Genomic DNA, 57671 nt, shown 5'->3' on the forward strand with positions numbered 1-57671 from the left:
AAGTGTAGTCCGTAGGTGTCGGTACGTAGAAAAACTTTCCTAGTTTGCGCGCCTCCTTGATAAGCCGGACATCTTCTCCCATGATGAGATGCTCGTCGAATCGGAGTGCGGGAAAGAGTGATCGCTTCGCTATCTGGATGGCGTACGATCCACCCAACCGGTGCAATTGGTCGTAAATCGCGAACCAAATACGTGCGTCACGGCCGCCGCCGAGAGGCAAGACCTTGGTGGTGCCCACGGAGAGCGGCTTGCGCGATGCTCGCAGCCGAGCGTCCAGATCGAGAAGGAAATTGGGTTTCAGAATCGTATCCGCGTCCAAGAATACTACCCAGTCGCTACGAGGTGAAAGCCGGTCAATGCCGAGGTTCTTGGCGGCGGATACTCCCGCCTTATCATTCTCGAAGACGCGAACATTGCCGCCCTCGAATTGCTTTGCGATGTCAAGGGTGCGGTCCGAGGAGCCGTTCTCGACCACGATGACCTCAAACGATTCCTCAGGATAGGAAAGGCCTGTGGCGTGTTCGAGTGTGGCTCCGATATATTCCTCTTCATTGTGCGCAGGAATAATGATAGAAAAATACAGCTTCTGACCGCTGGCCATATCGGTATTACCCCCGGTTGAGACGTCACCCAACACGACACGATCGTAGCAGGGTTCGCATGGCGAAACGTGGATAACGGGCGCCCAGACCGCTCGGCGGTCCATTCTCGGGAGCAGTTCGCGTGACAGGACGGCCAGGCATGCGCATCACAAGACAATCGCAAAATTGGACCTCGGATTACCATCCACACCGCCAGAGATGTTGCGGTCCGACGGCTGGGCAACGCGTACTTGACCTCGGCTAAAGGGTAAGGTGATATCACTCTAGCTGGTAAGTCGTATACGCGATCGAGTGTCGCGGTACCGCTTGCGGCAAGGTCCCCGGTGGAAATTGCTTGCGCCAATTACGACCATGCAATCGCCGCATTGCCCGCTCCATTGTCGAGTTTGCACCCAACAAATATCGAAATCTGCCAAAATGTGTATTGGCGGTCCTGCGGCCGAAGTGGTTGATATAACTCATCTCTGTTGTGTATAGCCCGAAATTAGCGGCTCGAGCCCGCAATGCCAGATCGAGGTCTACCCCCCACCCGTAGCGGCCGAACGTTCGCAGGTCCATTCCGCTCACGATCTGCCAGCATTCGCGAGATATCATGAGCGCCGTCCCCTCGACAGCACTTACCGCCCGATATTGCGATCGGGGAATGTAGTTAGCGGCGTCCGGCTTCTCGTCATCCTCCGCGCAGGGGAACCCATGATCGAACATCGGCCCAACAATTCCAGCATCAGCGGGCAGGCGTGGATCGAGCAGGCCGGCGATAAAACCCTTCGAGATGCGGGTGTCGTTGTTGAGTGTCATCGCGTGGGAGTAACCTTCGGAGAACGCAATTCGGAATCCAAAGTCGCTCCCCCCAGCCCAGCCGAGGTTTTCGCCGAAGGTCATGACACGTTCATTGCTGATCTTGGGATAATCGCCCCGGTTATCAACGATTAGATATTCAGCGCCTTCGCGCTCTAGGTCGTCGACGAGGGCATGGGTATACTCATGCTGCCCAAACACCGGGACAACAATCAGTACGGACATGAGGTTGACCGTACACCGGCGGGGGCCACCTCCGGAGCCATTCCGGACAAGAGCGATGACGTAAAGCCGTTTCCGGCATGCTTGAACGTCGACGCCTCGGTGGAGGCCGTATACCGCAACGGGGCAACGGTGCAGCCAGGTTCCGGGGGGCTCAGTTGCTGATTCACGCAAGAATCGAAAAGATTAGTCGCCGTACAAGTTTGGGCTCCCAGCAGTAAACACACGCTGCTGGCCACCGGAGGGGCACTGGGGCGGTCACGTCAACGAAGCGATACGGCGGCTGGTCGGCCAGCCCGAGAGAAGCGCTCGCATCGGAGGCGCCGGCCAACACACCTGGCCGGCTTGCTGCGACGAGGCAGGCATTGGCCTCACTTCAGCCGGTGAGCCGACATTTCGTAACCGCCAGGGGCTCCAAGGTTTTGCCCAGCCGCGGAACACAGATAACTACGTCTGTTGCCGGCCAGCCCCTTGGAGCCAAGCGTCAGCCACGCCCGCTCCTGTGCAGGTCGAATACTTGCTATCCACCGGACTAGGCCCGGACTTCGAGCACACCGATCCGCCACAGCGCGGCGTAGACGTGCCGAATCGGAATGGTCAGCATGCGTGCCGCCCCGTCGACGAGGGGGTCTCCACCGGCGCCGAACGGCGGGTTGGCGACCCGACGCGCCACCTTCGCCTTCGCGGGCGCGGGCGTGGGCGTCTCAATCGGGGCACCCTCGCGCACCACCCGCAGCCGGGGAGCGGGGGTTGTGGTTACTACTTCGTCGTACAGAACAGCGGTCATGATCGGCTCCTAGAGGGGAAATCAAAGCTATGGACTGTTGGACAGACTTCGACAGGGGTAGTCCCGTCCCGTAGCGGTTCCGATCCAGCGGGGCTGATCTAGGTTTGACGACTCAGCACAGTACGTCGCGCCGGCGATCGGATCGGGACGAAACAGAGCCCGGATATCGGTCCGGACTGTCACCGGAACTCATGGGTCCCTCACCTCCTCGCGGTCGCGGCACGCGCGGCTAACCGCACGTTCTACGTGCACAACGGAGTATCGGAACGCCGACGATCGTCGGAACCCGCACCCCTCTCGTCAGAGCTTTGGCACCACACGACGTGTCCGGTATTCCGGAAGCCACCTGGGCTCAACCCTTAAGCCGGGAGGAGCTGTCCTGACCCGGGGCGTCTTTCGACGTTCGGGGTCAGTGGCCTGTGTTCGTGTAGCCGCCTCACCTAACGAGGTGCTTACCCGACAGATGATGCACCACCGATGCGAGTCGGTCAAACGAACCTGGCGCCCGTGTCCGAATCTTTACGCATTCACCATGGGCGTTGACAGGAATTCAGCAGGTTTACCTACTCTGAACTGGGCTTATACGCTCCAAGCCGGCGTCTGTGGCGATGCGTCCGTCCGGCACCCGGCGCGGCCGCAGCCCGTCGAGCACCAGGGAAACGACGAAGTCCGCCACTTGCGCCGCGCTGACCCCGTCGTCGGTGCTCAGGCGCCGGTGCGCCAATTGGCCCACCAGCGCGGCCAGTGTGTAGGCAACCATCCGGGGCGGGGCCGCCACCACTTCGCCGCGCTCTTGAGCGGCGACGATGACGGTTTCGATGTCGTCGATGAACCGTTCGTAGATCCCGCCGAGGTGCTTTTCGAACCGGTCGCCGAGCGCATGGGCGTCGCGGAACAACAGTTTGACGGTGGCCTTGTCCGCTTCGAAGAACTCGAAGGTGGCCTGCACGCCGGCCCGGAACAACCTCTCTCCCCCGGCGCTGTCGGCGGACCCGCCGGCCGCGACCATTGCTTCGGCGAGATGCGTGCGCAGCGCATCCTCTTCGGCAGCCATCAGCGAGTGGAACAGGTCATCCTTGGACTCGAAATACCAGTAGATCAAGCCATACGCCAGGCCGGCCTGTTTGGCGATGTCCGCGATCGTGGTGGCGTGAAAACCGTTACGGGCGAATACTTCTTTGGCCGCGGCCATGATCTGGTCACGCCGTTGCGACTTGTCCTCGTCGCTGACCGCCCGGCGCCGCCGGGTGGTGCTCACTTGTCGACCAGCCCCTCGAGCCGAGCGATGGTGTCGATGAATTCCTCGACCATCTCGAGCACCACCGCGCGGGTCGGCCGCACCCGGTTGAGCGAGCCGACGACCTGACCGACGAAGTAGGTTGCCAACTCCCCGGCCCGGTTGCCGGGCTGCCCGGCCGCTTGGTTGATGCGCAGCTGCGCCTCACCGATCAGGGCGGTCTGCAGCGGCATTCCGAGCGGATCGGGATTTTCCGGGCGCGCCCACTCGTCGGTCCAGGCGGTGCGCAACATCCGCGCCGGTTTGCCGGTCATCGACCTGGACCGCACGGTATCCGTGGAGCCGGCGGCCAGGAACTTCTCCTTGACCACCGGTGGCGTCTCGGCTTCCTCGGTGGTCAACCAGACCGATCCGCACCACACGCCCTCGGCGCCCAGGGCCAGGGCCGCAGCGATCTGGCGACCACGGGCGATCCCGCCGGCGGCCAATACCGGAAGCGGATCGACGGCATCGACGATCTCGGGGACCAGCACCATGGTCGCTACCTCGCCGGTGTGACCGCCGGCCTCGGTGCCCTGAGCGACGATCAGGTCGACACCCGCCGTGGCGTGCCGGCGCGCGTGTTGAGTGGTGCCGGCCAGCGCCGCCACCACGACGTCATGACCGTGAGCCCGCTCGACGAGGTCTGCGGGCGGCGGTCCCAGCGCGCTGGCGATCAGCCGGATGTCGTGGGCGAAAGCAACCTCGAGCAGCGGTTCATAACCCTTGGGTGAGATGTTGAGCCCTCCCCCGGGCGTCCGGGTTTGCTGCCCGGCGGGCTGGGTGATGCCGTAGCGGACCAGCAAGTCGTCGACGAATGCGCGATGCTCGGCCGGCAGCAGCTCGGCGACCTGCTGCCGGTCGATCCCGCCCTGCTCGGCGCCGACATACTTCGGCGGTAGCAGCAAGTCGACTCCATACGGTTTGCCGCCGGTCTGCTCCTCGATCCAGGTCAGCTCGCTGTGCAGCCGCTTGGGACTGTGCGCCACGGCTCCGAGGACCCCGAACCCGCCGGCGTTGGTCACCGCGGCAACGACATCGCGGCAATGGCTGAAGGCACAGATTGGAAACTCGACACCGAGCATTTCGGCGACTCTGGTCCGCACTTTTGTGACGCTAGGAGCTATTGATTGATATGTCAATCTAATGCGGTAGCCTAGCCGCCATGGCCGAGCCGTTGACCGCTGAACAGCAACACCAGCGCCGCCAGGCGGTGCGTGACCTGATGACCAGCACCCCGTTCATGGGCGGGCTGGGCATTGTGTTCGAACGGTATGAACCCGACGACGTCACGATCCGGCTGCCGTTCCGCGACGACCTCACCAACGACGGCACCTACTTTCACGGCGGGGTGATCGCGTCGGTGATCGATACCGCCGGCGCGGCGGCAGCCTGGTCCAACCACGACTTCGACAGGGGCATGCGGGCGGCGACCGTCGCGTTGAGCATCCAGTACACCGGCGCCGCCAAGCGCAGCGACCTGCTGTGCCATGCCCGCACCACCCGGCGCCGCAAGGAACTCACCTTCACCGAGATCACCGCCACCGATGCCGACGGCAGCGTTGTCGCCCACGCAATACAGACCTATCGGATCGTCTGATTCCCGACTATCTCGAATATGGCGCGCCTACGGCGAGACGCCGTCGGGCGGCCAGCTCGACACGCCGTCCTCCAGCGGGACTTCGAGGCTGTGCAGGATCGAAGCGACCATCCGCCACGCCCCGATGGCCGTCACGAGTTCAATGAGAACCGTTGTGTCGCCGTGTAATTCGCGTTCACAGGCGGCCCAGCTGTCGGCACTTACCGCGCCGTCGCGCACCACGTCGTCGGTGGCCGCCAGCACGGCCCGCTCGGCCGGCCCGAACCCGTCGTGGCGCTGCCAATCCCGTACCCCAATCAGATCCTCGGCGGACACGCCCAATCCCGAGGCGACGCGCCAATGCTGGGTCCACTCGTAGTCGCACCCGGTCAGCCAGCCGATCCGCATGATCGCCAACTCACGCAGCCGCGGGTCCAGAGCGCCATGCCAGAGCATGGTGGCGAGCAGGTCGTTGAAGGTGCGCGCCAGTCGCGGATGGTTCAGCAACACCTGAAAGATACTGAGCTCGGCCATGTAGTCGGGCACGCCGGCTTCATCGGCGGCCGCCTTGGCCTCGTCGACCGGCAACTGGGGTACCCGGGCTGGCTTCAAGGGTGGGGTCATGGTGTGAGCACTCCGTGTCGTTCAGAGGGATGCCATCGCGTTCGCCGGCCATGGTAGCCAGCAGTTCCGCAACATTGCCGCGGCGCGCGCAACGGCGTGGCGGCCACTGGTGCCGGCAACGACCGCGACGGGCCATGACCGGCGCGTCGAGCCGCGCCCGGGCCCCACACCACGTCGACATCTGCCGACGTGGCACTGAACCTGTTATTCCCCAAGGTATTTCGGCGCTGCAGGGGCTAATCGGGAGAGCCACTTGCGGACCGGCGTGACCAGGCACCTGCGGCACGGTCGCGCCCGGTGCCGGGAGGGGGCGTTCGGCGTTGTCCGACATACCAGCACACTATGGACGGCTGACAGGTCGGTCAATAGCGAGCAGTCATGTGCCCCCAGCAGGCCGGGATCGGTTGAACTCGTTGTGGCACAACGCTGAACTTCGCGGCCAGCCACCGGGGAGTCAACAGTACGACCGCCGGCGAAATCGGGACGCCCCGAAAAGCCAGCGGGGCTGCGGCGTTCGCCGTCGATGGACCCCGGCGAATTCGCAAAAACGTTAATGCGGACGCGGTGTGGCAGGTCTTCGAAGCCCCGGCAACCGGATACGCTGCGGTCACCTGAAGAGATGGCGATCGGGGGTCTCGCTGGGGAGGTGGCTGACCGTGGACGACACGTGTGCGGACCCGGTTGCGGTGATTGGCATGGCGTGCCGGCTACCGAAGGGCGTCGATTCGCCCGAAGCGTTATGGACGGCGCTGCTGCGCGGCGACGACTTGATTTCCGAAGTTCCCGCTGACCGTTGGGACGCCGACGAATACTACGACCCGGAACCGGGGGTACCCGGCCGGTCGGTGTCGCGCTGGGGCGGCTTCCTCGACGACGTCGCCGGCTTCGATTCCGAGTTCTTCGGAATCGGCGAGCGCGAAGCGACCGCGATGGATCCCCAGCAACGCCTGCTGCTGGAGACCTCGTGGGAGGCGGTGGAACACGCCGGTTTGCCGCCCAAATCGCTGGCCGGCACGCTGACCGGGGTGTTCATCGGCATCGCCCACAGCGATTACGCACACGTCACCGCCGAAGCGGGTGCCCTGGAAGACGCGTACGGGTTCACCGGAATTCCGTTCAGCATGGCCTCCGGACGAGTTGCATACGCCCTGGGGCTGCGCGGGCCCGCGGTCAGCGTCGACACCGCCTGTTCGTCGAGTTTGTTTGCGGTGCATATGGCTTGCCGCAGTCTCAACGACGGCGAGAGCGACCTGGCCCTGGCGGGTGGCTGCATGGTGATGTTGGAGCCGAGAATCGGCGCCTCCGCGTCGGCGCTGGGCATGCTGTCGCCGACCGGCCGCTGCCGCGCATTCGACGTGTCGGCAGACGGCTTCGTCCGTTCCGAGGGCTGCGCCGTAGTGCTGCTCAAGCGGCTTCGCGACGCGCTGCGCGACGGCGACCGGATCCTTGCGGTGCTGCGCGGCACCGCGACCAACCAGGACGGCCGCACCGAAAACATTTCGATTCCTTCGGCTCGGGCGCAGGCGCAGGTATATCGAGCGGCTTTGCGCGCGGCCGGTGTGGACCCCGCCACCGTCGGGATGGTGGAGGCGCACGGCACCGGCACCCCCGTCGGCGACCCGGTCGAATTCACAAGCTTGGCAAAGGTTTACGGGGTCGAGCGCTGCTGTGCGGTCGGCTCGGCCAAGAGCAATCTGGGCCACACCGAGGCCGCCTCCGGCGCGGTGGGGCTCGTCAAAGCGATCTTGTCGCTGCAGCATGGGGCGGTGCCGCCGATGCTGCACTTCACCCGGTTGCCCGACGAGGCGGCCGGCTTGAACACCAAATTGTTTGTGCCACAAGAAATTACATCCTGGCCCGAACAGGATGGCGCGCTGCCGAGACGGGCAGCGGTGTCGTCGTATGGGATGTCGGGCACCAACGTGCACGCCGTTGTGGAACAGGCTCCGGCCATCGCGACATGCCACCACCCGGCGGACTCGGCGGCGCCGTTGATGTTTGCGCTGTCGGCCACGTCGGCCGAGGCGTTGCGCGGCAGTTCGCGCCGGCTGGCCGAATGGCTGGCCGGACGCCAGGACCAGGACCCGGCGGCGTTGTCGAATCTGGCCTACACGTTGGCCCGCCGGCGCGGCCACCGGCCGGTCCGTACCGGAGTGCTCGCCCATAGCCGGTCCGAGCTGATCGAGCGCCTGCACCAGGTGGCCGCGGACGAACGCCCCTGTCCTGCCGCAGTCGGCCACGACGACCGCGGCCCGGTGTGGGTGTTCTCGGGCCAGGGTTCGCAATGGACGGCGATGGGCGCCGAGCTGTTGACCAGCGAACCGGTGTTCGCCTCGACCGTCGCCGCGCTTGAGGCGGTGATCGCCGCGGAATCCGGCTTTTCGGTCAGCGACGCGATGTCCGCCCCGCACACCGTCACTGGCATCGACCGGGTCCAACCGACGCTGTTCGCCGTTCAGGTCGCTCTTGCGGCCACGATGTCGTCGTACGGAGTCCTTCCGGGCGCGGTGATCGGCCATTCGCTCGGCGAGGTGGCGGCCGCCGTGGTCGCCGGGGCGCTGTCGCTGCACGACGGGGCGCGGGTGATCTGCCGCCGGTCGCGGCTGTGTCTGCGCGTCGCCGGTACCGGCGCGATGGCCGCGGTGGAATTGCCTGTCCAACGGGTACGCGAAGAACTCACCCGCCGCGGCGCCGCGGCCCGTGACGTCGTCGTCGCCGTGGTGGCCTCACCACAGTCCACCGTGATCGGCGGGGCGGCCCAGACGGTTCGCGACCTCGTCGCGCAGTGGCAGGAGCGCGAGGTGCTGGCCCGCGAGGTAGCCGTTGACGTGGCATCACACACCCCGCAAGTCGACCCGATCCTGCACCAGCTGGGTATGGATCTGGGCGACCTCACCCCGAGGAAACCGACCATTCCTTACTACTCGGCAACGTCATTCGATCCGCGCGAACAACCGTTTTGCGATGCGCGTTATTGGGTCGACAACCTGCGTCATATGGTGCGTTTCGCCGCAGCGGTGCGAGCGGCACTGGAGGACGGACACCGGGTGTTCGCGGAGCTGTCACCGCACCCACTGCTGACGCGGGCCGTCGAGCAGACCGCTTGCGGCCTCGACATTCCGGTCGCCGCGGTGGCCGCCATGCGACGTGAGCAACCGATGCCATGGGGACTGCGTCCGGTGGTGATCGATCTGTACAGTGCCGGCGCCGCCGTGGACTTCGCGGTGCTTCATCCCCGCGGGCAGTTGGTCGACGCGCCGCTTCCGGTGTGGACACACCGTCGGATGCTGCTGAGCCCCGACCGGGTGGGCGGCTCTTCGCGCGTCAATACCGTTGCGGTGCACCCATTGTTGGGCGCACACGTGCGGTTGATGGAGGAGCCGCCGCGTCATGTGTGGCACGGCGAGGTCGGCACGGCGGCGCTGCCGTGGCTGCGCGACCACCAAATCCACGATGTGGCCGCGCTTCCGGGCGCGGCCTATTGCGAGATGGCATTGGCAGCGGCCCACACCCTCTTCGGCGAACAGTCGCAAGTGTGCGATATCCGCTTCGAGGAGATGCTGCTGCTGGACGAGCGGACCCCGATCGGCGCCGTCGCGTCGGTGCGGGAACCCGGTGTCGCCGGCTTCGTCGTCCAGACCGAGCAGCAGAACCATAAGGTGCGACGAGCCAGCGCAGTACTGCGGGCGGCATCCGCGCAAGACCGGCCGCCCGCCCATGACGTGGCCGAGATACTGCGGGCTTATCGGTGCCGCCACGACGGTGAGGAGGTGCGAAAGCGGTTCGAGGAGCGCGGTATTCGGTTGAGTTCGGCTTTCGCGGGCCTGGCCGCCGCCCACGTCGCACCGCAGGCGGTCAGTGCCGTGCTCGCCGAGGTCGGCTTACCGAGTGTGATCCGCAGGCAGCAGGCCGACTACGGGGTTCATCCCGCGTTGCTGGATGCGTGTTTCCAGTCGGTTGCGGCCCACCCAGCAGTCCGGCAGGTGGGCAATGGCGGCTTGCTGTTGCCGCTCGGTATGCACCGGCTGCGGGTCTACGCGTCCACCCGCAACGCCCGCTACTGCCACACGACAGTCACCGCCTACGGCACCAATGTCGAGGCCGACATCGACGTCATGGACGAAGACGGGAGCGTGCTGCTGGTGGTGCGCGGCCTGCAGATGGGCACCGGGCTCTCGGAGAGCGCCGATCGCGATCGGCTGCTGGCCGAGCGATTGCTGACCATCGAATGGCGCGAGCGCGAACCGGCCGGCTGCGATGGTGTGAGTGCTGTCGACACCGGAAAGTGGCTGCTGGTCAGCATTTCCGATACCGCCGATATGTTGGCGACCGAACTCACCGATGCGTTGAAGCGCTACGGTGCCGAATGCGCGACACTGTGCTGGCCCCGACAGGCAGAACCCGCTACCAACCTCGAACGGTTGAGCAAGCAGCTCGACTGCGGCGGAGTCACCGGCGTGGTCGTGCTGGCGCCCGAACCTATGGGCGGTGACGATGCGCGAAGTCCGCGCCGCGGCAGCGAAAACGTCAAGCAGCTGGTACGCATCGCGCGCCGGCTACCCGAAGTCTCCGGTTCCGTCCCCCGGCTGTATGTGGTGACCCGCAACGCGCAGCGGGTCCGATCCGATGACTGCCCCAATCTGGAACAGGCCGGGTTACGTGGTCTGCTACGGGTGGTCGGCGCCGAACACCCGTACCTGCGCACCACGCATATCGATGTCGACGACCACACCGACGCCGAGCAGGTGGCGCGCCAACTGCTGGCGGGCTCCGACGAAGACGAGACCGCCTGGCGACAGGGACAATGGCTAACCGCCCGATTGTGCCCGGCGCCGCTGCGGCCCGACGAGCGGGAAACCACCGTCGCCGACCACGACCGCCACGGGGTGCGCCTGCAGATCCGGACGCCCGGAGACCTGCGGACGATGGAAGTCGTGGCGACCGAGCGGATACCGCCCGGTCCGGGGGAGATCGAGGTCGCCGTGACCGCGTCCAGCGTCAACTTCGCCGATGTCTTGATCGCCTTCGGCAGATACCCCGCCTTCGACGACCAGTCGCCGCAGTTCGGCGCGGATTTCGCCGGCGTGGTGACCGCCGTGGGTTCCGATGTCACTGATCACCAGATCGGCGACCGCGTGGCCGGCATGTCATCGGCAGGGTGCTGGGGCTCGTTCATCACCTGCGATGCCCGACTGGCCACCACGCTGCCGCCTGGGCTCACCGACGGGCAGGCCGCCGCGGCGACCACCGCCCACGCCACCGCCTGGTACAGCCTGGTCGACCTGGCCCGCATCGAAGCCGGCGACAAGGTGCTGATCCACTCGGCCACCGGTGGAGTGGGACAGGCCGCGATTGCGATCGCGCGCTCCGCCGGTGCCGAGATCTTCGCCACCGCCGGCAGCCCCGAGCGTCGAGAGCTATTGCGCGACATGGGGATCGAGCATGTCTACGACTCGCGCGGCAGCGAGTTCGCCGACCAGATTCGCCGGGACACCGACGGCTACGGCGTCGACGTCGTGCTCAACTCACTGACCGGCACCGCCCAGCGTGCCGGCCTTGCGCTGTTGTCTTTCGGCGGGCGATTCGTCGAGATCGGCAAGCGCGACATCTACGACGACACCCGGCTCGCGCTGTTCACCCTGCGGCGCAACCTCACCTTCCACGCCGTCGACCTGGCACTGATGACGATCACCCACCCAGCCCGGATCCGGGATCTGCTGACCACGGTCTACCGGCTGGTCGCCGACGGCGCGTTGCCGATGCCGAAGCGCACACATTATCCGGTTACCCAGGCCGCCAACGCGATCCGGATAATGAGCGCCGCCGGGCATACCGGCAAACTTGTCCTCGACATCCCGCACACCGGGCGCAGCACCGTTGTGCTCCCGCCCGAACAGATCCCGGTCTTCCGGCCCGACGGCTCCTACATCATCACCGGGGGCCTCGGTGGCCTCGGGTTGTTCCTGGCGGAGCAGATGGCCGCCGCCGGCGCCGGCCGCATCGTGCTCAACTCGCGTGCCCAGCCGAATCAAAAGGCCCGGGAGACAATCGATCTGGTCAAGGCCACCGGGTCGGACGTGGTGGTCGAGTGCGGCGATATCGCCCAGCCCGCAACCGCGGGCCGGTTGGTGGCAACCGCAACAGCGACCGGGCTGCCGGTGCGCGGGGTGCTGCACGCAGCCGCAGTCGTCGAAGATGCCACCCTGGCCAACGTCACCGATGAGCTGATCGAGCGGGATTGGCGGCCGAAGGTCCACGGTGCCTGGCACCTGCACCAGGCGACCGCCACCCAACCACTGGATTGGTTCGCCGTGTTCTCGTCGGCAGCTGCCCTACTGGGCTCACCCGGTCAGGGCGCCTATGCGGCGGCCAACAGCTGGCTTGACGCCTTCGTCCAGTGGCGGCGAGCTCGTGGCCTGCCGGCGACCGCGATCGCCTGGGGCCCGTGGGCCGAGGTCGGCCGGGGTGCACACCTCGCCGAGAACGGCGAGACCACGATGATCGCTCCCGACGAGGGCGCTTACGCGTTCGAGGCGTTGCTTCGACACACCCGCGCCTACAGCGGTTATGTCCCGGTCGTCGGATCACCCTGGCTGACGGCCCTGGCCGCACGCAGCAGGTTTGCCGAGGGTTTCCACTCCGCTATCCGGAATCGGCCTGGTGAAAGCACATTCCGTGCGGAGCTGCTGGAACTGGCGCACGAAGAGTGGCCGGGACGGCTTCGAAGACTGATATCCGAACAAATCGCTGCGATTTTGCGTCGCAGTGTCGATCCGGATCGCCCGCTTTCCGAATACGGGCTGGATTCGCTGGGCAATCTGGAGCTGCGGACCCGTATAGAAACCGAGGTCGGGATACGCTGCAGCCCCACCGATGTCACCACGGTTCGCGATTTCGCGGATTACCTGTGTGAAAAGCTGGCCGTCAAAGAAACGATCCGGTGACGATGTGCGGCATATTCGATGACATGAAATATCCTGGGACCGGGCGTTGAGCCAAAGGAGTTCAATTGGTTGTCGTGGGCAATCTCGGTCTGGATAACGTCAGGAATTGGCTGCCCGAGCCGGGTGTTGTCTGGCTGTGGCAGCCGTCGCCGGCGACTGTGGCGAACGCCCGGGACGCACCGATCAGCGCCGTGCCGCCGAGCTACATACAGGCCCGGCATCTGCGCAGGTTTGCTGAGCAAACGGCCAAGGGCCTCGACATGTCACGGCTTTTGGTCATTGCCTTCGATATGCTCGGTCACTGCGATATCCGCACGATGACCTACGTCATCAACGCCCACCTTCGTCGCCATGACACCTATCGCAGCAGGTTTGCGATCAGCGGCGCGCGTCAGATAGTCCGCCACACCATGACCGATCCCGGTGCTATCGAAATGCAACCGGTTGAGCGCGGTGTGATGACGCCGAACCAATGGCAGGAATACATCTTGAGCACCCCGAGTCCCCTGGATTGGGATTGCTTCAGATTCGGCGTGATCCAGCATGACGACCACTTCACCGTCTGCATCAGCATTGACCACATACATTTCGATGCGACATTTCTCGGCACCATCTTCTTGGAGATCCGCGAGATGTACAACACTCTCATGGACGGCGGTGAGCCTATTCCGTTGTCGAAGGCCGGCAGCTACGCCGAATACTGCCTGCGCGAGCACGCATACACCTCCGCGTTGACATTAGATTCGCCGGAGGTACGTCAATGGATCGAATTCCTGGAAAACAACGACGGATCCTTCCCCGCCTTCCCACTGCCGCTGGGCGACACGTCGCGGCTCACGGCGGGCGAGGTGCTTTCCCTGCAGCTGCTGGATGCCCACCAGACCGCCGATTTCGAGGCCGCGTGCACCCGGGCCGGCGTCAGGTTCAGCGGCGGAGTCTTCGCGTGCGCCGCCCTCACCGAATACGAACTCGCCGGTGCGGAGACCTATTACGCGGTCACGCCCACCGGCACCCGAAGCACGCCGGCGGAGTTTGTCACCAGCGGATGGTTCATCGGCCACCTTCCGCTTGCCGTGCCGGTCGGGGACTCGTTCGGTGAGACCGCGCGCGGCGCACAAGCCGCTTTCGACTCGCGCGCCCACCTGGCCAGAGTGCCGTTCGAACGCGTGCTGGAGCTGGCGCCCCGGCTCGCGGCGCCGCTGTCGCGAGGATGCTTTCCCATGCTGTCGTTCCTCGACGCCGGGGTACCGCCGCTTTCCGCGGTGTTCGCGCCACATATCCGAACAGCGAATACCAGGGTCTTCAGTGACGGTCGCATCGCGGCCCGGGTGTGCATGTGGGTCAATCGATTCCACGAAGAGACCACGGTAACGGCATCCTTCCCGGATAGTCCGATCGCCCACGAGTCGGTGCGGCGCTACCTGGAGGCCATGAAATCGGTGTATGTGCGCGTTGCCGAGGGCCGCGGCGATGTCCGGCAACGTCGTGCCACCGCGCTCAGCTTCAGTGGCAACGGAAATGACGGCCTGTTCCCCGGTTGATGGGCGTCGGAGTGAGCGGTGCCCGGACCGCGGCCTCGCCGAGTGGCCCAGACGCCGGGGCAATGCGCTGTTTACTGTCAAGTCAATAGCCGGGGTGTGCTGCCGGATTACCCGAGAACAGCCGACTTTCTGCACTTCGGACAAAAAACTTTTGTACGTTGGCACGATTTTTCCACGGGCCGAAGATCAACGGGCTACCCTGTGGTGCACTAGCAGAATTGAGGATGCCCGGCCGTTGCGGACCGAGATGTTGGGGGGCTGAGTCGACGTGCGATGCCCCCGGACCGGGCGCCTGAACACCACCGAAAAGAGGTGGCTGGACGTGAATAGAACCGCTGCCAATCCAGTCACTTTCGTCAGCCCACGCGACCAGTTGTCGGCGGTGCACTCTGCGGATCGGCTTGACGGGCTTTATCGGCCGAACCGCTGTGGCGTGGAAGGGTGTCGCGACTGATGAGCGATTCGGAAGCAGCCCGCCCCGGCGGAGTTTTCGACCGACTCGGCCAATTGGTCGTTCGGGCTCCGGCGCTGGTCATCGCATTCTGGATTGCGCTGGCAGCGGTGCTCGCTGTGACTTTCCCGCCGCTGATGGAAGTAGCCGGTAAGGCCGGCGGAGACGCTTTGCCCGATGATGCCCCGACGATGGTCACCGGCAAAGAGATGGGCAAGGCCTTCGGCGACAGCGGCAAAGGCTCGCAGTTGTTGGTGATCCTGACCGACGAAAACGGGCTGAGTCCCGCCGACCTAGAGACTTACCACACGCTGGTCGACAGGCTGCGCCAGGCAGACCTGTCGGTTCAGGACTTCATCAGCACGCCCGGCTTGCACGACGTTTTGTCGAGCAAGGACAACAAAGCCTGGAACGTGCCGGTGATGTTCCAGACCGACCCGCAGGACCCAGCCACTATCGCGGGGTACAACAAGACCCGAGAGATCGTTAGCCAGACCCTCGCCGGTTCGACACTGACCGCCAACTATGCCGGCGGTCTGGTCACCATGTCCGACCTCACCGCCATCGGTCAGGAAGACGCACATCTGATCGAAATCGGCACCGCGGTCAGCGTGCTGATCATCCTGCTGATCATCTACCGAAACGTGGTCACCATGTTGGTGCCGCTGGCCACCATCGGTATCTCTATGGGGACCGCCCAAGGCACGTTGTCCGCGCTGGCAACAATCGGTCTGGACGTGCAAACGCAGACGATCATTTTCATGAGCGCGGTAATGATCGGTGCCGGAACGGATTATGCCGTCTTTCTGATCAGCCGATATCACGACTATGTGCGGCAAGGCTTGGCTTCGGATCTGGCTGTCCAGAGAGCGTTGATGTCGATCGGCAAAGTGATCGCGGCGTCGGCGGCGACCGTGGCGGTCACATTCATCGTGATGGTCTTCTGCAAATTGCCGGTCTTTTCCACGGTGGGCCCGGCGATTTCGGTATCGATCGTCGTCAGCTTCGTGGCTGCGGTGAGCCTGCTGCCTGCCATTCTGGTGCTGATCGGGCGCCGCGGCTGGATCAAGCCCAGACGCGACCTTACCCATCGCTTGTGGAGGCGCACGGGAACACGGATCGTACGGCGGCCCCGGATCCATCTGGTCGCCAGTCTCGTCGTGTTGGCAGTCCTGGCGGGATCCAGCTTCTTGGTGCGCTTCAATTACGACGATCTGAAGGCATTGCCGTCCGACGTCACCAGTGTCGCGGGATACGAGGCCATGAGTCGCCACTTCCCGCAGAACATGATGACGCCGATGATGCTCTTCATTAAGTCACCGCGTGACTTGCGGAACCCGAGCGCGCTCGCCGATCTCGAGATGATGTCGCACCGGATCAGCCAACTACCCGACATCACCGCGATACGCGGGTTGACCCGGCCCAACGGCGAACCGCTGCAGCAGACGAAGGTGTCCTATCAGGCCGGCGAGGTGGGCGGCAAACTCGACGAGGCCGGGGATGCGATCAGGGACCATGGCAGCGACTTGGACAGGCTGGTCAACGGCTCCAACGATTTGGCCGGCGCCCTGGCTCAGGTGCGCGACCAGGTCACTCAAGCCGTCGGCAGCGCCGGCACGCTGGTGAGCGTCCTTACCACGATGAAGCAACTGATGGGCGGCGACAAGACGCTCAACGACCTCGACAGGACGGCCAAGCTGGTGGGCCGCATGCGGGCGCTCGGCGACGCCCTTAGCGCCAACATGGTGGATGTGGCGAATACCGTCGCCTGGGCCAGTCCGCTGCTGAAGGCGCTGAACTCGAGTCCGACCTGCAATGCCGACCCGGCCTGTGCGGCCTCGCGGAGCCAGCTGCAGGCGCTGGTCCAAGCACAGACCAGCGGAACCCTCAACAGCATCACCGATCTGGCTCGCAGCCTGCAGCAAACGAAAGAGGTGCAGACCGTCAGCCAGACGATCGACAAGCTGCAGCAAAACCTGAACCAAGCGGTCAGTACGTTGCGGTCGATCGACGGACTGCAGAACCGGCTGAATCAGATGCAGCAGGGCGCCAATGCCCTCGCGCAAGGCAGCCGTGCGGTCGCCGACGGCGTTGCCGCACTGGTCGACCAGACCAAGAAGATGGGCAGTGGACTCGACGAGGCGTCGGCCTTTCTGTTGGGCCTCAAGCACGACGCCGAACGACCGTCCATGGCCGGCTTCAATGTCCCGCCGCAGGTGCTGGCCGCCGACGAGTTCAAGAAGGCCGCGCAGATTTTCATATCCAGCGACGGGCACGCGGCACGGTACCTGATCCAAAGCTCGCTCAATCCGTTCACCACCCAGGCCATGGATCAGGTGAATACGATCCTGTCGGCGGCGCGGTCCTCACAACCGAATACCGAGTTGTCGGACGCGACGATATCGTTGGCAGGTATTCCGACCGGGCTGGCAGATACTCGGGACTATTACAATAGTGACATCAATTTCATCGTGTTGGCCACGATCGTTATCGTCTTCTTGATCCTGGTCATGCTGCTACGAGCGATTATTGCGCCGCTATACCTCATCGGTTCGGTCCTGGTTTCCTTTTTCGCGGCCCTGGGCCTGGGTGTCATCGTTTTCCAGCTGATACTCGGCAAAGAATTACATTGGAGCCTGCCCGGGCTGTCATTCATTCTGTTGGTTGCGGTTGGCGCTGACTACAACATGCTGCTGATCTCGCGTATCCGTGACGAATCACCCCATGGCGTGCGGGTCGGTGTTATTCGCACAGTCGGTTCGACGGGCGGGGTGATCACCTCCGCCGGCCTCATTTTCGCCGCGTCGATGTTCGGCCTGCTGGCCGCCACCATCAGCACCATGGTGGAAGCCGGCTTCATTATCGGCGCCGGGATCTTGATCGACACTTTCATCGTTCGCACCGTCACCGTGCCGGCGTTGGCTGCGCTGATCGGCCAGGCCAACTGGTGGCCGTCGAAGCTCGCTACATCTAGCAAGAAGCAGCAGGCGAGCCGTCGCACAAAGACGCGGGGCCAAGCTCAGCCAGCACGGGCAAAGGCCGTCCCCGCCCGTAAGACCGGCGGCGCGACGCGCCCACCGTCGAAGGTTCGTGCCGTTCCAGCCGGCGATACACCCAGAATCGTACGCCGCCGTCCCGGCAAAGACGTGCCGCTGCGGAAGTTGGACTTCCCCATCGCGGCTAATGGCAAGGACCCGTTCGCCGATCTCGGCGAGCACGCTCTTCCGCTATTCGGTTCCGTCGTGCTGCGGGCCAAGTCGGCCACCTCGAATGGGCACGAAGCAGACGTCGCCGATGGTGGCGGCGATCGCATCCAACACTCCCTGCCGCTGTTCGGCCCCATCGAACTGCCGGCCCTGATGACCAATGGCAATGTCCACACCAATGGCAACGGCCATGGCAACGGCCATAGCAATGGCCACGGGGTCGCCAACGGCAACGGCCACACCAACGGCAACGGTCACACCAACGGCAACGGTCACACCAACGGCAACGGTCACACCAACGGCAACGGTCACACCAACGGCAACGGCAAGCAACCCGTCGACACGGGAAGCGCCGTTCCCGACAGGTCAGCAATCACCTAATACCCTGCTCGTTGTCCGCCGTCGGAATGATATAAGGACCGGGATCGGGTCTATCTGAATCACTGCCCACCCGAAGGCGCCGAGTGTGAACCATACGACGCGACACGCCGAGAAAGCGTCGTGAGATTCACGCTCGCCGCCGCAACTCTGAGCGAACGTCAGCAGCAAACGGGTGAGCGCGAAAGATTAAGCGTCCAGCCGGGTGAACTCGTCGTGCCGATACAGCTCGACACATTGCGCCCGTCTGATCTTGCCGCTTGTGGTTATCGGAATCGAGCCGGGCGAGACCAGAACCAGATCCGCCACGCTCAGCCCATGCGACTTCGAAATTGCCGACGTGACTTCCCGCTTGACGACCTGCAACCTGTCAGCCAAATCCTCGTCCGTGTCCGGGCGCTTCTTGAGCTCGATGATTGCGACCAGCTTCTCAGCGCCACGGTCCGGAACCGATATTGCCGCGCATCGACCCGGAGTGACCTCCTGGATCGTCGCCTCGATGTCGTCTGGAGAGTGGTTGCGGCCGTACACGATCAAGAGGTCTTTGATACGGCCGATGATGAACAACTCTCCGTCGAAGAAGAAGCCGGAATCACCAGTTCTGAGCCAGGGACCTTCCGGGGTGCCGGCCGAAGGGTTGACAATGCGCGCCTGGAAGGTGCGCTCGGACTCGACCGGCTTCTGCCAGTAGCCGGCGCCCACGTTGGGCCCGTGCAGCCAGATCTCGCCGACCGCTCCCTGCGGGCACTCGACACCGGTGTCGGGGTCGACGATTCGCACTGTCATCTGCCGCGGGTGGCCATAGCTCACCAACCCGGTACCGGTTCCGGGTGCGCACCGCTCCGCCTCACCCGCGGGCAGTTTCGCGGAATCGAAATACACGACTTTCGGCGGTTCGCCCGGTTCACGAGTCGCGATATAGACCGTTGCCTCGGCCATCCCGTATGACGGCCGAACCGCCGCGGGATCAAGGTTGAATTTTGCGAACCGGTCGGTGAAGCGCTTCACGGTGACGGGCTGCACTCGCTCACTGCCGCTGAGGACATGCAGCACTTCCCCGAGATCGAAACCGTTCATATCGTCGTCGGAAGTCTTGCGCGCTACCAGGTCGAACGCAAAGTTTGGCGCCGCCGTAAATACCCGGCCACTAGTTGCCATCAATTGCATCCACCGAGCCGGTCTCTGCAAAAACCCCGCCGGACTCGTCAGGACCACGGGAATGCCCGCAAGAATGGGAATGATAATTCCAACAAAGAAACCCATATCGTGATAAAACGGCAGCCAGGACACCACACCACTGCCGGGCGGGGGAACCTTCCCGTACTTCGCGTAATAGCCGTCCATGATTTGTCCGAAATTGACGAACAAATTCTTATTCGAGACCACCACCCCCGCCGGCGTGCGGGTGGACCCGGAGGTGTACTGCAAATACAGCGCATCCGGCATCTCTGCGCTACGAGAGCCCGGCCGGACCGACGAAGCCGGGCGAGCGTCCAGGTCCAGCAGATCGATTTCGACAACTGCGGGTGCAGATTGTCCGGGTTGCGGTTTCGCGTACCCGGAGACATGGTCGCTCACCGAGGAAGTCGTCAGGATGACCGAGGGTGACGTATCAGCCAGCACGGAAGTGGTGCGCTCGTCATGAACACCGGAATAGGGAACCGATAGCGGAACGGCGGTCAGCCCGGCCTCGAGCGCCCCGAGGAAACCGGCGATGTAGTCGAGGGTCTGCGGCGCAAGTATCACTGCCCGATCGCCAGGCGATCCGCATTGCCTGAGGCGCTGACCAACGTTGAGCATGCGCCGATGCAGCTGCGCCCACGTCAGCCTCTCGGGGACACCTTCCCAATCCTGCTCGTAATCAATGAATGTCATCGCTGTGTCGTTGGGCTGCAAGCTCGCACGCTCGCGCAGCACAGCGGGAATCGAAGACTCAACCACGGGCCTCACACTACCTCGGATGCTCGTAGCTGGTGCCAAATCTGCTCGTCACAGGGGTAACACGCGGATTGTCCGCCGCCGGCCCGGCCACACGGTTCTCGCCGGCCCGCGGGTTGCCGTCGCGCTCAGGTCATAACTTCTGCCACCTCGATGGCTCTCGATATGAATGCAAACGGCGGCCGCATACGGGGGTGTTGGGCGCATATATAGTCGTCAATTGGGCGCGCTGGCGGAGAGCCGAGTAAAGCGCCCGGACACTGCTTTTTGCGGACATCCGGCGTCACTCTTAAGCCATCGACCTGCCCTTTCGCCCTTATTCGACAGAATTTTTTGTACGTACGCACAGTTTTCCCACATTGGTGAAGCTGAGGGGCTACGCTGCTGTTCACCTGACTAGTTGGGTCGGATGCGATCAGGGGGATCATGGCGCGGTGCACGATGCGCCGGCACCGACAGCCCGGATCGACATTCGATGAAGTCTCCTTGAGACAGGGGGAAAAGAAGAGGTGACGGCGGTGAACGAACCAGGTGTGACTCCGGTGGCTGTGATCGGGATGGCATGCCGGCTTCCTGGAGGAGTCGACTCCCCGAAAAAGCTGTGGGAGGCGTTATTACGGGGAGACGACACGGTCACCGAGGTTCCCGCTGACCGCTGGGACGCCGACGAATACTACGACCCCGAGCCCGGCGTGCCCGGCCGGACCGTCTGCAAGTGGGGTTCCTTCCTCGACAACGTCGGCGACTTCGACCCCGAGTTCTTCGGGATCACCGAAAAGGAAGCAACAGCGATCGACCCGCAACACCGCTTGCTTCTGGAAACCGCCTGGGAGGCCATGGAACACGCCGGTCTGACACCGGAGAAGATGGCCGAGTCGCTCACCGGCGTCTTCGTCGGTCTCAATCACGGCGACTACCAGTTCGTGCACATTGACGCGGAGGCTTTCGACGGGCCGTACGGCAACACCGGAACCAACTCCTGCTTTGCGTCGGGACGGATTTCCTATGCTCTGCGGTTGCACGGGCCCGCGGTCACGGTGGACACCGCATGCTCGTCCAGCTTGTTCGCAACCCACCTGGCCTGCCGCAGCCTCACCGACGGCGAAAGCGATCTGGCCTTCGCGGCTGGCGTCTACGTGATGATGGAACCGCGCAGGTTCGCCTCGGCGTCGGCGCAGAATATGTTGTCGCCCACCGGACATTGCCACGCATTCGACGCCGCGGCGGACGGCTTCGTGTCCGGCGAGGGCTCGGTGGTGCTGTTGCTCAAGCGGTTGCCGGACGCACTGCGCGACGGCGACCAAATTCTGGCCGTCGTCCGCGGAACGGCCGCCAACCAGGACGGCCACACGGTCAGCATCGCGACGCCGTCGGTGCAGGCCCAGTCGATGGTGTACCGCGCGGCGCTGGCCGCGGCCGGAGTGGAGCCGGGCAGCGTCGGCCTGGTAGAGGCGCACGGCACCGGCACCCCCGTAGGTGACCCCATCGAATACGAAAGTCTGGCTGAGGTGTACGGCATCGACCGGCCCTGCGCGCTGACATCGGCAAAGCCCAATTTCGGACACACCCAAGCGGCCGCCGGGGCACTCGGGCTGATGAAGGCAATTCTCGCGCTGCAGCACGGTGTGGTTCCGCGAAACCTGCACTTCACCCGGCTGCCGGACGATATGGCCCGAATCAACACCAAACTCTTTGTGCCACAGGACATCACGCCGTGGCCCACGAATGGTGAGCAGCTACGACGTGCGGCGGTGTCGTCGTACGGCATATCCGGGACGAACGTGCATGCCATCGTCGAGCAGGCACCCGAAATCACTGCTCACGACGACGTGCCGACCACCCCGGCTGAAGGCGAGCTGATCTTCCCGCTGTCGGCGACGTCAGCCGACGCATTGCGGCAGACGGCCGGGCGGCTCGCGGACTGGGTCGATGCGCAGGGCCCGGAATGGTCGTCGGTGTCGGACCTGGCCTACACCCTGGCCCGGCGGCGCAGTCATCGCCCGGTGCGGACGTCGGTGCTGGCCAGGGGTGCGGCGGAGCTTTCCGCGGCCTTACGCGAGATCGCCGACGACGAGACCCCCTACCAAGCCGCCGTCGGGCAGGACGACCGGGGCCCGGTATGGATATTCTCCGGCCAAGGTTCACAGTGGGCGGCGATGGGCGCCGACCTGTTCGCCAACGAACCGGTTTTCGCCGCAACCATCGCGGAGCTGGAGCCGTTGATCGCGCAGGAGTCCGGATTCTCGGTGACCGAAGCGATGACCGCACCGGAGACCGTGACCGGAATCGACCGGGTGCAGCCGACGCTGTTCGCCATGCAGGTGGCGCTGGCCGCCACCATGAAGTCCTACGGGGTGCGCCCCGGCGCAGTTATCGGGCACTCGCTCGGAGAGTCGGCGGCGGCCGTCGCGGCGGGCGCGCTGTCACTTCAAGACGGGGCGAAGGTCATCTGCCGCCGCTCCCGGCTGATGACCCGCATCTCCGGTTCCGGAGCCATGGCCTCGGTGGAACTGCCTGCCCAGCAAGTGCTTTCCGAACTGATGGCCCGCGGCGTCAACGACGTCGTGGTCGCGGTCGTCGCTTCGCCGCAGTCGACGGTGATCGGCGGCGCCACCGAGGCCGTTCGCGAGCTCGTCGCGGCGTGGGAGCAGCGCGAGGTGATGGCCCGTGAGGTGGCCGTCGACGTCGCGTCGCACTCCCCACAGGTGGACCCGATCCTCGACGACCTGTACGAGATTCTGGCCGATCTCGAGCCGCTGACGCCGGAAGTGCCCTACTATTCCGCGACACTGTTCGACCCGCGCGAGGAACCGTACTGCGATGCCAACTACTGGGTGGACAATCTGCGCCACACGGTGCGCTTCGGCGCGGCGGTGCAAGCGGCGCTCGAGGACGGCTTCCGGGTCTTCGCCGAACTGGCGCCGCATCCACTGCTGACCCGTGCCGTGGAAAAAACGGCCGAGAGCCTCGACATACCGGTGGCGGCGTTGGCCGGCATGCGGCGCGAGCAGCCGCTGCCGCACGGGCTGCGCGGCCTGCTGGCAGATCTGCACAGCGCGGGCGCCGCGGTGGACTTCTCCGTGTTCTACCCCAGCGGGCAGCTCGTGGAAGCACCGCTGCCGACGTGGACGCACCGATCGCTGTTGTTGAACCGCGCCGGTCACGACCACCAGACCCAAGGCGGCTCGTCGGTGGTCGTGCACCCGCTGCTGGGAGCTCATGTGCGGCTGCCGGAGGAACCGGAGCGGCATGTGTGGCAGACCGATGTCGGCACCGAGGCGCTGCCCTGGTTGGCTGACCACCAAATCCACAGTGCCCCAGCGCTTCCGGGCGCTGCGTATTGTGAGATGGCGTTGGCGGCAGCTCGCACCATCCTCGGCGAGGCGTCCGAAGTCCGCGACATGCGCTTCGAGCAGATGCTGCTGCTGGATGAAGAAACCCCGTTGTCGGTGGTCGGATCGGTGAAATCGCCCGGGGTCGTCGACTTCGTGGTGGAGACCTTCCAGGAGGGCGGGTCGATCCGGCGCGGCGCGGCGGTGCTGCACGTCGTCGAGGACGAGGACCAGCCGCCCGCCTACGACGTCCCCGGCTTGTTGGCCGGCCACCTGCGCACCGAGGAGGGGACCGAACTACGGGAACGGTTCGATGAGCACGGCGTGCAATACGGTCCCGCCTTCACCGGACTGGGCGCCGCGCACATTGCCGACGGGGCTGTCAGCACGGTGCTGGCCGAGGTCTCGCTGCCCGGCGCGATGCGGTCACAGCAGCGGGCTTATGCCATCCACCCCGCCCTGTTGGATGCCTGTTTCCAGGCCGTCGGGGCTCACCCCGACGTGCAGGTCGCGGGCAACGGCGGTCTGATGTTGCCACTGGGTGTAGGCCGGATCCGTGCCTACGCCTCCACTCGAAATGCCCACTACTGCTATGCGCGGGTGACAAACGTCGACGCCGCCGGGGTAGACGCGGACCTCGACGTGCTCGACGAGCACGGGACCGTGCTGGTGGCCGTGCGTGGGCTACGGCTCGGCACAGGGGTTTCCGAGCAAGGCAACCGGGATCGGGTACTCGGCGAGCGGCTGCTGACCATCGAATGGCAACAGCGTGAGCTGCCCGAGCCGGACCTCGCCGACGCCGGAACGTGGCTGCTGATCAGCACCACCGACGTTGCGGACCTATTGGCGACCGAGTTGACCGACGCGTTGAAGTCGCACGGCGCGCAGTGCGCAACCATGAGCTGGCCGGAACACACCGACCATGCCGGGGCCGCCGAACGGCTGCGAAACCAGCTCAATGCCGGCGGTTTTCACAACGTGGTCATCCTGACCGCGCCGGACAACGGCGATCGCGACGAGAAGAGCGCGGTCCGCGGCGTCGAGTGCGTCCGGCACCTGGTGCGGATCACCCGCGAGCTGCCCGAAATCATGGGCGAGGCCCCTCGCTTGTTTGTGGTAACCCGTAATGCGCAGACCGTGCTCGCCGCAGACAGCCCCAACCTCGAGCAGGCCGGGCTGCGAGGTCTGTTGCGGGTCGTCGGTGCCGAGCATCCACACCTGCACACCACCCACATCGATGTCGACGAGCACACCCACGCCGAACACGTAGCGCGCCAACTGCTGTCCGGCTCGGAAGAAGACGAGACTGCCTGGCGAAACGACGAGTGGCACACCGCACGCTTGTCGCCCGCGCCGTTGCGTCCCGAAGAGCGCAAGGCGACCGTGGTGAATTACGAATCCGCCGGCATGCGCCTGCAGATCCGTACCCCGGGCGATCTACAGACCATGGAATTCGTTGCCTTCGACCGGGTTACGCCGGGGCCCGGCGAGATTGAAGTCGCGGTCACGGCGTCCAGCATCAACTTCGCCGATGTCCTGGTCACATTCGGTCGCTACAACTCTCCGGACGGCCGGATGCCGGAGCTGGGCACCGATTTCGCGGGTGTGGTCACTGCCGTCGGGCCCGACGTCACGACGCACCAGGTCGGTGACCACGTCGGCGGCATGTCACCCCACGGCTGCTGGGCAACATTTGTCACCTGCGACGCGAACCTGGCCACACCGATTCCGCAGGGCCTGACCGACGCCCAGGCAGCGGCCGTGACCACCGCGCACGCCACCGCCTGGTACGGGCTGCACGACCTGGCCCGGATCAAGGCCGGTGACAAGGTGCTCATCCACTCCGGAACCGGCGGCGTCGGCCAGGCCGCGATTGCGATCGCCGGCGCGGCGGGAGCCGAGATCTACGCGACCGCGGGCAGTCCGAAACGCCGGCAATTGTTGCGCGACATGGGGATTCACCACGTCTACGACTCGCGCAGCATCGACTTCGCCGAGCAGATCCGCCGCGACACCGACGGCTACGGCGTCGACATCGTGCTCAACTCACTGACCGGCGCGGCTCAGCGAGCCGGGCTGGAATTGCTTTCGTGGGGAGGGCGTTTCGTCGAGATCGGCAAGCGTGACATCTACGGCGACACCAAGATGGGCCTCTTCCCGTTCCGGCGCAACCTGTCCTTCTACGGTGTCGACCTGGGAATGATGTCGCTCACCCATCCGCAGTACATCCGCGAGCTGTTGAGCACGGTGTACCGGCTGACCGCCGACGGCACGCTGCCGATGCCCGAGAGCACCCATTACCCGTTGGCCGATGCTGCCACCGCGATCCGGGTGATGGGTGCCGCCGACCACACGGGCAAGCTCATCCTCGATATTCCGCGTGCCGGGAGCAGCAGCGTGGTCTTGCCGCCCCAGCAGGTGCCGGTCTTCCGTGGTGACGGCTCCTACATCATCACCGGTGGCCTGGGCGGCCTGGGACTGTTCCTGGCCGAGAAGATGGCCACCGCCGGCGCCGGGCGAATCGTACTCAGCTCCCGGTCTGCGCCCAGCCAAAAGGCTTTGGAGACAATCGAACTCATCCGCTCGATCGGATCCGATGTGGTGGTGGAGTGCGCCGACATCGCCCAGGCCGGCGCCGCGGAGCGGCTGGTGGCCAACGCCACGGCCACCGGACTCCCGCTGCGCGGTGTGCTCCACGCGGCTGCCGTGGTCGAGGACGCCACCCTGACCAACATCAGCGACGAGTTGCTCGACCGGGACTGGGCGCCCAAGGTGTATGGTGCCTGGCAGCTGCACCAGGCCACCGTCGATCAGCCGCTGGACTGGTTCTGCTCGTTCTCGTCGGCGGCGGCGATGCTGGGCTCGCCGGGCCAGGGCGCCTATGCGGCGGCCAACAGCTGGTTGGATGCCTTCACCCATTGGCGGCAGTTGCAAGGTCTGCCCGCCACCTCGATCGCCTGGGGTGCCTGGGCCGAGATCGGGCGCGCCATCGCGCTGGCGGAGAGCACCGATGCCGCGATCGCTCCCGAGGAAGGCGCCTACGCGTTCGAGGCGATGCTCCGTCACGACCGCGCCTACACCGGCTACTCCCCCACCGTCGGCGTGCCATGGCTAGCCGCGTTCGCGGAGCGAAGCAAGTTCGCCGAGGCGTTCAAGGCATCGGAGCAAGGGCGTTCGGGTTCAAGCAAATTCCGCAACGAGCTGGCTTCCGTGCCGGTGGAGGAATGGCCGGGCCTGCTGCGCCGCCTGGTCTCCGAGCAGGTCAGCCTGATCCTGCGGCGCACCATCGATCCGGACCGTCAACTCTCCGAGTACGGACTCGACTCGCTGGGCAACCTGGAACTGCGCACCCGCGTCCAGTCGGAGACGGGGATACGGATCAGCTCCACCGACATCACCACTGTGCGCGGTCTGGCCGACCACCTGTTCAACCAGTTGGCCCCGGAAGAAGCCACCACGTCTTCGTGATGCCGCTGAGAAGAGCTGCGGCCCAGGATAGTTCGTCCTGCGAGGTGGCTGAGTGATGCGAATCTTGCCGGAATCCAAAAGCGTCACCGAGTACTACGGCCACAAACGGCCGGAGATGCTGAAGTTCATCCCGGCCGATGCGCAACGCGTGCTCGAACTTGGATGCGGGCAAGGAGTTTTCAGCGCCCAACTCAAGAAAAGCCGGAGCGCGGAGGTCTGGGGCATCGAGTACAACGAGGAAGCGGCCCGACGCGCCGGCGCCATCCTCGACCATGTGCTGGCCGGAGACGCGAATGAGCGGATTGCCGAGCTGCCTGACGGCTACTTCGACGCGATCGTCTGTAATGACCTATTGGAGCACCTGGTCAATCCGCTCGAGACGCTGACGCAGCTTCGGGGCAAACTCAAGCCTCAAGGCGTCGTTGTCGCCTCGATTCCCAACATCCGCTACCTGCCCGCGCTGGGCAAGGTGGTGTTCCGAAGAGACTTCCCCCAAGAGGACTTTGGCATCTTCGACCGCACCCACTTGCGCTTCTTCACACGGGGCAGCATCGTGCGGATGTTCGAGGACGCGGGCTATGCCATCCAGCGCATCAAAGGCATCAACCCTTTTGTGGGGCCCTTTGGCGCGTTGTTCATCGTGCTGAGCGGGGGGTTCTTCGCCGACGGGGTTTTCCTGCAGTACGCCTGTGTGGCATCGCCGGCGGTGTGAGGTCTACCGGCGGCATAATTGCTACGGCAATTACTCCGTCGGCGGGGCACTCGATGCGCCCGGCTCACAGCGACAGCGGGAGTATAGGCGCCGCGAAAGTGCAAGAGGCAATGTATTTTGGAGTACCTCCGCAGATACATTCGCGACACTTTTCGCCCACAAGTGGTGGGTGCACGGCGGCGCACCTGACTTCGAAGCGTTGGCTGCCTGCCGTGCCGCGTCCGTGTGTCAGTCCAGCACCGCATAGGAAATTTGCGGCGTAAAAGGAAAGCGCCTGATACGGAGATTCCTGATCCCGGCCGACTCCAGTACGGCAAGGGTTTCGCCGGGCCAGTATTTTTGGTTGAGCTCGTCGAAAGCGAGTACGGCACCTTTGGGCATTCTGGGCAGGAAAGTCCTGATCGCCGCCAGGGTCGGTTCGAACAGATCAAAGTCGAGGTAGAGAAGCGCAACCACCGTGTGCTGGTTGTCTGACAGATACGCAGGGATCGTCTGTTGTGCGTCACCCTTGACGAGTTCGACTCGATCGATATGCCCCAGTGGACGATTGAGGTCGTACAACGAGACTGCGTGCCGAATGTCGTCCTCGATGCCTTGAACCGCCAAGCCACCGACTTTGGCGAATGACAGACTCGCGTCCTCGGTAGTTGCGTCTTGATCCGCGAGGCTGGGAAAACCGGCGAAAGTGTCGAACCCCACGATTCGTCGTGTGTGATTGTAGGGCTCGTAGATCGCCGAGAGCTGCGCCCACGTCATCAAGCCGCCCCCCATGAAGACGCCACACTCAATGATATGGCCGTGAACATCCACGATTTGCTTGAAGATCTCGTTCTTGGCCAGGAACGTCGCCATTGTTTGGCGCGGAACGAACTTCGCGAAGTTCTTCAGTTTGGCGAGAATGTCACCTTCGCCGGCGCTGAAGAATTCCTGGATTCTCGTGGCGTATTGCTCATCTGCGGAGGTTTGTGTGCGCGCGTCGAGCATCGAAAAGCGGTTATCCATTACTCACCTTTTCCGGTCTGTATTTCGGGTGAAGCGGCGCACGCAAGCGTGCGGCGCAGCCCGTCACTTAGGGTGGTCGTCGGCCGCCAGCCCAATTCTTTCTCCGTTGCTGACCAATCAAGGAAAACGTTCGCAACGTCGTCATCGATGTTCGTCTCCTCGATCGCAGCATGGCACCCGAGGATCTCACCTATTTTGCCGATGATTTCGCGCGGTTCATGAAAGAAATTGCCACCCAGATGATAGATCGGAGCGTTTCGTTTCTTTTCGATAATTCTGGCAAGCCCCTCCACAGCGTCATCAATATAGAGCAGCTGCAGGCTAGGCAACCCGTTGCGATAGCGGTGGGTCACGATCGGTCGTCCTTCTTTCAGGCGGAGATGCGCGAACCTTATCAAGCGTGGCCGCAAGCTTTGCGGACCAAAAGTCGGTGAGATTCGAACGACAGTGGAATTGACTTCACCGTTGGCCCGCGCATTTTGTACGAGGACTTCTTCGAGAAATTTTGTTTCGCCGTATACCCCCCGAGGACGCATCGTTGTGTTGACGTCCGCAATCATCGAGCTCGACCTGTAGGCCGAGAACACCACGGCGCCTGACGGTAGGACAAGGTGAATTCCGAGCGATTTGCAGACGTCGAGAATCCCCCGCAGTATGGTCAGGCTCTGGCCCATAGCATCGTTGTTGGTGTAGATCCGCGGGTAGGCGAGATGAATGATCTTTCCTATTTCGTTGTCGCGGCAATAGCGGTCAAGGTGAACTACGGGACCTAGTAGGTCTACCGTCGCACGGTCGGGCGCGACGACACGATGTGAATCAGCGAGGCGGTCACGCAGGGCAGTGCCCAGAAAGCCGCTGCCGCCGGTGATAAGGATGCCGTCCTGGCGGACCGACGTGGCAGACTTGCGCAGTACCGCGCGCAGCGAGTCAACCATCTCAAGCTTGACGGCCTGCTCTCCGGTCGTCGCGATGACCTGGGCCACCGCCGCGTCAAATTCCATGCCACGCCATTCGGCGAGAATGCCGGCCGCGATCGTGTTGCTGCGAGACACGCCGAAATCGCAGACGACCACGACGGAGCCGCCACGCTCGAGCTCCGCGACGCCCTCGCGGATCGTGGCGAGCAGCTCATCAGCCGAGTTGCCGCGCTTGTCGACCATGGCTCTGGTATCAACCACGTGATACGGGCCGCCATGCGCGATGCTGTCACCCGGCGCGGTCCCCAGTCGGCCTTGGACGATCCATCGGATCATTTCACCACCTGCCCGAGCGGAACGGCGACCTCGCTCAGCGTTCGCAAATACCATCCCGGGATGATGCCGAGTGCACCCGGCGGCGCCAGGCCGAGAAGGTGTCGGACGTACCAATCGACCTCGTTGAAGCCCGCCAGTGTCCTCAAGTAAGTGCTGGCGGAGAACCGGGCGTTGATTTCGAAGGGAACGAACGCGCCGTCGGCGGCGACGCGCCCCTGGATGTTCAACGGGCCGGTGCTGCCGAGGCGCCGGGCGATCAGTTCGGCGGTCTCGCAGATGGCCGGATACTCGTCGATCAGACCTTGGCTATATCCGCTCGAGATGAGGAAATCCGGGCCACGCATAGAGACGGAAAGCTTGCTGTGAAACGCCCGCTTGAGGGCTATCGCTCCGGCGCAGCTGCCGTCGGGCAACGAAAGAACGCCGACCGTGAACTCGCCTCTGTCCTCTGGCAGATACTCCTGGAGTAACGGGGTACGGCCATTGTTGTGCAGGTAGGTGCAGTACAGGCGTGCTTCCTCATGGCTTCTGACAAAGAACACAAATACGCTGCCGCCGCTCGCCAACGCCGGCTTTACGATGCATGGCATCGGGAAGCCGCTGATGTCGGTCCCCGGACCCACCGTTTGGGTCCGGGGCGTTCTGACACCGACGCTCTCAAGAATCTCGAAGCAATGACCTTTGTGAGCAAGGCGCTCGGTGAGCCCCGGGTTGTTTTGCCCGAGCCGTATCCCGGCACGCGCGAAAAGCTCGTGGTCTCTGCCTATGAGGATGGCCGGCTCGTCGCCGCCCGCGATGATGCAGTCGACCTGCTCGCGGACGCAAAGGTCGAGCAGATTTTGAGCGTAGCCTTCGCGATCGACGAGGAATGTCGAGGCGAAACGCTCGTCATAGTGCCCGAAAGCAAGCGGGGAGATGTCGCATCCGAGTACGTCATAGCCGCCGGCATGGTTGAGGGACTTGGCAATCTCAGTCCCAAGCGAGGCACCCGCGATTCCGGCGATAAGCACTCGCGGACTCTTCTCATGCAACGCAAATCTCCCGGACAACTTGCACGACTCGACACTGCTCGATCTCGGTGATGTCATGGAAACTGGGAACATTGATTGCACGGCCCGAAATATTGCCGGCCCATTTGCCTCCAGGCGATCCCGCAAACGGAGGGGTCGTGGATAGCGGATGAAAGAAAACCCGGGCGTCAATGTTTTCGGCCGCGAATGCAGCGGTAAGACGCTCGGTCGTTATTCCGGTCGACTCTTCGAATACGACAGTCGGCATCCAGAATCCATTTTGCGTCCCCGCCGGCTCAGGGTTCATTGATACCCCCATCACGCCGGCCAACCCACCCTTGTATGCCCGAAATATCTGTCGCTTTCGTGCAATCAGTTCATCGACACGCTCCATCTGCGCGCAACCAATGGCTGCCTGGACGTTCGACATTTTGTACTTGAAGCCCACCATATCCGGCCAGAACTGCTTGGTCTGACTGCGAGCGCGGCCGTGGTTGCTGAGCGTAAGAACTTCCTCGTACAGGTTGTCGTCGTTGGTGACGAACATGCCGCCCTCACCGGTGGTGACCGTCTTGGTGCCGTGAAAGGAAAAGGTCCCAAAACGACCCAGGGAGCCGGCGCGCTTTCCGTGGTAAATCGAACCAATCGCCTCGGCCGCGTCCTCGATTACCGGGATACCGTGCTTTTGACCTACTGCCAGGAGACGGTCCATCTCGCAAAGATTGCCATACAAGTGCACAGCGACAATGGCCTTGGTGCGCGGAGTGATGGCGGCTTCGGCCAGTTCCGGGTCAATGCACCAACTCTCGGGCAAGATGTCGACAAAAATGGGTCTGGCGCCGAGATGAACGATGGGCGCTGCCGTGGCGATCCAGTTGGTGTCGGCCATGATGACCTCGTCGCCCGGGCCTATTCCGAGCGCGGCCATACCCATGTGCAGCGCGCCGGTGCAACTCGAGGTGGCGATCGCGTGCTCGACCCCGAGGTGTGCCTTGAAGGCGCTTTCGAAGCGCTTGATGTAGTCGTAACAATGCTCGCCCCAGCCGTTCGCGGCGGCATCGGTGGCGTAGCGCACCTCCAGCTCGGTGATCGAGGGCTTGGTGTAAGCGATGCGGGGCTTCACAGAAAGCTCAATTCGGGTACCGCCATCACGAAACGTGTGCCGCTGTTGACAAGGTCAGCTAACTGGGTCCGCACCTCATGGGCGATGTTCCAGGGCAAAATGATCACGTCGTCTGGCGGGTTCTCGCGCAGCACCTCAGGCGAATGGATGGGAATGTGGCTTCCTGGCATAAATTTTCCCTGCTTGGACTGCGCGGCATCGCAAACGTACGGAAGCAGGTCGGGCCTGACGCCTGCGTAGTTCAACAAGGTATTACCTTTCGCCGCGGCACCGTAGGCCGCCACACGCCGACCAGCACGCTTTTGTTCGATGAGGAAGGCCACGAGGTCATCCTTCACCCGATCCGCACGAGACTGGAAGGCTGTGTAGATGTCGGGCCGGGTCAATCCGAAGGCGTCCTCCCGCCTCAGCAGCGAAGCCACGCGGTCCGTGGTGGAGTTCGCTGCCCCAGCATGGCAGCCATACACTCGCAGGCTGCCGCCATGGGTAGGCAACTCTTCCACGTCCCACACACGCAAGCCGGCCTCGGCAAAGATGCGCGCCACGGTCGTCAGCGACAGGTACGAGAAGTGCTCGTGATAGATGGTGTCGAACTGGGTCCGGTCGATCAACGGCATCAGATGGGGAAATTCCAGCGTGACGGTGCCTTCGGGCTTAAGTACGGCGGCCAGGCCACGGGTGAAGTCGTTGATGTCGGGCACGTGAGCGTACACATTGTTACCCGCCACCAGATCCGCCGACCATCCTTCACTGGCCAGTCGATGCCCCACGGCTTCCCCGAAGAATTCCCGCTTGACCGGGATGCCCAGTGCCTCGGCGGCATCGGCCGTGCTCGTCGTCGGCTCGATGCCCAGGCAGGGGATCCCCGCTGCCATGAAGTTCTTCAGTAGGTAGCCATCGTTGGAGGCCACCTCGATGACAAAGCTCTCAGGCCCGAGTTGCAGCCGTTCGGTGATCATGGCCGCATAGCTGGCCGCGTGCTCGAGCCAGGTGCTCGAGGTGCTGGAGAAGTAGGCATAGTCGGCGCTGAACAGTTCATCGGGACGGGCATAGTCCTCGGTCTGCACCAACCAACACCGGTGGCACACCAGCACACGCAGGGGGTAATGCACCTCCGGGTGACGCAGGTCCTCGGCATGCAGGTAGGCGTTGGACGGTGGCGCAAAGCCCAGGTCCACGAAACTGTGTTCCACGGGTGCCCCGCAGTGTCGGCATTTCACAGCGCGACTCCGGTGAAATCAGCATCCAGCAGCGGATGGGCCAGATCACGAGGTGACAGGTCTTGCGGCGGCAATGGCCACGTGATCGCAAGCCGCGGATCGTCGTGACGCAGGCCGCCCTCGGAAGGCGGGTGATAGAAAGCCGTGTGGAGGTATAGCAATTCGCTGTCACGCTCCAAGACCTGGAAGCCGTGGGCGAAGCCTTCGGGGATGATCAGCATCTGCGCGTCGTCTGCCGCCAGTTCCTGGGCGTGCCACCGAAGAAAGGTCGGCGAGCCGGACCGCAGGTCCACCGCGACGTCCCATACCCGGCCACGAAGGCAGCGGACCATTTTCATTTCCGCATGCGGAGGATTTTGAAAATGCATCCCCCGCACGGCCCCTGCATGGCTGGTTCTGGAGTGGTTGATCTGCGCGATCTGGCGGTGGCCCAGCAGGGACTGAAGTTCGTTGGCGCAAAAGAGCCTGACGAAAGCTCCGCGGGCATCACTGTGGGGCAGGGACGTCACAATCTTGAGATCGGAGATCGGGGTGTCGAGGATATTCATGCCGTGGCCCACGTCAGTTCTGAAGTGACTGCATCGGTCATGTAGGCGTCCAGTTGGTCGGCGCTTCGCACTTCACCAAGTTCCAGCCATTGGCGATACCAGTTGGCTGTGTGGCAGATCGCTTTTTCAAGATCCCAGACGGGACGCCACCCGAGATGCATTCTCGCCTTGGCACTGTCGAGTTGCAGCAAGCCCGCCTCGTGCGGCTGTGGATCGGTTGTCTCTTGCCACCGAAGCTGCGGCCACGTGCGAGCAAGGTCACCGAGCACCTGCTCTACCGTACGGTTTCCTTTCTCATCGGGACCGAAATTCCAAGCATCAGCGCAAGTTTCGTCGCCCGCCAGGAGTCGCTGGCCCAGTAGCAGATACCCGCTGAGGCAGTCGAGCACGTGTTGCCAAGGGCGCGTGGCGCGCGGCGACCGAATGACCAGTCGCTCGCCGGCGACGACGGAGCGCACTAAGTCGGGGATCAGCCGGTCCTCAGACCAGTCGCCACCGCCAATCACGTTGCCGCCCCTAGCGGTTGCGAGCAGCGGGGCCGGCGAGTGTTGCAGAAAGGCAGTCCGGTAGCTCGCCGCCGCCAACTCGGCCCCGGCCTTGGACGCACTGTAAGGGTCGTGGCCGCCCAGCCGATCTCTTTCTCGGTAGGCCCACGGCCATTCGCGATTCTCATAGCACTTGTCGGTCGTCACGACCACCACGGCGCGCACATCTGGCGTGGCACGGGCAGCTTCGAGTACATGCACGGTACCCATCACGTTGGTTGCCCAGGTGGCCACTGGCTCGCGGTAGGACCGGCGCACCAACGGCTGAGCAGCCAAGTGGAAAACTACCTGCGGACTTTCAGTAGCGAAGATCCCACGGACCGCAGCTTCATCGCGAATGTCGACGCGATGATCGTTGATCGATAGCTTGAGCAGGCCCCAATGGTTCGGCTCGGACGCCGGGTCCAAAGCAAGCCCGGTCACCTCAGCGCCCAGAGCATGTAGCCACAGACACAACCAGCTGCCCTTGAAGCCCGTGTGGCCGGTGACGAGGACCCGGCGCCCGCGATAAGCAGTTCCGAATGCGTTCAATGCCAGCATTTCCACGGCGCTTTGCCGCTACTCCACAGTTCTTCGAGCAGGTTCTTCTCTCGAAGCGTGTCCATCGGCTGCCAGAAGCCGGAATGCTCGAAAGCCATCATTTCGCCGTCGGCTGCCAGACGAGCCAAAGGTGGCCCCTCCCATGCGACTTGATCGCCGTCAATGTAATCAAGTACTGCCGGAGACAAGACGAAAAATCCGCCGTTGATCAGGCCGCCGTCGCCACGCGGCTTCTCGGCGAAGCCCGTGACTTGGTTGCCTACGCACTCGATGGCGCCATAGCGCCCCGGCGGAAGCACCGCCGTAACCGTGGCGTGACGACCATGCTGACGGTGGAATTCGACGCTCGCGCCGATGTTCACGTCGCTGAGTCCATCACCGTAGGTGAAGCAAAACGCCTCGTCATCTTGGATATAGGTAGCCACCCGCTTCAGCCGCCCACCCGTCATGGTTTCGTCGCCAGTATCAACCAGCGTCACCCGCCAGGGTTCCGCGTGGTGCCGGTGGACTTCCATCTTGTTGAGGGACATATCAAAAGTCACGTCCGACATGTGCAGGAAATAGTTAGCGAAATATTCCTTAATGACGTAACCCTTATAGCCACAGCAAACGACAAAATCGCGAATACCGTGATGCGAGTAGAGTTTCATGATGTGCCACAGGATGGGTCGCCCGCCGATCTCCACCATGGGTTTGGGGCGGATCGTGGTTTCCTCACTCAGGCGAGTACCGAGACCCCCGGCCAGGATTACGGCTTTCATTGTGCTCGCTTGTGTTTGGAAGGATACCAAAGCAACCAGTTCCTTGGCCGATCTGTTAATGCATGAGAGCAACTCAAGTTACCTTCTAATATGGCAGTCATATACTCCAATACATCGGCAGGAGCGTTTGGATACTTGTCCCGTAAGATGACGAATAAGAAAGAAAGACCCCCAACGGTTAGATACCTTGCGCCCTCGCACTCAGGTCGCCTTCGAGCGCATGAGTCTACTCTGGCTGCCCGGCACCGGGACCGTAATCACCGGGACGCGCGGCGTTACGCCGGCGATCTCCCAGCCGACGGCCGGACCCGCGAGGCAGAACCACAATTGGCATCACTTTCCCGCTTATCCATCGGTACAGTCACTTCACTGGAGCCGTATGTTGGGGAGGCAACGCGTGACTGGTGACCGTCAGTTGGGCCGTGTGGATTCGGTCAGCGTTGTGATCCCGGTCTATAACGGAGCCGCGACTTTGCCTGGTGTGGTGAAGGAGCTCGCGCAGCTGCGTTCGACTCAGCAAACCCGCGACGGTCGTGAGTTCCGCGTCGACGAGGTGCTCCTGGTGTGGGACCGGGGCATTCGCGGCAGTGAAGAAGTCGTTCGTGAGTTGGCTGGGCACGACGAATGGGTGCGCCCGGTGTGGTTGTCTCGCAACTTTGGGCAACATCCGGCGACACTTGCGGGCATGACCTCGTCGGGCGGGGACTGGATCGTCACGATGGACGAGGACGGGCAGCACGACCCGGGCTATATCGGTGACTTGCTAGACACGGCGTACCGGGACCGCACACAGCTGGTGTATGCCTCGCCGAGAAATCGACCGCCGCATGGGGTGTTGCGCAACGCGGCGTCTCGGATAACGAAGTGGTTGTTTGTGCATGTCTTGGTGTCGTCTGACGGGCCCAGTGCATTCAACAGTTACCGATTGGTCCTGGGCGAGGCCGGACGAAGTGTCGCAGCCTACGCCGGCGCGGGCGTGTTTTTGGATGTCGCTCTTTCTTGGGTTGTCGCCAACCCGTCGACCTGTCCGGTGATGATGCGCCAAGAAGGACGACCTGCAAGCGCCTACACCCTGCGTCGCCTGGTGTCGCATTTTTGGCGGCTCGTCATCTCTTCGGGCACCCGGCCGCTGCGTTTCGTGTCAATGATGGGCATTTTGTTCGCCCTTCTCGGTTTTGCTGTGGCGATCTACAGCATGATTCAGAAGTTGGTCGGCGATATCACCGTGCAAGGGTGGACATCGGTGTTCGTGGCTGTGCTTGTCGTCGGTGGGGCCACCTTGTTCGCCCTGGGGATCATCGCCGAATACATCGCCGCTTCAGCCACCATGGCAATGGGCAAGCCGGTGTACGTCATTGTGCGAGATCCCGCCGACATATTCGACAGTCCGGCGGACTGACGGATGCTTACCTGGATCGTCGGTCGTGGCGGACTTCTCGGTAGCGCCGTGTCGCGGGCGATCGGTCCGACGTTCCCGCATCTTTCGGTGCCGTGGACGGATCACGATGCGGCGGTCGAGGTGCTCGATTCCGACCTCAAGCGATTCATCCGAACGGCCCAAAACGACGATTGGTCGATTATCTGGGCCGCCGGCAGCGGCGTGGTCGGTTCCACGGCCGACAAACTCGCCGCGGAAACGCGCATCATGTCGCATTTCGTCACAAAGCTGCGAGACATGCGGCCGGCTGGCAACGGCGCGTTCTTCCTCTCATCCTCCGCGGGCGGCGTCTATGCCGGGTCGACTCAGCCCCCGTTCAGTGAGTCGACGAAGCCACGGCCGCTGAGCCCCTACGGCGAGACGAAGCTCGCTCAGGAGGAGATCCTGCGGATGACGCTTAAAGGCTGCGTCCCACTCGTCATCGGGCGGTTCTCAAACCTCGCCGGGCCCGGTCAGAATCTTGCGAAACAGCAGGGTCTGGTCAGTCAGCTATGTCGAGCCGCGGTCACGCGACAATCGTTGAACGTTTTCGTGCCGATGGAGACACTGCGCGACTACTTGTACGTCGATGATGCCGCTGCGATGGTGTGCGCGTTGGTCGAGAATGTGGTGCGTGACCAGCCCTCGGAGCCGGTGCTGCGCAATATCTCATCTCAACGACCCGTCTCGGTCTGTACTGTCGTGCGGACGGTTCAGCAGGTCGCACACCGCTCCGTCCGCATCGCACTCGGGACCAACCCGTCCTCGCGCTATCACGTTCGGGACCTGAGGATTTGCACAGACTTTCCGCGCGAATTCCAAAGCGTGGGAATCACGCCGTTTCCCGTGACAGTCAAGCGCGTTTATGAGTCGGTACTAAGGCAACAAGCAATGTGCTAGTTGCCAAGCCGACCGCCGACTGCCACATTCGATCCCCCAGTACTACGGGGAAACGTCGCCTCAGGCAGTGTATGGGCAAGGGAAGGGCAGGAATTCGTTTCCACAGCGGTCTGCCATTTCGGTTCCACCCAAAGGGGTTAACGCGTCTTGTCGACGTCGTGCTGGCTGTCTGCAGCGGGGGGCGCGGGGCGCATTCGCCGCCCAAGCCAGCGATACACCACGTGGCGCCCGAGGGCGTTCATACGGGCTCGCGCGCTACCGACGGCCAGGTACCGGTGCTCGAGCAACCCGGGGTGCTCAGCTGCCAAAGCGCGAAAGAACCCGATCACTTCGCCGGCCTGGGACTGTATCTGCGTTCCAACACTCGCCTGGGCACCGCTTATTCGAAATGCCCAGAGGGGCCGGGGTACCGCGACAAGACTGCCATTGCTATGAAGTAGCACCGCGCAGTAGGTCGCCAGATCCATGAGAAAAGGGAAGCGAACGTCCCAACCACCGGCGTCAACAAAGGCCCTGCGCCTGAACAAGGCCGACGGCGGTTCGCCGAAAATGTTGGTGCCAGCGAGCACGCTGCGCCGGATAGCGTCAGGACCGGCGATTTCACCGCGGAGTCCGGCCAATCCGCGGTTGCGAAGCACGATCCTGCCCGTGGCATCGATAACATCTCTGGAACTGACGGCCACCACCGCTGAAGGGTGAGCCGTCAGCTCTTTCACCTGCACCTCGAGGTTGTCCGGATACAGCACGTCATCGGCACAGACTGCCTTGATGAATTCGCCAGTGGCTAGGTCGGTGACGGTCTTGAAGTTCACAGTTGGTCCAACGTTAGAAGCGTGTCGGATCAAGCGGACCCGGGGGTCGACGGTGTAACGCTGCAGTGCCTCCCAGGTGCCGTCGTTGGACATGTTGTCCGAAACCAGCAGTTCGAAGTCGCGGAATGTCTGCGCCAAAAGCGACTGCATCGTTGCATCAATCGTCGCGATTCCGTTGTACACCGGCACGACCACCGATACCAATGGCGTCACGACACCGTCTCCCGCTGCTCGACGAGTCGGCAGTCGGTGGAATCACGCCGAAACGAAGAGCCCCGATGAATGCACCAGTTGTGCAGGACGGTCGCGGCGACGATGACCAATCGCGACAGCGAGTTGAAAACCGGCGGAAAATCCACCACCGCCGGCAGCGCCGGGGCCAGGACCGCGGTCATGGGCAGCAATTTAGTTCCTAACTTACTCGGGCGCTAGGCTTCTCACATATTGCGCGGCACGTCCGCGATCGTGGACCAACATAGTACGAATATGTGTCTACACCACCGTAAACACCGCTTGCTAATAACGGAGAGCGAGTCATGATCACTTTGAACCCGGTTAGCGTGGCGGCGGCGGTGAAAGCCCGAGTGGGGCGACCTGTGCTGCTCAACCTGCGCCCGCCACGCGACCGACGCGCTGACCAGGCGGGCCGTTGCGTGGTCTGCGGCGCCGATACCAGGTTCACCTTCAATTCCTGGACCATCCCGGACGATGTGCACGCCTTTTGGGCAGATCCCACCGTGTCGCGGGCCAATATCTTGCGCGAGAGCATGTTCTGCCGGTTCTGCTGCAGCAACCTGCGAGTGAGGAGGATCGCCGAGGTCCTCATCGCTCTCTACGGTCCACCCGGGTGTGGGTCGTTCGCTGAACTGATCGAGGATCCGGCGTTTCGCGCCCTGGAGGTCGCTGAAGTAAACACGATCGGCTCGCTCGGATCGCTGCATGCCCTGTTGCGTCGGCTGCCGCGGCTGTCCTTCTCCGCCTACCGGGGGCCGCTCCGTCTGGGCGAGATCATTGACGGCGTCCGCAACGAAGACATGTGTCGCTTTACCTACCCCGATGCATCCTTCGACCTCGTCCTGTCGTCTGACACTCTGGAACATGTCCCCGACTTCCGAACCGCACTGGCCGAGACTCGGCGGGTGCTGCGTCCTGGAGGCCGTCATGTCTTCACAGTTCCGGTCGTTTGGACGCGTGCGACTACGGAAACGCGCGCCCGCGTACGCGATGACGGCGAGATCACGCACCTGATGCCGCCCCTCTACCACGGCAGGGGTAGCGGGGCGTACCGGTTCATTCCGGTGGGGGAGGATTTGTTGGCTTTCACCGAGTTCGGCCGAGACATCGTCGATTACCTGCGCGAGGCGGGCTTCGAGGCCGAGGTCTACGACGTCACCGACGACGGCACAGGCGCCCAGACTGTCTTCGCTGGGCACGTCCCCGGGTGACCGGGTTGCCTGAAGTCGAGATGATGGGGTACTTCGCATGTTTTGCTGTGAGGAGCGCTCCGACAACGGGGTGAGGGTGGAATGGCACGGCTGGGATAACGGGCTGACTTGGGCGATGCCGTGGCATGAATGACCGACCGGGAGGGGCGTACGCATGTCGACGCCGACGCTTACGGGTGAGCCGCAAGCACTGCCCCGGCGGAAGGCGTCGAATGACTGAATTCGACCTGCCGCCCGAATCGGCGCCGCCGGGGCCGTTGATCCGGCTTATCCGCGACCAGCGGGTCGCATTCCTGGTGGTCGGTGGAGTCAACACCGTCGTCGGCTTCGCTATCTTCGTCGCCTGCTCGCAGACCGTCGGCCACCTCGTCGACCGCCGGTTCGGCACAGTCGCCGGGTCACTGGTGACGGTCGGCGTCTCGCACGTACTGAGCGTGCTGTTCGCGTTCGTGATGCATCGTCGGTTAGTGTTCCGCGTTCGCGGCCACGTGCTGCGTGACCTCGTGCGGTTCGAGAGCGTCTACCTCACCACGTTTGGCCTCAATGCCGTCGCCCTGACTGTGTTGGTCGAGCTCGGCCTGCACCGCATCCCGGCGCAAGCGATCATCTTTGTGCCCATCCTGGTGCTCAACTACGTTGGCCACCGGTACTTTTCCTTCCGGCGCGGCGTCGCCGACGCTCACATCGTCGACGCTCAGGACGAGACTTCGCGCACGTAGCGCGTGCTGCCATTACGGCCGGCGCCAACCTCGTTGCAGGAGAGGCAGGTTCACTTTCCATCCGCCGGCGACACCGCGGCCGGTATGGGTTCGCCCACCGCCGTAGTGGTGGTAGGGATATTCGCCTCGTCGCTGGCCGCCGGTCTTCGCACATACGAGACGATGATCGCCGCGCATGCGATCAGCCACAACAGCGGCGCCAACTCCGCCGTGGTGTGCACAATCGGTGTGTAGCCGACGATCCCAACCGCGCCCAGCTGACCCGCGAGCGGCGACATCATCGGCGGGCCAGGCAACGGGATGCGGACGATGGAGAGGGCCGCGGCGAGGCTCACACAGATGCCGATCGCGCGGCGGCGGTCACCCAGAGCCGCGAACCCATCGAAAATCCCGGACTCCGGCGGCCCTTGGGGATCGCGGACCACCAACGCCGCGATCGGTAAGGCGAACACCAGGTAGTAGTTGAATACCAGACCCGGAAACAGACAGGCCGTGGTGAGCAGCGCGATGCCCCCCATGACCGGGGGGATGCGTCGCCCGAGAGCCAGCACGGAGACTACGACCAACAAGAGCAGGACATAACCGATCAGCGATCGGGTGACATCAAGAAAGTCGTTCGACACATAGCCCCACCGGGGGTCTTTGAGCTTATCCGGAATGAAGAAAATTCCTCTTGCGAAAGACACATTATACGGGCCTACGAGCGTGTCGACCGAACTGCTGTAATTAAGGAGACTGCGGGCCGACTGCGCGATGGTTTCCGGAAAGTCGCGGGGCCACAACAGATATGGGACAAAGTTGGAAATCACAACCCCGACGGCAGCGATGCCGCCCATCCGCCATTGTCGAGCCGCTAACAACGCCACACCGAGTAGCACGAACTGTGGTTTCAACAGCGCGGCGAGAACCACCATGATCGCCACCAGTCCCCACCGTTGACGGCGCAGCGCCACCAGAAAAACCAGCCCGATCGGCGCTATGAACCCCACTGAGTTGCCTCGATCGATCACGCCCCACACGGGAATGGCCATGGCGCCCAACGCCACAAAGACCACCACCCGCTCCAGTCCGCGAGCGCCGCGCGCCGCCCAGACCGCGGGGGTAAAGACAGCGCCCGTCAACAGCAGCTGGTAGCCCCAGAACCCCAGCCGGGGGGCGTGCAGCCATTTACCGAGGACCCCGAACAACATTTGCGACAGCATCCCCGCCGGCGGGTAACCCGCCCCGCCTCCCGCCTCGTAATTGTTCCAAGGTAAGCGCAACGGGTAGGGATCCCAGGGATTGGGCCGCATCCCGAAGCCCACGGTCATTCCGTAGTCGCTGAAGCAGTGCGTGCCCATTTGCATACCCCAGTCAAGCCAGCAGTCCTTGGCGGCCATAAAGAGAGAGGTAAGCACGTCGATCGAGTAGTACTGGGCCAGAACGAAGCCCACTACCGCCGATAACGCCGACCCCAACAAGACAGTGCCGAGCAGGAGCGTCCGTTCGGATTGGCGACCGACCGCCAACGCGTGTTCTCGAGTCGCGGTAATCGCGCCCCGCAGCACCTCGACAAATCGACTCACGCGCACTCCCCTCGGTTCCGGGCGAAACTGCAGCAAAGCGAGCTGCCGAGCCTACCCCCGGAGACAAATATAGTGAATGCGTTGTCCCGCTACCGAGAAAGAGGAGTATCGGCTGACAGCGTTCCCCCAAATCGCAGTCGTTCCGTCGCCGGCGAGCAACCACTCTGAACGGCGCGGCTGGGCCGCGGGCTACGGTCCAACGCCCATCTCATAAAAGCGCAGTCGTGCAGTGACTAAGGGCTCATTGAGGTTTACGGTGCGGCCGACACCAATGGTGTGGGCGTGGATCTGCAGATTCGTGTCAGCGACCGAAGCCGGGGTGTTGACCAGAAACGGCTCAGGGGCGTTCTTCCCGATCAGGCGGTAGGTGACCCCATCGACCACGAGCGTGAAGGTGCTCAGTGGCGCAATCTTTCCGTGGAAGTACCGGTCGCCGAAGGTCTCATCCAGATCGATTGCAACGAGCACCGCCCTATCCGGTGCGCTGGGGGCGGGAATAGGAACCGCATGGTCTTCCCGCACGGGTGCGTCCGACAATTTGGTGAGCGGTCCGCAGTGGGGGCCGGTGTGTTTGAACAGCGCCCAGCGGTTTTCGATGCCGCTCAGCGTGTAGTTGCACAGCAGCGCACGCGAATACAGCGGGGATTCTTGCACGCCAAGCCGGCCGTCGATACCGACGGCGGGCAGCGCCGGCGATAGCCGCGACAGCACGAATTGCGGCCCGTTAGCGAGTGATTCGCCGTTCAGAGCATCGAGCATGGGGGTGAGAGCCTGATATGTCTGGAAGACCGGTGTCGGGTGCCACGCGAGATCGTAGGCCCACACCGCCGAAATCTCGTGGGGGTCGACATGGACCGTGCTCGACCCAATGGTCTGGATGAAATGGTCCGGGATGCCATACAGCGCACGCTGGCGTGCCTTGGCTTGTTCGATTTTGCGCTGCACATGACCCGGCGAAGCGAACGCGACCATGCGGTCCACCGCTTGCACCGGTGCCCGCATCGCCAGCACCCCGCGGTCGGACAGTGCGGGAATCCCCCCGAGGTCGACCACGACAACCAGAGCGACTGCCACCGCAGCCAGCACCAATGCACGACGGCGAGCCCGCGGCCATGGGGTGATGGCCAGCGCAACAACCATCACCCCGACCAGAATGGCGAAGTGCCACGGTTCGAAGCGTCCGAACGCGGCCTTTCCCGCGATCAGGGTCGCGAGTCCGACAAGTAACAGGTAGCGGCGCGGTATGTTGTCTCTTCCGCGAACGAACACCACGCAGAGCCAACCCATCCAGGCGACGCTCAATACGACTGACGGTAAGGCCCACTGTGGGAGGGGCGCGGTCGCCATTCCGTCGGTGTAACCCGACGCAATCGCGGCGCTGCCCCGAAGCCATGCCGGAAGATTGCCCGGCCGTTGGCCGGCAAGCACCCACGAAACAACGGTAGAAACCGCGAATCCGGCTACCGTTGCGCAATGCCGGCCGACAGCTTTCCACCCGAGCAGCACCGACGTGGCCAACGCAATGACCATGATCGCAAGGCCGGTGTTGAATTTCATTAACAGCTGAAACCCTGCGGCGGCGCCGAGCACGACGCAGGTCGTGAACACCCTCGACCGCTTGGGCTCGCGCTGCAACAGGGGCACGCTCGCCCAGACGAACGCCGCGAGAACCCCCAACTCGGGGTACATCATTTCCAGGGAGGAAGAACCTCGCAGGGCCAAACCATGACCGAGGTGCAGGACGGTGAGGATGCCGGTCATCACGAACGCGCCGACAAGCGACGGCAGCGGCGGGTGGCGCAGGCGCAGGGCTGACGCGATGCCGAGGAAGAGTGCGGCGATGACGATCAGCTGGGAGATCGTAGCGAGCAGCGACTGCTCGAACGAGTAGTAGGCGCTGGTCCGCAGGAAGCCAAGCGGCCCGTACGTAAATACCAACTCGCGACCCCACGCAATATGGTCAATTCGCGCCAGAGCGAGCCCAGCCTGCCAAGACGGATCGAGCCCAACACTGGGATCGACCGATGGCTGCGGCCAGAAGACGACAGCAGCGATGGCAGCCACCAGAACTCGTTGCCACAAGGCAGAGCCCCATGTTGTCGTCGAGAACCACGTTCGCACTCGCCGCGACGCCGCCAAGGCACCGACGAGACCGCGGCCATGCCCGCGAACTACCAACGAGTCCAAAGTAATTCGCAGTTTTTTTCGGTCGTCGCGACGATCTCCAAGGAGTTCGTCGCTGCGCTGCGGGCAACTCGTCTCCGAGTTGTCCGGCGAGCTACCAGCACACTGCTCACCCGCATTTGTGGGGCCCGCCTCGCGGGCCGCATCAACGGCCATCGGCAAATACCCAACTAATCGGGGCACAGCGCGACACGCTGACCCAGGAATGGATCGTCACCCGAGTCCCGTGACGCTCGGGACATGCACCATCTGCCAGGTACCGCAGTTTTGCGTCAAGAACGCGGTGTCACTCTCCTGGATCTGGATTCGTTGCGGACCGCTGCCCTTCCAGCTATCGATAATGTCGCCCGTATCAAGGCTTCGCAGCCGCGCCCAACTACATATCGCCCCACCGGTTGTGTGATACATCCCGGGCATGATGTCCACCCCGACCAGATACGTGCCGTCCTTGTCGATCACACCGGTATATGTGCCGAAGGGGTCAATAACTGTCTTGGAACCCGTAGGTGGCGGCGGCTTGAGACCATCCACCGGTTGCGGGGGGGCGGCCTGCACGGTGACAGTTTGCGTGACGGTCACCGTCGAGGCGGTGGTGTGAGCGCCTCCTGCGCACCCTGAAAGCAGTAGTGCACCGGCAACCACCGCGACGGGCTTCATGCAGATGAAGTGTAGACGGAGCCAACTAGAAATATGGCCACTTTCTGCTAAAACAGTTGACCATTTAGCCGGCAGGAAACGAGCAATTACCCGCATGACGTGGCGGTGGTTGGCACCGCTGGGAGCCCCCTTGGGTTAGCCTCAATTCCCTTTAGCCACGGGGCTTTTCGTGTTGAGCTCGGTCAGAGTCGCCCAGTCGATGTCGGCGCACGAGCTGTGCGGCTGCGATCGCTGCCAGCCCACTGCCCGTCCAACGCAACACCGGTCGCCGCATGGCCAGCCCGTACCAGTGCAGATAGGAAGGCAGCCAACCTACCAAGTCGAACTTGCTGGTGCCGGCTGTTCGGTCCTCCCAGCTGCTGGGCACCTCGTCGACCCGATAGCCGAGCAGATGCGCCTTCGTCGTAAGTTCCAGACCCACCTCGAACCCCCGCAGACTCTCCACGGGAACGTCGTCGAGGAAGCGGCGGCTGTACGCGCGGAAGTTGGTCGTCGCATCATGCGTCGGCACACCACCGACGTAATGCAAGCTCAGCCCGGCCGTGCGAGACATCAGGGTCTTCAACCGCGGTCCGCCGGTTTGCGAGCCGCCGGGCATGTATCGCGATCCGCTGACAATGTCGGCGCCCTCGTCCCGAATCTTTGCTGCCATCAATGGAATTGCCGCTGGCGGGTCCGACAAGTCGGCCATGCTGGTCACCACGACATCCCCCCGCGCGGCCGCAAAGCCCGCGATCAGCGCGTTGGCCACGCCCTTGCCGATGGAGTTGCGAACCAGCCGGACGGTGGCCGGCTTGTCGGGCATGGCTGCCAGCGCCGGCAACGTGGTGTCCTCGTCGAAGTCATAGCAGACCAACAATTCATGAGGCAGGTCCGCGAGCGCCGCAGCGAGTCTGCGGACGCAGACCTGAATGTTCTCGCCCTCGTTGTAGACCGGGATGACCACACTGACCAGCCGCTCGCTTGTGGCCGCTACCCGTGCCTTGCGAGCGCGGATCACGAACTGCTTACCGAAGATCGGCCAGGCCATTCTGGAGCGCAGGTACAGCTGCACCAGTACCGGCGCCTGCGGCCACGGCGACCTCGACGTGTACGGCAGGAACCGGTCATAGGTGTCGACGATCTTGAGCTGGTTGGATTCCAGCAGCTCGATCAGCGAGCGGTCGCTGATCGGCACGGTGTGGTCCCAGAAGTCCCAGTAGTCGCCGCCGACGAAGCGAATATTGGGTCCCATGGCGATGAAGTGCCCACCCGGTTTCAGCACCCGGCGAGCCTCGGCGATCGTGCGTTCGACTTCGGCCTTGCTCGGCAGATGCTCGAGCAGGTTGCTGGTGAAGACCACATCCACCGAGTCATCGTCGAGGAAGCTCAGATCATCCGCACTGCCGTGGTGGAACTCGACGCCGGCCTCGAGCATGCCGGCACTGTCGGGGTTCAGGTCGACGCCGATCCGGCGAGCGGCACTTATCTGGTTGAGGAATTCGCCGTAACCACAACCCAAGTCCAGGACCGTGTCGCTGCGCCTGATCCATGCCTGGAAGAAGTCGCGGACCAGCACGCCCCAGATGGCCGATCGCGCTTCCCGGGCATGTCCGAAACGGTTGCGGTAGAGCTGTTGAAGATCGGGCTCACCCGCGATACGCATGGCGTCCTTGCGGATACAACCCACACACGTCAGATGGTCCCCGCCTTGACGGCGTCGACAACCCAGGGTATGACCTCGTCGAGCATGGCATCCAGGGTAGTTGTCGCCTCGAAGCCGAGTACCTCCGACGCCTTGTGGACGTCGGGCGAGCGCAGCTGCACGTCATGCTCGAACGGCGGATCGCTTTCGTAGCGAAACGGGGTGTCGGGCCGCATTTTGCGCCAGATCACCTCGGCCAGTTCCAGCACCGTGGTGGCCTCGGGCGTGGACAGGTTGAAGTCGCCGTTGAGCGCGGCCGGGTGCTCCATGCAGATGCGGATGCCGCGCGCCAGGTCACCACCGTAGGTGTAGTGCCGTATCTGGGTACCGTCGCCGAGAATGTGCAGCGGATCCTGACCCTTGGCCACCTTCTGGATCAGATCCGGCACCACATGGCTCATCGCGAGTTTGACGTTCCCGCTGGGGATTTCGTGCCCCCCCAGCGCCCGCTGCTCGCCGGTGCCGACACAGTTGAACGGGCGGATGATGGTGTACGGCAGCCCATACTGCTCGTAAGCACCGTGGGCGAAGTACTCGCAAGCCAGCTTCTGGAACCCGTAAGTGCTTGTCGGAGGCGGGCATTCGGTGATGTGCTTTTCCGGCGTCGGGAACACGGTGGCGTTCTCGAATACCATCGACGAACTGATAACGTTGATCTTCTTCAGCCAGCCCTTGCGATACGCGTAGATCGCGGTATCGAAGTGGGCGGCCGCAATTCGCTCATTTTCGGCCAGCAGGTCGTAGGCGTACTCGTGGAAATAGGTGATACCACCGATACGGGCCGCGCTGGCCACCATCTGATCGCAGCCTTCGACCAGCCGGAACATCAGGTCGACGTCTTTGACGTCACCCTCGACGAAGTGGTACCGCGGGTGGTCGTCGTAGCTTTTCGTAACCGGCCCGTATTTCGAGTAGTTGTCGATCCCAACGACATCGTGGCCGGCGCGCAGCAGCTCTTCGACGACATAGCCGTTGATAAATCCGGCGCTGCCGGTTACCAGGATCTTCACCGGGCCACCGCTTCCGGCCCCAAGGTAGCCAACTGGACTCCGTTGAGCGCTTCGGTGTCAAGCTCGCTCACATCCAGGCATCCCCAGACATCTTCGACGATCTTGCCCCGCGGTACCGAAAGGCCTCGGTAGGCCGAGTGGGGAACGCCGACCACGATGACGTCGGCACGATCCACCACGGTGTCCAGCGGGTAGTAGTCCTTGCCCTCCAAGAACGGATCGTGCAGCAGCACGTCCTTGGCTTCCAGCATCAGCAGATGCCGCAGTTTGAAACTGAGCGAGTCGCGGGTGTCGTCGCAATCGGCCTTGAACGTCATACCCAGGATGCCAACGGTCTTGTCGCGCAGGTTAACCCGGCGCTTGAGCATGTTGACGATGAACTGCGGCTGGCCCTCGTTGATGAGCATGGCCGCATGGCCGAGCATGAAATTGTTGTTGCTGAACGCCGCAAGCTGCATGGTGTCCTTCAGCAGACACGGGCCGGCCGCAAGCCCGGCCCGCGGCAGGCTGTCGACCCGAAAATTCTTGTAGGTGGCCGCATGGTGGACTCGGTCGAAGTCGAGCCCGGCTTCGCGGCTGAGCAGATAGAACTGGTTGGCAACCGCGAACTGGATATAGCGGTAGCTGTTGCAGAACAGTTTGGCCAGCTCGGCTTCCTGCGGCTCCACCTCGATGATCTCACCGGTGATTCGCGAGAAGAGCTCGCGCACCACCCGCCGACCCTCGGCGTCGAACCCGCTGATGACCTGCGGAATGATCCGCAGCTCCCGGATCGAATGTCCCTGAGCGATCCGCTCGGGACAGAAGGTGACGTGAACGCCGATCCCACGCTCGGTGAACATGTCCTGGACGCGCTGACTCAGTCCCGGGTAGACCGTGCTTCGCAGGACGAGCGTCTGGCCGTCGTGGAAGTAGGGGCTGATCTCGTCGATAATGCGAAAGAACGTGTGCGCCTGCGGTGTCAGGTATTCGTCGACCGGTGTGCCGACGACGCAGATCACGATGTCGGCATTCCTGACCACCCAGGAATCGGTGCTCGCGCTGATCCGCCCGGTCGGCAACAGCCGCTTGAGCAGATCCTCGGCGCCATTCTCGATGAAAGGCATCCGGCCGGCCATGATGGTCCGCAACGCCTCGGCGTTGGTGTCCAAGATGTCGACGGTGAAGCCCTCGTCCGCCAACACCAGCGCCAGTGGTAATCCGACATGCCCGGCGCCACCGACAATGCAAATACGCTCAGCGGGTTGAGTCGTCACGTGAACCGTCGCCTCCCCTTCCTGTTCCCGGTCTGGTCCGGGGTGCTGGACCATAACACCAACTGTCGTCTGTATAGATGGTGTTGGAGCCTACGAGACCAACGCCCGATTACGCGGTATTTCGCACGAACTAACAAGGCCGATCCCCCGCGGCTCCGTTGACGGCGGCAGCCTTTCGCCACAGCATTTCACGTAGGCGTCGACTTGTCTTTTGAATGACAAAGTTCCGGCACTCCGATTCTCTGGTTCTGTCCCGAGGCGACGCGAGCCCTAGTACCTTGGTCCACCATGGAGCTCGCGGGGGGCTTGGTAGCGCACACCAACACCGCCTATACCAACGAAGCGCGCAAGAAGTTGCGCTACACGGCCGTAGCGCTGGTCTTTCTGCCCATCGGACAAGGTCTCATCCAGGTCTTGGGTCCCTGGCTGAACAGCTACACCATCGCTTCGCTGCTGGCAGCAGCCATCGCCACGGTTCCCAACTTCTTCGCCAACAAGCACTTCGTCTGGCGTGTGGCGTCGGGCAAGAAGTCCGCGATGAACCTCCATCAACAGGTGCTGGTGTTCTGGACGGCGGTGATGCTGGCAGTCGGACTGGCCACCTACTTCACCTATCTGGTCGACAACGCGATGGCCGGTTACAGCAGACCCGTCCACGGCAGCGTGGTTTTCCTGGTTCAAGTGCTCGGCTTCGGCCTCGTATGGATCGGCCGCTACCTGATCCTGGATCGATGGCTGTTCCGCGAAATCCGCACCTGAATCGATAGCTTTCGGGAATGGTGACAACGCGCGCGGGACGCGTCAAGACATGGTGTTCAACGGCCGGTTGGGGGTCGGCTCGTTGGCAACGGTGCCTCGCCGCGCTGGTGACCGCCGTCCTGTTTTGGCCGCAGTCGTCGGTCGACGCCGATAGTGGGCTCGATCCGTCCTGGGAGGCCGCGGTCGCGCTGGCCCGGATCCACCACCTCGCATGGGGCCCCGAGATCGTTTTCACCTACGGGCCGCTGGCATTTCTGCAGAACACCGGCTATTACTCGACCCAGCAGGCGGTGCTCGCCACGCTTTACCAGGTAGCCGTCATCGCCGCGCTGTTCCTCGGTGTCACAGCGGCCATGCGTCGGCGCTACCCGGCGGCGACGGCGCTTCTCGGCGCATTCGTGACGACCGGAATCACTGCCATCCTGTTGGGTTCGATGTACCCCGAGGTGGTTGTTCTAGCCGCGTTCGCGTGGTCCGCACCGCTGCTCTTGGATGATGACGTGAAGCGGTCGACGACATTCATCACTTGTGTCGTGGTGGCCGCGGTCGGCGGCTTCGAGCTGCTGGTGAAGTTCAACACCGGACTCGTCATCGCGGCCATCGCGCTGACGGCGTCAATCTTGCGGGACTGGCGAGCCGTGGGGCGCCACTGCGCCACGGTGACCACTTTCGCGGTGTCCATCCCGATCTGGTGGCTGCTGGCGGGTCAACGACTGGGTAACCTGCCGGTCTGGCTTCGATACAGCGGCCAGATCGTCTCCGGCTACATCGAGGGGCAGGCCGTACCCATCCCACTCGATGCCGTCGGCGCGGTGCTGCTCACCGTTGCATGGCTCGTGGTGGTTTGCGCAATGCTGGTGCACGGCGGCCGACGGATCCCGCGCAATTACGCGGTGCTCGTCGCGGTCACGTCGGCGCTGATCGCCAAGAGCTCGTTCGGACGTTACGACACCAATCACTTTGCCGCGCTGTTGGGCCTGATGGTTGTCACGGTCGCCATCACCCCGCTCTACGGAATTCTCCGGCCTCGGTTCGAGATCGCCGTGGTGCTAATCCTCGTCGTGTTCCTTGCCGGGACCCTGGTCATCGAACAGCGGCCAGTTGCGGTGCTACAGGCTCCCCTGCGCGCCATGGATCGCCTGGCTACGCTCGCTTTCCCCGGTCGCGCGGCGGCGCACATCCAGCACAGCAAAGCACGCCAGCGCCGGCATTACGGCATTCCCGAGCGCTTCGTCGAGACCATCGGGTCTGCGCCAGTCCACGTTGACCCCGACGAGGCTTCGGTCGTATGGGCGTATGACTTCGACTGGCGCCCCGCACCCGTTTTCCAGACCTACTCGGCCTATACACCCGCGTTGGACAAACTGAACAGCGGAACCCTGGCAGACGGGCCACAATTCGTGGTGTCGCGACAATCCCCGACCTCGCCCACCACCGGCATCAACGGCCGGCTCGGCGTGCAGGAAAACCCGCTCTATTCGCGTGCGCTGCTGTGCGACTTTGCCGTACGCGGCGCGGAAAACCACTGGGAGCTGCTGGCACGCAGTCAACCCCGCTGCGGACCGCTCGTCTCGCTCTCGGAAGTCATTGTGCGCGACGGTAATCCGGTTACGGTGCCGGCACCGACCGGCCCCCAAATGGCGGTTTTAGTGGGCATCGACCTGGATCGGACCATCGTCGACAGGCTCTTCATGGGATCGCTCATACCACTGACCACTTTCACGGTGGTGCTCGACGGGGCCAGCTACCGTCTCACCGCCGGCAACGCCGCCGAGCCGTTTCTGGTCAGCACACCCGGCTTGGTCGATGCCACCAACCTCGAGATCCACTCTCGCACTATCAGCGTCGGCCGTAGTCGATCCTTGGGTCAGCACAGCCCCACCGCCCGCCTGCGCTTCTACGAAATGCGCATCGGCCCGTAATCACCACCTGTCCAGGCCTGCACACCGTCAGCGGCCGAGTTCGAGGCTTCTCCTCAGCGGGCAGGCGCGTCGGCACCGCACCCGGCCGGCAGTGCAGCAAGATGATGCTTCGAGCCCTCGGGGCCTTCAGGACCTTCAGGGGCGCCGTCAACCACCGAACACAAGGGGATGCGATGAGCAATCACACCTACCGCGTTATCGAGATCGTCGGAAGTTCACCCGACGGAATCGACGCGGCGATCCGCAATGGTCTGGATCGAGCGGCACAGACCATGCGCAGCCTGGACTGGTTCGAGGTCGAGTCGGTGCGCGGCCACCTGGTCGACGGCGCCGTCGGCCACTTTCAGGTGACCATGAAAGTCGGCTTCCGCCTGGAAGATTCGTAGCTACTAGCCTGCGACGGCTCCCGGCTCGGGCGAATACGGCGCCCCGAATCCCATCACCGGCTGGTAGCCGTGCTTGCGCGCCTTCTCGACAGCCTGCCTGATCAGGGCGTAGACGGCGACGAAACCGGCGTGGTCGGTCGCTACCAGCGGGGTCAGCAATCGATTGTGCACCAACGCGAATGCCACCCCGGTCGCCGGGTCTGTCCACCCGACCGAGCCGCCCATGCCGACATGCCCGAACCCCGGCATCAGATTGCCGATCGGGAAACTGTGATAGCCCAGGTGGAAGGCCATCGGCACGAACAGATTCCGATCCGGCCGAAGCCGCCGTTCACCTGTCAGCCCGGCGACCAGTTCCCGCGACAGGAATCGGGTGCCGTCGATCTCACCGCCGTTGGCGATCGCGCCGTACATCTTGGCCAGCGCCCGGGCAGTCACCACGCCGTTGGCGGCGGGGATCTCGGCGTCCAGCATGGGGGTGTCGCCCTGGACGGTGGCCAGGACGCCCGGGAAGTACATCGAGCGGAATCCGCCGGAGAACTGGTTGGCGATCTTGTGCATCGCATAGGTCAGCACCGGGTTGGCAGCGACATCCTGCGGCATGATGATCTGGGTCTCGCGGGTGGGTGATCCGGCCGGCGGTCGACCCAGATGGAAGCCGTCGGTGTCGAGTGGCTCGGCAAGTTCCTCGCGGAACAGGGTACGCATGCTCTTTCCGGTGACGGCCCTGGCTAGCCCGGACATCAGCCAGCCGAAGGTCAGGGCGTGATAGGCCGATTTGCCCAGCAGGCGGCCGGGAGCCGCGGCCGCCAGCCGCTCTTCCATCACGACGTGATCCATCAAATCGTCCAGGGTGGCGCCGCGCAGACCTGACAGACCGGCCTGGTGCCTCATCACGTCGCGGACGGTGAGCTTCTCCTTGCCGTTGGCCGCGAACTCCGGCCAATACGCGGCGACCGGGGCGTCGTAGTCGATCAGCCCGCGATCGGCCAGCCGGTGAATGACCGTGGCGGCCATGCCTTTGGTTGCCGAGAACACCATCGGCGCGCTGTCAGCCGACCACGGCACCTCGCCGCGCCGGTCGGCCCACCCTTTCCAGACGTCGACGACCGGCTGGCCGTCCAGATACACCGTCAGCGCCCCGCCGCCGGTCCGGCGGGACGGGAACATGCTGGAAAAGAAGCGAACGACGCACGCAAAGTGGGAGTCCGCCGCGCCGGACAGTCGATGACCTGCGTCAGGGTCATCGCGCTGAGGAACCGCGCGTCGATTGACTCCGATGTCTACCGTCACACCTTTGAATTTACTTGGATTTCACAGAGGGCAATGTCAAACCGGAATTATATTTACCGTTCCGTTAGGACGATGCTGCCTGGAGTATTTGCTGGGCAGCCAACGCCGGGGTCAACTCCCCGGCTCGGACCTGGCATTCCACAGCCGTGCGAATCTTGCGCACCTCCGGGTGCGACAGCACCCGGTCCAGCACCGCGTCGCGGACCAGCTGCCACGTCCAGTCGACCTGTTGCTCGCGTCGCCGGGCTTCGAACTCTCCCGCCTCGGTCAGCACCCGGCGATGTCGCTCGATGGTTTCCCATAGTTCGGTCAGACCCGTCCCCTCCACTGCGCTCATCGTGAGAACCGGTGGGCGCCAGAGTGTTTCATGGGGGTGGATCAATCTCATCGCCCCGGACAACTCTCGGGCAGCGATCCGCGCATCGCGCAGGTGCTCGCCGTCGGCCTTGTTCACCACCACGACGTCGGCGAGTTCCAGCACACCCTTTTTGATGCCCTGCAACTGGTCGCCGGCACGCGCCAGGGTCAGCAGCACGAAGGTGTCGACCATGTTGGCGACCGCGACCTCGGACTGGCCGACGCCGACGGTTTCGATCAGGATCACGTCGAAACCGGCAGCTTCCAACAGCACGACCGTTTCCCTGGTGGCCTTTGCTACTCCACCCAACGTGCCCGAGGTTGGTGAGGGCCGGATATAGGCATCCGGATGCATGGCCAGCCGCGCCATCCGCGTCTTGTCTCCCAGGATCGACCCACCGGTGCGCGTCGACGACGGGTCGACCGCGAGCACCGCCACCCTGTGCCCCCGCTCGATCAGGTACATCCCGAGCGCCTCGATGGCGGTCGACTTGCCCACGCCGGGAACGCCGGTGATGCCGACGCGATGCGCCTTGCCGGAATCCGGCAGCAACGCCAGCAGCAGCTGTTGCGCCCGCTCACGGTGGTCCGTGCGGGTGGACTCCAGCAGGGTGATGGCCCGTGGCAGCGCGGCGCGGTCGCCGCGCCGGATGGCCTCCGCGAGTTGTTCGGTGGTCACCGGGCCCGCCTCGTCGCAGGCGCCGAACGTAACGCCACTGCGAAAAAATGAGCCAAATTTCGCCGTGACGTCACGCTCGCGGGAAGGATTTGGCCGGCCACTAGTCCAGGTCGTATCCCAGACGTTCGGCCAACTTGTGCAGCAGGCCGATGGCGGCGTCGGCGATCACCGTCCCGGGCGGGTAGATGGCGGTCGCCCCGGCGGCGTAGAGCTCGTCGAAGTCACCGGGCGGGATGACGCCGCCGACCACGATCATGATGTCGGGCCGACCCACCTTGGCCAGCGCGTCGCGCAGCGCGGGCACCAGCGTCAGGTGGCCGGCAGCCAGCGAGGACACGCCGACGACGTGGACGTCGTTGTCGGCGGCTTGGCGGGCCACCTCCTCCGGCGTCGAGAACAGCGATCCGACGTCGACGTCGAACCCGATATCGGCGAATGCGGTGGCAATCACCTTCTGACCGCGGTCGTGGCCGTCCTGGCCCATCTTTGCCACCAGGATCCGCGGCCGGCGGCCGTCGGCATCGGCAAACTTCTCTACGAGTTCGGTTGCGGCAGCGATATTAGGGGCCCTTCCGACTTCGTCACGGTAGACGCCGGCGATGGTACGGATCTCGGCCTGGTGACGGCCGTACACCTTCTCCAGCGCGTCGGAGATCTCGCCGACGGTGGCCTTCGCGCGAGCGGCGTTGATGGCCAACGCCAGCAGATTATTGGCCAGCCCGTCTTCTCCGGCACGGCCGTGGGCGGACGCGGCGCGAGTCAGCTCGGCCAGGGCAGCCGCGACCACGGCGTGGTCGCGGCCGGCCCGCAGCTCCTGCAGCTTGGCCAACTGCTCGGCGCGCACCCGGCTGTTGTCGACCTTGAGCACCTCGATCTGTTGCTCCTCGTCGACCCGGTACTTGTTCACCCCGATCACCGGCTGCTGGCCGGAGTCGATGCGAGCCTGGGTGCGGGCGGCCGCCTCCTCGATGCGCAGCTTGGGAATGCCGTCACTGATGGCCTGCGCCATGCCCCCGTGCTCGGCGACCTCCTCGATGTGGGCCCGCGCCCGCTGGGCGAGCTGATGGGTCAGCCACTCCACGTAATACGAACCGCCCCAGGGGTCGATGGGCCTGGTGGTACCCGACTCTTGTTGCAGCAGCAGTTGGGTGTTGCGGGCGATGCGCGCCGAGAAGTCGGTGGGCAGTGCCAACGCCTCGTCGAGAGCATTCGTGTGCAACGACTGGGTGTGGCCCTGGGTTGCGGCCATCGCCTCGATGCAGGTGCGGGCCACGTTGTTGAACACGTCCTGTGCCGTCAGCGACCACCCCGAGGTCTGCGAATGAGTGCGCAGCGAGAGCGATTTCGGGCTTTGGGGCTCGAATTTGGCCACCAGCTCGCTCCACAGCAGTCGGCCGGCACGCAGCTTGGCGACTTCCATGAAGAAGTTCATCCCGATGCCCCAGAAGAAGGACAGCCGGGGCGCGAACGTGTCGATGTCCAAGCCGGCATCCAGGCCGGCCTTGATGTAGTCGACACCGTCGGCCAGGGTGTAGGCCAGCTCCAAATCTGCTGTGGCACCGGCCTCCTGGATGTGGTATCCGGAAATCGAGATGGAGTTGAACTTCGGCATTTTCGCGCTGGTGTAAGCGAAGATGTCGGAGATGATCCGCATCGACGGCTTGGGCGGATAGATGTAGGTGTTGCGGACCATGAACTCTTTGAGGATGTCGTTCTGGATGGTGCCGGCCAGCTTCTCCGGCGGCACGCCCTGCTCCTCGGCCGCGACCACATACAGCGCCAAAATGGGCAGCACCGCGCCATTCATCGTCATTGACACACTGACTGCGGACAGGTCGATTCCGTCGAACAACTGCCGCATGTCGAGGATGGAATCGATTGCCACGCCAGCCATTCCGACGTCGCCCTGCACTCGTGGGTGATCCGAGTCGTAGCCGCGGTGGGTGGCCAGGTCGAAGGCCACCGACAGGCCCTTCTGGCCGGCGGCCAGGTTACGGCGATAGAACGCGTTGGAGTCGGCGGCGGTGGAGAAGCCCGCGTATTGCCGGATGGTCCAGGGCTGGTTGACATACATCGTCGGATAAGGGCCACGCACAAAGGGGGGCTGGCCGGGAAAGCTGTGCAGCGGGTACCCCTGCGCGGCGGCGGCACGGCGATCGGCGGCGATGTAGACCGGTTTGACGTCGATGCCTTCCGGGGTGTGCCAGTGCAGTTGGTCGGGCTGGTAGGAGTGGGCGGCCGCGGCGGCGGCGACGAGCTCGTCCACCGCCTGTTCGGTGGCGGGATGCATGGCGCGATCGCCGTGCAGCGGGACATCGGCGAAACTGCCGATAGCGGGTACGGTCGTCGTCATCGTGGCTACGCTCCCAACCGGGTGAGCAAGTTCGACAAAGCTTCCAGCGCATTGATTTTCGCGGTAAGGAACTCATCGGGCCGATGAGTCGCCGGGTCCCCCAGCGCCGTTTCGGGGCCGGCCAGGCAGACGCGCTCTATGCCGGCGTTCCTCGCGGCCTGGGTCACGTCGACGGCCTCGTCTCGGTAGCGCCTGTCGGTACCGCAGATCACCGCCACTGTCGGCGACCCCCACTCCGCCACAACCTTTGCCACACCGGCCGCGTCGACTGTTCCGGGGTTGAGCGCCTCGATGCCGCCGGAGGCCAACAGGTTCGCCGCGAACGTCGTCCGGATGTTGTGCTCGGCCAGCGGACCCAACGGCAGCAACAGCGCTCGCGGTCGTGACCCGGTGCGGGCCAAGAAGCTATCCGA

40 protein-coding genes and 1 riboswitch (1 of these 41 running past the window's edge) are annotated in these 57671 nt (G+C 63.7%); of the genes, 13 read left to right on the plus strand and 27 right to left on the minus strand.

The window, feature by feature from the left end; all coding sequences use genetic code 11:
• The 5 genes from BST40_RS10675 to BST40_RS10695 all read right to left on the minus strand — a co-directional run.
• The coding region (locus BST40_RS10675; protein ID WP_244174340.1) for a glycosyltransferase family 2 protein at positions 1-637 on the minus strand (637 nt) is incomplete at its 3' end.
• A 223-nt stretch (positions 638-860) separates the two neighbouring features.
• On the minus strand, positions 861-1625 hold the full coding sequence (locus BST40_RS10680; RefSeq protein ID WP_075546132.1) for a glycosyltransferase family protein: 765 nt from the start codon (positions 1623-1625) through the stop codon (positions 861-863).
• Positions 1626-2154: 529 nt separating this feature from the next.
• Positions 2155-2409, minus strand: a complete 255-nt coding sequence (locus BST40_RS10685; RefSeq protein ID WP_075546131.1) for an Rv1535 family protein — start codon at positions 2407-2409, stop codon at positions 2155-2157.
• 285 nt (positions 2410-2694) lie between these two features.
• Positions 2695-2864, minus strand: a riboswitch (M-box (ykoK) riboswitch).
• Positions 2865-2968: 104 nt separating this feature from the next.
• Entirely contained in the window at positions 2969-3667 is a 699-nt protein-coding gene (locus BST40_RS10690) for a TetR/AcrR family transcriptional regulator (RefSeq protein ID WP_083154221.1), read from the minus strand.
• Positions 3664-4791 (minus strand): NAD(P)H-dependent flavin oxidoreductase, encoded by a 1128-nt coding sequence (locus BST40_RS10695; RefSeq protein ID WP_075546130.1) that lies wholly within the window; start codon positions 4789-4791, stop codon positions 3664-3666. Before BST40_RS10695 ends, BST40_RS10690 begins: the two co-directional genes overlap by 4 nt.
• Before the next feature lie 59 nt (positions 4792-4850).
• On the opposite strand from BST40_RS10695, the gene BST40_RS10700 reads away from it, so the two are divergent.
• Positions 4851-5285 carry a PaaI family thioesterase gene (locus BST40_RS10700; RefSeq protein WP_075546129.1) on the plus strand — a complete coding sequence of 145 codons (435 nt, stop codon included), beginning with the start codon at positions 4851-4853 and terminating at the stop codon, positions 5283-5285.
• Between the two features lie 27 nt (positions 5286-5312).
• Here the strand turns inward: BST40_RS10700 and BST40_RS10705 are convergent, their stop codons facing one another.
• Complete coding sequence (locus BST40_RS10705) at positions 5313-5876, minus strand: carboxymuconolactone decarboxylase family protein (protein WP_089025092.1); 564 nt, start codon at positions 5874-5876, stop codon at positions 5313-5315.
• Positions 5877-6544: 668 nt separating this feature from the next.
• On the opposite strand from BST40_RS10705, the gene pks2 (BST40_RS10710) reads away from it, so the two are divergent.
• The 3 genes from pks2 (BST40_RS10710) to BST40_RS10720 all read left to right on the plus strand — a co-directional run bounded on the left by pks2 (BST40_RS10710) (position 6545) and on the right by BST40_RS10720 (position 18411).
• Positions 6545-12832: a sulfolipid-1 biosynthesis phthioceranic/hydroxyphthioceranic acid synthase gene (gene pks2 / locus BST40_RS10710; RefSeq protein ID WP_279629016.1), complete on the plus strand. Its 6288-nt coding sequence runs from the start codon at positions 6545-6547 to the stop codon at positions 12830-12832.
• 74 nt (positions 12833-12906) lie between these two features.
• Positions 12907-14373, plus strand: coding sequence for a condensation domain-containing protein (locus BST40_RS10715; protein WP_341865516.1), 1467 nt, complete (start codon positions 12907-12909; stop codon positions 14371-14373).
• Positions 14374-14826: 453 nt separating this feature from the next.
• Positions 14827-18411: an MMPL/RND family transporter gene (locus BST40_RS10720; RefSeq protein WP_083154225.1), complete on the plus strand. Its 3585-nt coding sequence runs from the start codon at positions 14827-14829 to the stop codon at positions 18409-18411.
• Positions 18412-18597: 186 nt separating this feature from the next.
• On the opposite strand, the gene BST40_RS10725 is transcribed toward BST40_RS10720, so the two are convergent.
• Positions 18598-20349 (minus strand): AMP-binding protein, encoded by a 1752-nt coding sequence (locus tag BST40_RS10725; protein WP_083154227.1) that lies wholly within the window; start codon positions 20347-20349, stop codon positions 18598-18600.
• A gap of 515 nt (positions 20350-20864) precedes the next feature.
• Here BST40_RS10725 and pks2 (BST40_RS10730) point away from each other — a divergent pair.
• Both pks2 (BST40_RS10730) and BST40_RS10735 read left to right on the plus strand, forming a co-directional pair.
• Positions 20865-27146: a sulfolipid-1 biosynthesis phthioceranic/hydroxyphthioceranic acid synthase gene (gene pks2, locus BST40_RS10730; RefSeq protein WP_083154233.1), complete on the plus strand. Its 6282-nt coding sequence runs from the start codon at positions 20865-20867 to the stop codon at positions 27144-27146.
• A gap of 55 nt (positions 27147-27201) precedes the next feature.
• Entirely contained in the window at positions 27202-27858 is a 657-nt protein-coding gene (locus tag BST40_RS10735) for a class I SAM-dependent methyltransferase (RefSeq protein ID WP_075546125.1), read from the plus strand.
• A gap of 228 nt (positions 27859-28086) precedes the next feature.
• Here BST40_RS10735 and BST40_RS10740 read toward each other — a convergent pair whose 3' ends face one another.
• From BST40_RS10740 to rfbF, 8 genes are read right to left on the minus strand one after another with little or no spacing between them, the layout of a single operon-like run.
• Positions 28087-28860: a TylF/MycF/NovP-related O-methyltransferase gene (locus tag BST40_RS10740; RefSeq protein ID WP_075546124.1), complete on the minus strand. Its 774-nt coding sequence runs from the start codon at positions 28858-28860 to the stop codon at positions 28087-28089.
• A complete protein-coding gene (locus BST40_RS10745) occupies positions 28860-30113 on the minus strand; it encodes an NAD-dependent epimerase/dehydratase family protein (RefSeq protein ID WP_158084007.1) in 1254 nt (417 codons plus the stop codon). Before BST40_RS10745 ends, BST40_RS10740 begins: the two co-directional genes overlap by 1 nt.
• Positions 30110-31123, minus strand: coding sequence for an ATP-grasp domain-containing protein (locus BST40_RS10750; RefSeq protein ID WP_198929513.1), 1014 nt, complete (start codon positions 31121-31123; stop codon positions 30110-30112). Before BST40_RS10750 ends, BST40_RS10745 begins: the two co-directional genes overlap by 4 nt.
• Before the next feature lie 13 nt (positions 31124-31136).
• Positions 31137-32246 carry a DegT/DnrJ/EryC1/StrS family aminotransferase gene (locus BST40_RS10755; protein ID WP_075546121.1) on the minus strand — a complete coding sequence of 370 codons (1110 nt, stop codon included), beginning with the start codon at positions 32244-32246 and terminating at the stop codon, positions 31137-31139.
• Positions 32243-33466: a class I SAM-dependent methyltransferase gene (locus BST40_RS10760; RefSeq protein ID WP_075546120.1), complete on the minus strand. Its 1224-nt coding sequence runs from the start codon at positions 33464-33466 to the stop codon at positions 32243-32245. The genes BST40_RS10755 and BST40_RS10760 overlap by 4 nt, the downstream gene beginning before the upstream one ends.
• Complete coding sequence (locus BST40_RS10765) at positions 33463-34014, minus strand: dTDP-4-dehydrorhamnose 3,5-epimerase family protein (protein ID WP_075546230.1); 552 nt, start codon at positions 34012-34014, stop codon at positions 33463-33465. Before BST40_RS10765 ends, BST40_RS10760 begins: the two co-directional genes overlap by 4 nt.
• Positions 34011-35099, minus strand: a complete 1089-nt coding sequence (rfbG, locus tag BST40_RS10770) for a CDP-glucose 4,6-dehydratase (protein WP_240316760.1) — start codon at positions 35097-35099, stop codon at positions 34011-34013. The genes BST40_RS10765 and rfbG overlap by 4 nt, the downstream gene beginning before the upstream one ends.
• Positions 35087-35860: a glucose-1-phosphate cytidylyltransferase gene (rfbF, locus tag BST40_RS10775; protein ID WP_075546118.1), complete on the minus strand. Its 774-nt coding sequence runs from the start codon at positions 35858-35860 to the stop codon at positions 35087-35089. Before rfbF ends, rfbG begins: the two co-directional genes overlap by 13 nt.
• A gap of 397 nt (positions 35861-36257) precedes the next feature.
• Between rfbF and BST40_RS10780 the strand changes: the two genes are divergently transcribed.
• Together BST40_RS10780 and BST40_RS10785 are read left to right on the plus strand one after the other, a co-directional pair.
• A complete protein-coding gene (locus BST40_RS10780; protein WP_240316633.1) occupies positions 36258-37259 on the plus strand; it encodes a glycosyltransferase in 1002 nt (333 codons plus the stop codon).
• Between the two features lie 3 nt (positions 37260-37262).
• A complete protein-coding gene (locus BST40_RS10785) occupies positions 37263-38177 on the plus strand; it encodes an NAD-dependent epimerase/dehydratase family protein (RefSeq protein ID WP_075546116.1) in 915 nt (304 codons plus the stop codon).
• Positions 38178-38314: 137 nt separating this feature from the next.
• On the opposite strand, the gene BST40_RS10790 is transcribed toward BST40_RS10785, so the two are convergent.
• Entirely contained in the window at positions 38315-39202 is an 888-nt protein-coding gene (locus BST40_RS10790) for a glycosyltransferase family 2 protein (protein WP_075546115.1), read from the minus strand.
• Positions 39199-39384 carry a hypothetical protein gene (locus BST40_RS10795; protein WP_075546114.1) on the minus strand — a complete coding sequence of 62 codons (186 nt, stop codon included), beginning with the start codon at positions 39382-39384 and terminating at the stop codon, positions 39199-39201. Before BST40_RS10795 ends, BST40_RS10790 begins: the two co-directional genes overlap by 4 nt.
• A 141-nt stretch (positions 39385-39525) precedes the next feature.
• On the opposite strand from BST40_RS10795, the gene BST40_RS31605 reads away from it, so the two are divergent.
• A complete protein-coding gene (locus BST40_RS31605; protein ID WP_082275305.1) occupies positions 39526-40434 on the plus strand; it encodes a class I SAM-dependent methyltransferase in 909 nt (302 codons plus the stop codon).
• Positions 40435-40646: 212 nt separating this feature from the next.
• On the plus strand, positions 40647-41153 hold the full coding sequence (locus BST40_RS10805; protein ID WP_075546112.1) for a GtrA family protein: 507 nt from the start codon (positions 40647-40649) through the stop codon (positions 41151-41153).
• Between the two features lie 50 nt (positions 41154-41203).
• On the opposite strand, the gene BST40_RS10810 is transcribed toward BST40_RS10805, so the two are convergent.
• The 6 genes from BST40_RS10810 to BST40_RS10835 all read right to left on the minus strand — a co-directional run bounded on the left by BST40_RS10810 (position 41204) and on the right by BST40_RS10835 (position 49563).
• The gene (locus BST40_RS10810) at positions 41204-42718 is read right to left on the minus strand and encodes a glycosyltransferase family 87 protein (protein ID WP_075546111.1); all 1515 of its coding nucleotides are present in this window, start codon (positions 42716-42718) and stop codon (positions 41204-41206) included.
• Positions 42719-42907: 189 nt separating this feature from the next.
• Positions 42908-44782: a hypothetical protein gene (locus BST40_RS10815; protein WP_240316632.1), complete on the minus strand. Its 1875-nt coding sequence runs from the start codon at positions 44780-44782 to the stop codon at positions 42908-42910.
• Between the two features lie 333 nt (positions 44783-45115).
• Positions 45116-45559, minus strand: a complete 444-nt coding sequence (locus BST40_RS10820; RefSeq protein WP_075546110.1) for an Rv1352/Rv1906c domain-containing protein — start codon at positions 45557-45559, stop codon at positions 45116-45118.
• A 151-nt stretch (positions 45560-45710) separates the two neighbouring features.
• On the minus strand, positions 45711-47204 hold the full coding sequence (locus BST40_RS10825) for a glycosyltransferase (RefSeq protein WP_075546228.1): 1494 nt from the start codon (positions 47202-47204) through the stop codon (positions 45711-45713).
• A 29-nt stretch (positions 47205-47233) separates the two neighbouring features.
• On the minus strand, positions 47234-48253 hold the full coding sequence (locus tag BST40_RS10830) for an NAD-dependent epimerase/dehydratase family protein (RefSeq protein ID WP_075546109.1): 1020 nt from the start codon (positions 48251-48253) through the stop codon (positions 47234-47236).
• On the minus strand, positions 48250-49563 hold the full coding sequence (locus BST40_RS10835; protein ID WP_244174347.1) for a nucleotide sugar dehydrogenase: 1314 nt from the start codon (positions 49561-49563) through the stop codon (positions 48250-48252). The genes BST40_RS10830 and BST40_RS10835 overlap by 4 nt, the downstream gene beginning before the upstream one ends.
• A 234-nt stretch (positions 49564-49797) precedes the next feature.
• Here BST40_RS10835 and BST40_RS10840 point away from each other — a divergent pair, with 234 nt between their 5' ends.
• The 3 genes from BST40_RS10840 to BST40_RS10850 all read left to right on the plus strand — a co-directional run bounded on the left by BST40_RS10840 (position 49798) and on the right by BST40_RS10850 (position 52576).
• Positions 49798-50268, plus strand: a complete 471-nt coding sequence (locus tag BST40_RS10840; protein WP_075546108.1) for a GtrA family protein — start codon at positions 49798-49800, stop codon at positions 50266-50268.
• Positions 50269-50285: 17 nt separating this feature from the next.
• Complete coding sequence (locus tag BST40_RS10845) at positions 50286-52190, plus strand: hypothetical protein (protein WP_075546107.1); 1905 nt, start codon at positions 50286-50288, stop codon at positions 52188-52190.
• Positions 52191-52363: 173 nt separating this feature from the next.
• The gene (locus BST40_RS10850; protein ID WP_023373419.1) at positions 52364-52576 is read left to right on the plus strand and encodes a dodecin; all 213 of its coding nucleotides are present in this window, start codon (positions 52364-52366) and stop codon (positions 52574-52576) included.
• A gap of 3 nt (positions 52577-52579) precedes the next feature.
• Here BST40_RS10850 and lipL read toward each other — a convergent pair whose 3' ends face one another.
• The 4 genes from lipL to mutA all read right to left on the minus strand — a co-directional run.
• Entirely contained in the window at positions 52580-53869 is a 1290-nt protein-coding gene (gene lipL, locus BST40_RS10855) for an esterase/beta-lactamase LipL (RefSeq protein ID WP_075546106.1), read from the minus strand.
• Between the two features lie 64 nt (positions 53870-53933).
• A complete protein-coding gene (meaB, locus tag BST40_RS10860) occupies positions 53934-54905 on the minus strand; it encodes a methylmalonyl Co-A mutase-associated GTPase MeaB (RefSeq protein WP_075546105.1) in 972 nt (323 codons plus the stop codon).
• Positions 54906-55005: 100 nt separating this feature from the next.
• Positions 55006-57258 carry a methylmalonyl-CoA mutase gene (gene scpA / locus BST40_RS10865; RefSeq protein ID WP_075546104.1) on the minus strand — a complete coding sequence of 751 codons (2253 nt, stop codon included), beginning with the start codon at positions 57256-57258 and terminating at the stop codon, positions 55006-55008.
• A gap of 5 nt (positions 57259-57263) precedes the next feature.
• Positions 57264-57671: the 3' end of a methylmalonyl-CoA mutase small subunit gene (gene mutA / locus BST40_RS10870; protein ID WP_075546103.1), read on the minus strand. The gene runs 1458 nt beyond the window's last position; 408 of the gene's 1866 nt are visible here — the last part of the coding sequence; the start codon falls outside the window, past its right edge; the stop codon is at positions 57264-57266.

The sequence above is a fragment of the Mycobacterium persicum genome (assembly GCF_002086675.1).
In the GTDB taxonomy this organism is placed as follows: domain Bacteria; phylum Actinomycetota; class Actinomycetes; order Mycobacteriales; family Mycobacteriaceae; genus Mycobacterium; species Mycobacterium persicum.

Bases quoted from the DNA above. Each gene is read 5' to 3' on its own strand.
- BST40_RS10820 (WP_075546110.1), bottom strand. From the start codon at position 45,559: ATGAAGCCCGTCGCGGTGGTTGCCGGTGCACTACTGCTTTCAGGGTGC.
- BST40_RS10850 (WP_023373419.1), top strand. From the start codon at position 52,364: ATGAGCAATCACACCTACCGCGTTATCGAGATCGTCGGAAGTTCACCC.
- BST40_RS10680 (WP_075546132.1), bottom strand. From the start codon at position 1,625: ATGTCCGTACTGATTGTTGTCCCGGTGTTTGGGCAGCATGAGTATACC.
- BST40_RS10825 (WP_075546228.1), bottom strand. From the start codon at position 47,204: ATGCGTATCGCGGGTGAGCCCGATCTTCAACAGCTCTACCGCAACCGT.
- BST40_RS10745 (WP_158084007.1), bottom strand. From the start codon at position 30,113: ATGATCCGATGGATCGTCCAAGGCCGACTGGGGACCGCGCCGGGTGAC.
- rfbF (WP_075546118.1), bottom strand. From the start codon at position 35,860: ATGAAAGCCGTAATCCTGGCCGGGGGTCTCGGTACTCGCCTGAGTGAG.
- BST40_RS10735 (WP_075546125.1), top strand. From the start codon at position 27,202: ATGCGAATCTTGCCGGAATCCAAAAGCGTCACCGAGTACTACGGCCAC.
- BST40_RS10740 (WP_075546124.1), bottom strand. From the start codon at position 28,860: ATGGATAACCGCTTTTCGATGCTCGACGCGCGCACACAAACCTCCGCA.
- BST40_RS10700 (WP_075546129.1), top strand. From the start codon at position 4,851: ATGGCCGAGCCGTTGACCGCTGAACAGCAACACCAGCGCCGCCAGGCG.
- rfbG (WP_240316760.1), bottom strand. From the start codon at position 35,099: ATGCTGGCATTGAACGCATTCGGAACTGCTTATCGCGGGCGCCGGGTC.
- BST40_RS10835 (WP_244174347.1), bottom strand. From the start codon at position 49,563: ATGGTCCAGCACCCCGGACCAGACCGGGAACAGGAAGGGGAGGCGACG.
- BST40_RS31605 (WP_082275305.1), top strand. From the start codon at position 39,526: ATGATCACTTTGAACCCGGTTAGCGTGGCGGCGGCGGTGAAAGCCCGA.
- scpA (WP_075546104.1), bottom strand. From the start codon at position 57,258: ATGACGACGACCGTACCCGCTATCGGCAGTTTCGCCGATGTCCCGCTG.
- BST40_RS10685 (WP_075546131.1), bottom strand. From the start codon at position 2,409: ATGACCGCTGTTCTGTACGACGAAGTAGTAACCACAACCCCCGCTCCC.
- BST40_RS10720 (WP_083154225.1), top strand. From the start codon at position 14,827: ATGAGCGATTCGGAAGCAGCCCGCCCCGGCGGAGTTTTCGACCGACTC.
- BST40_RS10785 (WP_075546116.1), top strand. From the start codon at position 37,263: ATGCTTACCTGGATCGTCGGTCGTGGCGGACTTCTCGGTAGCGCCGTG.
- BST40_RS10795 (WP_075546114.1), bottom strand. From the start codon at position 39,384: ATGACCGCGGTCCTGGCCCCGGCGCTGCCGGCGGTGGTGGATTTTCCG.
- BST40_RS10765 (WP_075546230.1), bottom strand. From the start codon at position 34,014: ATGAATATCCTCGACACCCCGATCTCCGATCTCAAGATTGTGACGTCC.
- BST40_RS10805 (WP_075546112.1), top strand. From the start codon at position 40,647: ATGACTGAATTCGACCTGCCGCCCGAATCGGCGCCGCCGGGGCCGTTG.
- BST40_RS10845 (WP_075546107.1), top strand. From the start codon at position 50,286: ATGGTGACAACGCGCGCGGGACGCGTCAAGACATGGTGTTCAACGGCC.
- BST40_RS10840 (WP_075546108.1), top strand. From the start codon at position 49,798: ATGGAGCTCGCGGGGGGCTTGGTAGCGCACACCAACACCGCCTATACC.